We start from the raw sequence: 57,131 nt of genomic DNA, 5'->3' as shown, positions 1-57,131 counted from the left end.
GCAGCGCCGCCAGGCCGAGGCGGAGGCGATGCGGTCGGTCGCCGAGGAACTCCAGAGCCGCGCCGAGGGCCTCCAGGAGCGGCTGACCGTCACCCAGGAACGGCTGGCGTTGATCAAGGCCAGGCGCGGAAAGTGATCGACGGCGGTCGGTCCGGCGGGCACTAGCTGCGCGGTCCCGGGCGGTTCCGCGCACGATCGCGCCGCCGCAGGTGGTTGACGGGACACTTCGGGTTGGTCGAGACTTCACCGACCGGGCCCGCACCGGCAGGCCCGGCAGGGTGGCAAGGCCCTTCGACCCACGTACGATGGGCTGCGACCACCCCTGACCGACATTTGAACGACTGGAGCTTCCCATGGGTGCCCTCAAGCCGTGGCACATCGCCGTACTCGTGGTCGTGCTGATCCTGCTGTTCGGCGCGAAGCGGCTCCCCGACGCGGCCCGTTCGCTGGGCCGCTCGCTGCGGATCATCAAGGCGGAGACCAAGAGCCTGCACGAGGATGACCGTGACCTGGCCGAGAAGGCCGACGCGCAGGCCGGCTACCAGCCGCTCCCGCCGAACCCGGCCCAGCAGCAGCAGTACGCGCCGCAGCAGCCTCCGCAGCAGCAGTACGCCCCGCAGCCGCAGCAGCCGGTCGACCCGGTTCAGCGCGTCCGCGACAACTGACCGGAGGGCCCGACTGTGGCCTTCGGGTTGAAGAAGCGCGGCCCGAGCAACTTCGAGCGGGCCTCCGACGGCTCGATGACGCTCATCGAGCACATCCGTGAGCTGCGGAACCGACTGTTCCGGGCGTCCCTGGCGATCGTCGCCGGCCTGGCCGCCGGCTTCTGGCTCGCCGACCCGGTGTTTCTGGTGCTCAAGCGGCCGTACTGCCGGCTGCCCGGCACTACGGACGCGTTGGGGCACTGCCAGGACCTGCTGGCGCTGGCGCCGACGACCGGTTTCCTCCTAAAGCTGAAGCTGGCGCTCTGGCTCGGCTTGATCATCGGCGGGCCGGTCTGGCTCTATCAGCTCTGGGCGTTCATCGCCCCGGGCCTGCACCGGAACGAACGCAAGTGGGCGTACGTCTTCGTGGCGATCGCCGCGCCGCTGTTCGCCGCCGGTGCCGTGCTGGCCTACTTCGTGGTCGACAAGGGCCTCGGGTTCCTGATGGACTCCGGGGTGGGCGGGCTGTCCAACCAGTTCGAGGTCACCGCGTACATCGCGTTCGTCACCAACATGATCCTGCTGTTCGGGGTGGCGTTCGAGTTCCCGCTGATCCTGCTCATGCTCAACTTCACCGGGGTGGCCAGCGCCCGGCGGCTGCTGAGCTGGTGGCGCGTGGTGATCTTCGTGTCGTTCGCGTTCGCGGCGATCGCCACCCCGGACCCGGGTCCGTTCGGCATGACGCTGCTGGCCGCCGCGCTCTCCCTGCTCTACTTCGTCGCAGTCGGCGTGGCCTTCCTCAACGACAAGCGGCGTGGCCGGGGCCGGGAGACGTACGGGGGCGTCGCCGACGACGAGGTGTCGCCGCTGGATCTGTCCACCGAACCGATCGAGGCCGGAGCACGGGTCGAGACGTCCGCCCCGATCGGGGCGCCCGAACCGATCGACGCGCCGACGCCGATCGAGCGCCGCTACGACGACATGACCTGATCGGATCGCTCGCCGCAGCAACACCGGAACGCCGTCCCCGGCCTGGGGACGGCGTTCCGCGTGTCGGGGCCGGCGGTCAGAGCCGCGCGAGCAGGAGCTCCAGCGGCGGCCGGGTCCGGGCGGGGGCGAGGGCGCCGGCGAGCAGGGTCGCGTAGTGGCTCTTGCGGCCGGACCGGGTGCCGATGAAGCGGCGGAGCTGGCGGGCGAGCGGGCGACCCTGCTGGGCGGGCTGCCGCTGGAAGAGCCGGAACGAACGCAGGTCCCCGGCGGCCTCGACGAGTTGTTCGACCGTCCCGGTGCCCAGCGCCCGGATCAGCTCGTCCTCCAGATCGGCCCGGGGCACCACCGCCACCCCGTCCAGCAGTTGGCCGTGCCGGCGAGCCACCGCCTCGATCGCGCAGCGGTCGCTGTCGCCCTCGACCAGCACCACCGTCCCGGCGTCCAGGCCGGCGGCGTCCGTCAGGTTGCGTCGCAGGTCCACCTCACGCCTCCCCCGGGTCGGCGACGACGTCCTGGACACCCTGCCCGCCAGCGCCACGACGGCAACCGGGTATCCCGGGCGGCCCGGGTGGGCGGATACTGGCCGCCGTGATCGACGACCGCCCGCCGCGCCGCCCCGACGTCGCCGCGGCGCTGCGTTTCCTCACCGAACTGGTCGCCTGGGTCGCCACCCCGTGGGCGCTCGCCCGCCACTCGGTGGCGCTGGCGGTCGCCGCGGTGCTGGTGCTGATCGGCCTGCCCACCGTCCTGGCCACCCCAACGGACAAGAAGCACGTGATCGTGCCGGTGCCCGGGGTGGTCACCATCGCCCTGGTGGGTTTGCAACTGGTGGCCGCCGCGGTCTCGTCGTGGTTCGCCTGGCCGCGGCCGGTCGCCGTGGCGGTGGCCGCGCTGGCCCTGGCCACCGTGGCCACCGAACTGCCCCGCTGGCGCCGGCTCGCCCCGCTCGGCCGCGACGGCCGGCCGCCGCGCCGATCCGCGTAGCGGGCGGCGCCGGTCTCCACCCGGCTTCAGCCTGCCGAGCGGCGACCCCGTCGCCGGCGACGACGCCCCCTGCACCCGGACGCGGCGCCGGTGCCGTCGCCTGGCCAGGGCGGGCACGTCAGGCCACCCGCCGGACGGCCCCTTCCGGTGGCGCCGGCACGGCGTCCGGGTGCAGGATCGCGGCGATCGCCTCGGCGCCGTCGACCAGGCGCGGGCCGGCCCGCACGATCAGCCCGTCCGCGTCGAGCGCCCAGACCTCCGCGCCGGGAAAGTGCGGAACCACCGTCGCGGCCTGCGCGACCGCCCCGTCCAGGTGGAAGCCGCACGGCGCGACCAGCACCACCTCCGGGCGGGCCGCGTGGAGCGCCGGCCAGGTGGTCGGCGTCGACCGGGCGCCCGGGTGGGCGGCCACCGGTTCCCCGCCGGCCACCCGGACCAGGTCCGGGATCCAGTGCCCGGCGCCGAACGGCGGATCCACCCACTCCACCACCGTCACCCGCCGCCGGGGCCGGCCGGCCACCGCCGCGTCGACCGCCGCGAGCCGCGCGCGCAGGCCGTCCACCAGGGCCTCCGCCCGGTCGGGCACCCGGGCCGCCGCGCCGACGGCCAGGATCGTGCCGAGCACGTCCGGCAGCGTGTACGGGTCGAGCGACAGCACCTCCGCCCGGCAGCCCAGGTGGTCCACGGCGTCCGCCACCCGGCCGGAGGGCAGCGCGCAGACCCGGCACAGGTCCTGGGTGAGGATCAGGTCGGGGTTCAGCCCGGCCAGGGCGCCCGCGTGCAGGGTGTAGAGGTCCGCTCCGGCGGCGAGCTGCGCCCGCACGTACGTGTCGATCTCGCCGGGGCTCATGCCGCGGGTGTCCCGGCCGCCCACCACCACCGTTGTGCCGGCCCGGTACGCGGCCGGCACCGCGCACTCGAAGGTGACCCCGACCAGCTCGTCCCCCAGGCCGAGCGCGTAGCCGATCTCGGTGGCGGAGGGCAGCAGGGACACGACGCGCATCCCGCCATCCTGCCCGCCCGCTCCACGCCGGCGGGACCGCCCCGCAGTTCCGGCGATCCGGGCGTCCGGGCCGGATCTCGGCGATAGTCTGAGGCGGCGCCGGAGCAGGCCTCGGTCGCGTCCGTCGCCGCCGCCGACGGCGCGCCACCCGCCGGGCCGCCCGGCGCGACGGCCCTCTCCTGGGAGGCGTGTGGTGTCCGATCCGATCGAGGCGTACTTCGCGCAGCTCGCCCGTCGGCCTCCGGAACGGCTGCACCGCCGCACCGCCGGCACGGTCCGGTTCGAGCTGGACGGGCCCGACGGCGTCGACATCTGGCATCTGACCATCGCCGACGGCCGGGTCACGGTGTGCCGCGAGCGGCGCGACGCCGACACGGTCTTCCGCACCGACCGGGACTTCTTCGCCCGGATGGCCCGCGGCGAGGCGAAGCCCCTCCCGGCGTGGCTGCGCAACGACATCACCGCCGAGGGGCGGTTCCGTTTCGTGATCCTGCTGGAGCGCCTCTTCCCCGCGCCGGCCGGGGGACGCCACCCGCGGGCCGTGGCGGGCGGACGTGGGGAGCGCCGATGACGTCGAACCTGGTCCGCGTGATGGACGGCAACATCTTCGTGCTCAGCGAGGACAACGGCGACATCGAGGCGACGCCCAGCAACCCCAGCGGCTTCTTCGACTTCGACACCCGGTTCCTGTCGCTGTGGCGACTCACCCTGGACGGCGACCGCCTGCACCCGCTCTCCCTCGCCGAACGGGACCATGTCACGCTGCGCTTCTTCCTCGTGCCGGGCGCCCCGACCCACTACGTGGACGCCAAGTCCTCGGTGATCCGGGAACGCTCCATCACCGGTGGCGTGTTCGAGGAGCGGCTGACCGTGCTCAACCACGACCGGGTGCCGGTGGACTTCACCGTACGGCTGGACGTGGCGAACGACTTCGCGCCGATTCGCGCCATCGATCAGGAGCGGACCCCGCCGGGGCGGTTCTACCAGCGGATCGAGGAACGCCGCCTGCGCCTCGGCTACCGGCGGGAGCGGTTTCAACGCGAGACGGTGGTCTCGAGCAGCGAGCCGGCGCGGATCGACGAGCGCGGGCTGACGTACGCGGTGCGGGTGGCTCCCAAGCAGGGCTGGACGACCACCCTGCGGGTGCGGTCGCTGGTGCCGCGCCCCGACGGCCGGGACGTCCGGGAGGTGTTCGAGGGGCTACCCCGGCGCAGCGCCGCCGAGCGGCAGCGGGACCTGGCGGCGTGGGTGGACCGGGCGCCCCAGCTCTGCTGCGACTGGGACGCGCTGACCGGCGCCTATCGGCGCAGCCTGGTGGACCTGGCGTCGCTGCGGTATTCGCCGCTGACCCTGCCGGACGAGGCGATGCCCGCCGCCGGCCTGCCGTGGGTCGCCACCATCACCGGGCGGGACGCCATCCTGTCCAGCTTCGAGGCCCTGCCGGTGGCTCCGGAGCTGGCCACCGCGACGCTGCGGATGCTCGGCATCGACCAGGGCTCGGTGCTGGACGACTTCCGCGACGAGGAGCCGGGCAAGATCCTGCGCGAGTTTCGCTACAGCGAGCTGGCGGCCTTCGAGGAGCGGCCGGACTCCCCGTACTTCGGCAGCGCCGATACCACGCCGCTCTACGTGATCCTGCTCGACGAGTGCGAGAAGTGGACCGGCGACGCGGACCTGGTGCGGGAGTACGAGCACGAGGCCCGCGCGGCGCTGCACTGGATCGACGAGTACGGCGACCTCCTCGGCGACGGCTACATCCGGTACCTGCGGCGCAACGAGCAGGCCGGGTTGGAGAACCAGGGCTGGAAGGACTCCCCGGAGGCGATCTGCCACGCCGACGGGCGGCTGGCCGCGCCGCCCGTGGCCCTCTGTGAGCTGCAGGGGTACGCGTACGACGCGAAGCTGCGCGGGGCCCGGATGGCTCGGGAGTTCTGGGGCGACCCGGTGTACGCCGAGCAGCTGGAGCGGGAGGCGGCCGCCCTGCGGGAGCGCTTCGACCGGGACTTCTGGATCGCCGACCGGGGTTACTACGCGCTCGCCCTGGACGGTGACGGCCGGCAGGTGGACGCGCTGGCGTCCAACATGGGCCACCTGCTGTGGAGCGGGATCGTGCCGCCGGAGCGGGCCGGGCAGGTCGCCGAGCACCTGCTCGGCCCGCGGCTCTTCTCCGGCTGGGGTGTGCGGACTCTGGCCGAGGGGCAGGTGCGGTACAACCCGCTCGGCTATCACGTCGGCGCCGTGTGGCCGTTCGACAACGCGCTGATCGCCTGGGGGCTGCGTCGGTACGGGCTCGTCGGGGAGGCCGGCCGGATCGCCGAGGCCATGATCGACGCGTCCCGGTACTTCCAGGGCCGGTTGCCGGAGGCGTTCGCCGGTTATCGCCGCGAGCTGACCCGATACCCGGTGTGCTACCCGACGGCGAACAGTCCGCAGGCGATGGCGACCGGTGCCGTCTTCCTGCTGTTGCGCGCCCTGCTCGGGCTGGAGCCGTCCGGGGAGCACCTGCTGATGTCGCCGTCGGTGCCACCCCGGTTTGGCCGGGTGGAGCTGCTCGACGTGCCCGGACGGTGGGGCCGGATCGATGTGATCGGCATCGGGTTGGCCCGCCCTCGGGCCTGACCGCCCTGCCGCCCCGGAGTCCGCCGGCCCGCTTTCCCCACCTGGCTCCCCGGGGCGTGGCTGGGCGGTGAGCACGGGTGTCTCCCCTGGTGAGCGGTGTGGGTCGTGCCGTACGGTGCTCGCCGTGACCGCGCACGATCTTGTTCCGCCCGGCCCCGTCGCCGTACTCGCCAACCCGACCGCCGGCCGGGGGCGGCACCGTGGCCTGCTGCCCCGGCTGGTGGATCGGCTGGCGGGCGCCGGCCGGCCGGTCCGGCTGCTGGAGGCGGCCACTCCGGAGGAGGCCGAGGTGGCCTGCCGTGCCGCGGTCGCCGACGGCGCCGCCGCGCTGGTGGCGGTCGGCGGGGACGGCACGGTCCACCGGGCGTTGCAGGCCGTCGCCGGTACGGCGGTGCCGTTCGGCCCGGTCCCCGCCGGCACGGGCAACGACTTCGCCGCCGACACCGGGTTCCCCGCCGACCCGGTCGCGGCCGTCGAGGTGATCGTCGACGCGTTGCGGGGCGGCCGGACCCACCCCGTCGACCTGGCCCGGCTGACCAGCGCCGACGGCGGCGTCCGCTGGTACGGGGCGGTGCTGGCGGCCGGCTTCGACGCCATCGTCAACGAGCGGGCCAACCGGATGCGCTGGCCGCGCGGGCCCCGCCGGTACGACCTGGCGATCCTGGTCGAGCTGGCCCGGCTGCGGCCGCGCCGCTACCGGCTGCGCCTCGACGGCGAGGAGCACGAGCTGGACGGGGTGCTCGTCGCGGTCGGCAACTGCGCCAGCTACGGCGGCGGCATGCGGATCTGCCCGGATGCCGATCCGACCGACGGGCTGCTGGACGTGGTGGTGGGCGGACGGTTCGACCGGCGCACCCTGATCCGGGTCAAGCCCCGCATCTACCAGGGCACGCACGTCGCGCACCCACTCGTGCGCAGCTACCGGGCGCGTACGGTGGAGCTGGACGCGGCCGGCATCACCACGTACGCGGACGGGGAGCGGGCGTTCGACCTGCCGGTGCGGATCAGCGCGGTGCCGGGGGCGGTGCGGCTGCTTCGCTGACCGGGCCGCCGGGGACCTCGGCGGTCGCTGTTCACCCCGAGTCGGCGTTGCCCGGGCATCGCCGACCTTCCCGTGTCCCCGAGCTGGGGTGGATCATGCGTCGGGACGCAGGGCCAGGTCGAGTACCGCGCCGAGCCCGTTGGGGCTGCCGGCGTCGGCGCAGGGCAGCACCAGCACGGTGCAGCCGGCCTGCACGGCCCCCGCGTCGGCGGGGGTGTCGCCCACCATCAGCGCCCGCTCGGGGTCGACGCCGAGCATCCCGCACGCCCGCCAGAAGATCCCCGGGTCCGGCTTGCAACGTCCCACCTCGTACGACAGGGCGTACGCGTCGATCAGGCCGTCGAGCTTCCAGGCGGCGAAGAGCGGCCGGAGGTCGAACCCGATGTTGCTGACCACCGCCACCTTCACCCCGGCGGCCCGCAGCGTGGTCAGCACCGCCTCGGTGTCCGGGTACGGCACCCAGCCGTCGGGGATCAGCACCCGCTCGTAGAGCGCGTCGGCGAACCCCTCGATGCCGGCGTCGACCGTCTCCGCGAGCCCGGTGTACGCGCCGCGGTGGGCGTGCGGGTAGAGGTCACGGTCGGCCCACAGCTCGGCGAGCCGGGGCGGTACCCGGGCCGGCAGCGGGCCGCCGGCCCGGCCGGCGGTCAGCAGCCGGTCGGCCAGCGCGGTGGCCCGGACCCGGTCCAGCTCCACCCCGCACGCCGCCGCGGCGGCCTGCACCCACTCGCGCGGCTCCTCCACCTGCGCGAGCGTGCCGTGGAAGTCGAAGAGCACCGCCTCCACGGGGCGGCGGGACGTGCTCGGGCGGACGGCGTCGTCGGCGCCGCTCGAGGCTTGGGGGGATTCGGCATGGTCCGGCACGTCGTGCACCCTACCGACCCGCACCGACCGCCCTGCCGGACGGCCTTGGCCGGTGGTCGTCGGCCGTACCGATTAATCTTGAAGGCATGTCAAGCCCCGCCGAGCGGTACGCCGCGGCGCGCCGCCGGGCCGCGCAGGCCTCCGCCTTCCCGGCCCTGCACGAATTCGCCCAAGAGCTGGGGTTCGGCCTCGACGACTTCCAGCGCGAGGCGTGCGAGGCGCTGGAGCGGGGCAGCGGGGTGCTGGTCTGCGCGCCGACCGGCGCCGGCAAGACGGTGGTCGGCGAGTTCGCCGTACACCTGGCGCTGCGGGGCGGCCCGACGGCGGCCGACGGCGGTGGGCCGCCCATGCGGCGCAAGTGCTTCTACACCACCCCGATCAAGGCGCTGTCCAACCAGAAGTACCACGACCTGGTGGACCGCTACGGCGCCGAGCAGGTCGGCCTGCTCACCGGCGACAACGCGATCAACGGCGACGCGCCCGTGGTGGTGATGACCACCGAGGTGCTGCGCAACATGCTCTACGCCGGCTCGGCCACGCTGGAGGGCCTGGCCTACGTGGTGATGGACGAGGTGCACTATCTCGCCGACCGGTTCCGCGGCGGGGTGTGGGAAGAGGTGATCATCCACCTGCCCGCCTCGGTCACCCTGGTCTCCCTGTCGGCGACCGTCTCCAACGCGGAGGAGTTCGCCGACTGGCTGGTCACCGTGCGGGGCGAGACCGCGGTGGTGGTCAGCGAGCACCGGCCGGTGCCGCTCTGGCAGCACATGCTGGTCGGCAAGCGGATGTTCGACCTGTTCCACGACGCCGACGCCGCCCGCAAGCACGACGTGCACCCGGAGCTGCTGCGCTACACCCGGGACACGATGCGCCGCCTCGAGCTGGGGGAGGGGCGCAGCGCCGGCCCCGGCGCCGGGCGGCGCGGCCCCCGCTGGCGCGGCCCGATGCGTCCCGACATCGTCGACCGGCTCGACCGGGAGGGGCTGCTCCCGGCGATCCTGTTCATCTTCAGCCGGGCCGGCTGCGACGCCGCCGTGCAGCAGTGCCTCGCGGCCGGGCTACGGCTCACCACCCCCGAGGAGCGGGCGGAGATCCGCCGGGTGGTCGAGTCCCGGGTTACCGCCATTCCCGGCGAGGACCTCTCCGTCCTGGGCTACTGGGAGTGGCTCGACGGGCTGGAGCGCGGGCTCGCCGCCCACCACGCCGGCATGCTGCCCGCGTTCAAGGAGGTCGTCGAGGAGCTGTTCGTCCGCGGCCTGGTCAAGGCGGTCTTCGCCACCGAGACCCTGGCGCTGGGCATCAACATGCCGGCCCGGTGCGTGGTGCTGGAACGCCTGGTGAAGTTCAACGGCGAGGCGCACGTCGACCTCACCCCGGGGGAATACACGCAGCTCACCGGGCGGGCCGGCCGGCGGGGCATCGACGTCGAGGGGCACGCGGTGGTGGTCTGGTCGCCGGAGACCGACCCCCGGCACGTCGCCGGCCTCGCCTCCACCCGCACCTATCCGCTGCGGTCCAGCTTCCGGCCGTCTTACAACATGGCGGTCAACCTGGTCGGCAGCGTCGGCGCGGAGCCGGCCCGGGCGCTGCTGGAGTCCTCGTTCGCGCAGTTCCAGGCGGACCGGTCGGTGGTCGGCCTGGCCCGGCAGGTGCAGCGCAACACGGAAATGATCGGGTCGTACGGCGCGGAGGCGGCCTGCCACCACGGCGACTTCGACGAGTACTTCGCCCTGCGGGTGGCCATCGCCGACCGCGAGCGGGCGCTGGCCCGGCAGGGGCAGACCCAGCGCAAGGCGGCCGCGATCGCCTCGCTGGAGCGGCTGCGGGTGGGTGATGTGATCCGGGTGCCGTCCGGGCGACGGGCCGGCCTGGCGGTGGTGCTCGACCCGGCCACCGGCGGCTTCGGCGAGCCGCGCCCGCTGGTGCTCACCCAGGACCGCTGGGCCGGGCGGGTCACCCCCGGCGACTTCACCACCCCGGCCGAGGTGCTCGCCCGGATCCGGGTGCCCAAGCACTTCAACCACCGGTCCCCGGCGGCGCGGCGGGATCTCGCCGCGGCGGTCAGCGGCACCGGGCTGGACCGGCACGGCGGCCGGCGGGGCGGGCGCTCCAAGCAGGCGGTCGGCGAGGACCACCGGCTCAGCCAGCTCCGCGCCGAGCTGCGCCGGCACCCCTGCCACGCCTGCCCGGACCGGGAGGAGCACGCCCGCTGGGCGGAGCGGAGCCGCCGCCTGGAGCGCGACACCGAGGAGCTGCGCCAGCGGGTCGCCGGCCGGACCGGATCGCTGGCCCGTACCTTCGACCGGATCGTGGCGCTGCTGACCGCACGGGGCTACCTTTCCGCCGACGGCGAGGTCACCGACGCCGGCCGGATGCTCGGCCGGATCTGGACCGAGGCCGATCTGCTGGTCGCCGAGTGCCTGCGCCGGAAGGTGTGGGACGGCCTGTCCCCGGCCGAGCTTGCCGCCGCCGTGTCGGTGGTGGTCTTCGAGGCCCGCCGGGACGTGGACGAGCGGGCCTCGCTGCCGCGTGGGCCGATCGCCGACGCGGTCGACGAGACGCTGAAGCTGTGGAGCGACATCGAGGCGGACGAGGCCGCCCGTGGCCTCGCCGTCACCCGGGAGCCGGATCTCGGGTTCGCCTGGCCGATCTACCGGTGGGCGCGCGGCGAGGCCCTCGCCAAGGTCCTCGCCAGCGGGCACCAGATCGACGGTGAGATGCCCGCCGGCGACTTCGTCCGCTGGGCCCGCCAGGTGGTCGACCTGCTGGGTCAGCTCGCCGACTCCGGCGGCGCCTCCACCGAGGTGCGGGCCACCGCCCGGCAGGCGATCACCGCCGTCAAGCGGGGGGTGCTGGCCTACCACGGCGCCGCCTGATCAGGCGTGGCCGCTCCCGTCCCGGCGGATCCGGGGCGGGCGGGAGCGACGCCGCCGGTCAGGACCCGGGGGCGACGGCGTCCACCAGGCGGCGGCACGAGCTGGCGAGGTTCCACCGCTGCGCCAGCTCCAGCAGCCGGTCCGGGTCCGCGGGCGCCGTCGGCAGCGCGGTGGCCAGCTGCGGCAGCGGTACGTCCGTGGCGACCCGCACCACCTTCGGCGCGACGGCCAGGTAGTCCCGGGCCGCCTCCAGCTTGGTCCGCAGCCCGGGGGCGAAGCCGGAGCCCCGGTCGTCCAGGGCGGCGAGGATGCCGTCCAGCCCGTCGTACCGCTCGATCAGCCGGGCGGCCGTCTTCTCGCCCACCCCGGGCACCCCGGGCAGCCCGTCGCTCGGGTCACCGCGCAGGGCGGCGAAGTCGGCGTACCGGTCGGCGGGGACGCCGTAGCGGGCCCGGACGGCCGCGTCGTCGCAGTCCTCCAGCTTGGCCACGCCCCGCCCGACGTAGAGCAGCCGCACCTGGCGCGCGTCGTCGACGAGCTGGAACAGGTCCCGGTCGCCGGAGACCACCTCCGCCGGGCCGGGCTGGGTCACCGACAGGGTGCCGAGCACGTCGTCGGCCTCGTAGCCGGTGGCGCCGACGGCGGTGATGCCGAACGCGTCGAGCACCTCCAGGATCATCGGCACCTGCGGGGAGAGGGTGTCCGGGACCACCTCGCCGCCCTCCGGCGCGACCCGGTGCGCCTTGTACGACGGCAGCAGCTCCACCCGCCACGCCGGACGCCAGTCGTGGTCGAGGGCGCAGACCATCCGGTCGGGCCGGCGGGTGCGGATCAGCTGGGCCAGCATGTCGAGGAAACCGCGGACGGCGTTGACCGGCTGGCCGTCGTCGGTCTTCGCGGCGGACTCGGGGATGCCGAAGTAGGCGCGGAAGTAGAGGCTGGGGGAGTCGATCAGCAGGATCGGGGGTCGGTGTGCCACGGCACCAGCCTGGCACAGCGGTGTGACGAGGTGGGGGACGGCGATCGGTACCGCCCGGCCGTCAGCCGCCGTCGCGGCGGTACAGGGTCTCCCGGCGGGCCACCCGCTGCAGCGCGTAGCTCGCGACCAGCAGGACGATCGCCAGCACCACCTCGACCCAGGCCAGGGTCCCGCTGGCGACGATCAGGCCGACCAGGAGCAGCGCCAGCCCGACCACCGCGAGGACGCCGGCCCACAACAGCCGGCGACGCCGTACGGCCTCCCGACCGGTCTCCGACACCGCCCCGCCTCCCTGGCCTCTTTCCCCCAGGCTATCCACCTCGACCGGCCGGTGGACCGATAACCGCTGGGTGGCCCGGGGCGCGCCCGGCAGACTGACGGCATGGCGTTCGTACCCGGCCTGACGCTCTGCCGGCGCTTCCACAACGAGGTGCTCGCCCCGCTGCTGGCTCGCCGCCTGCCCGCCGTCCGGTACGCCGCCGGGCTGCTCGACGGTGGCTCGGAGCTGCTCGGGCTGGACACCTCGCGCTCCACCGACCACGACTGGGGGCCGCGTACGCAGCTCTTCGTCGCCGATGCCGCCGACGTCGCGCCGGTGCGTGCGCTCCTGGACGCGGAGCTGCCGGCGGAGTTCCTCGGCTGGCCGACCCGGTTCGCCGGCGGCCCGGACGTCCGGCTGGGCGTGGTGCGGGCCGACGGCGACCGGCACGGGGTGAGCGTCGACGAGCTGGGCGGGTGGCTGCGCGGGCGGCTCGGCTGCGACCCGCGCGCCGGGATGGGGGTGGCGGACTGGCTGGCCGTGCCCACCCAGCGGCTGGCCGAGCTGACCGGTGGGGCGGTCTTCCACGACGGGCTCGGCGGGGCGCTGACCGCTGCCCGCGCCCGGCTGGCCTGGTATCCGGACGACGTGTGGCGGTACGTGCTGGCGGCCGGCTGGCACCGGATCGGCCAGGCCGAGCATCTGGTCGGCCGGTGTGCCGAGGTCGGCGACGAGCTGGGCAGTCGGGTGGTGACCGGCGGGCTGGCCCGGGACCTGATGCGCCTCGGCCTGCTGCTGCACCGCCGCTGGCCCCCGTACGCGAAGTGGCTGGGCACCGTCTTCGCCGCGCTGCCGCCGGCGGCCCCCGTGCTGGACGCGCTGGCCGCCGCCCTCGGGACGGGCGGCTGGCCGGAGCGGCAGGCCGGGCTGGTCCGGGCGCTGGAGACCGTCGCGGCCTGGACCAACGACACCGGGCTGGCCGCCCCGGTCGACCCGAGTGTCCGGCAGTTCCACCACCGGCCGTTCCTGGTCCTGGACGCGGACCGGTTCGTCGCCGCGCTGTACGCCGCCGTCACCGACCCGGACCTGCGGGCCCGCCCGCCGGTCGGCGCTGTCGACCAGTACCTCGACAACATCGCCGTGCTCACCCATCCGGAGCGGGCCCGCCGGGTCGCCGCGGCCGTCCTGCCGGACTGACCGCCGGGCCGGTCGGGGCAGCGGCGGTCCAGCCGGTGAGGGCGATGTCGGTTGCCCGGCGCAGGGCGGCCTGTACGGTCGCCGGGTCGGCGGCCTGGTCCGCATCGTCGAGGAGCACCTGGAGCGCGCCGGCCACCGCGCCGACGAACGCCCCGACCAGCGCCGCCGCCGCCACCGGGTCGAGCTGTTCCGGGTACGCGGCGGCGAGGTGCCGGGCGATCTCCCGCTGTGCGTCGAGTTGGAGCTGCAGGGCACGCCCGCGTACGACCGGCACCTCGCGGATCAGCCGTAGCCGAAGCGCGGCGAGCCGGCTGCCCAGCTCCTCGCTGTCGGTGGTCACGGTGCGCAGCGCCCGCAGCAGCACCTCGGCCGGCCCCTCGTCCGGCCCGCGCCCGGCGATCGCCTCGACGGCGGCCCGGATCCGGTCGTCGCTCTCGGGGAAGAGCAGTGCCTCCTTGCTCGGGAAGTATCGGAAGAAGGTCCGGGTGCCGACATCGGCGGCCGCGGCGATGTCGGCGACGCCGGTGCGGTCGTAGCCGTGCCGTTCGAAGAGGTCGACGGCGGCGTCGATGAGCGCCTGCCGGGTCCGGGCCCGCTTTCGGTCACGTAGCGACGACATGCCGGCGATAGTACGGCACTGAAGGTCGAATGGCAGCCGTTGCCAACTGGCATCGGATGCCAGTACGGTCGTTTCCATGCGGTCAGTACTCATCTCCGGCGCCGGCATCGCGGGCAACACGCTCGCCTGGTGGCTCGCCCGGCACGGATTCCGGCCGACAGTCGTGGAGCGCGCCGCCGGCCACCGGTCCAGCGGTGCCCCGGTCGACGTGCGTGGTCCCGCCCTCCCGGTGGTCCAGGCGATGGGCCTGGTCGACCGCCTGCGCGCGGCCGCCACTTCGGTGACCGGCGTGCGGCTGGTCGACGGCGCCGGGGCCACGATCGCCCGGGTGTCGATGGCTGCCACCCGCGCCCCCGGCAGCGCCGAGCTGGAGATCCCCCGCGCCGATCTCGCCGCGATCCTGCATCGGGCCGCCGCAGACGACGTCGAGTTCCGGTACGACGACCACATCACCGCGCTGGCCGAGGACTCCGACGGGGTGGACGTCACCTTCGCCCGTGGTGCGCCCGGCCGCTTCGACCTGGTCGTCGGGGCGGACGGCCTGCACTCGGCGGTGCGTCGCCTCGCCTTCGGGCCGGAGCCGGCGCACGTGCGGCATCTCGGCGTGTGGGTGGCCGGCCTGCCGCTCGGCGGCCCTGCCGACGACCCGTACGACGTGCTGCTGTACAACACCCCGGGCCGGCTGGCCTCCGTGCACCCGGCCCGCGGCAGCGCCCTCGCCGCCTTCATCTTCCGCGGCCCGATGGTCGACGACTTCGACCACCGGGACCTCGCACAGCACAAGCGGCTCGTGCTCGGGGCGTACCAGGGTGACCGGGGCTGGCGGCTGCCGGAGCTGCTCGACCGGGTCCGGTCCGCCGACGACCTGTACTTCGACAGCGTGAGCCGGGTCCACCTGCCCCGCTGGTCGCGGGGGCGGATCGTGCTCGTCGGCGACGCCGCCTCCTGCGTGTCGCTGTTCGGCGACGGTTCCAGCCTCGCCGTCGCCGGCGCGCACAGCCTCGCCGAGGCGCTCGCCGCCGCCGACCACCCGGTCGCGTTCGGCCGGTACGAGGCGGACCACCAGCGGCGTACCGAGCCGAAACGCCGAGCGGCCCGCTACGCCGCCGCACTGCTGGTGCCACGCACCCGGCTCGGCCTGGCGACCCGCAACGGCCTCGCCCGATTCGTGGCCGCCGTACGGCGGTGACGAGGGCCTGCCGAAGTGCCGCCCACGGATGGATGGCGGTGGGCGGCGGCCCGGACCTGCGGGTCCGCCCGCCGGTCGGCGCTGTCGACCAGTACCTCGACAACGTCGCCGTGCTCACCCACCCGGAGCGGGTCCGCCGGGTCGCCGCGGCCGTCCTGCCGGACTGACCGTCCGCCACGCCACGCGGGCGGGACGAGCCGGCCCGGGCGTCGGTCAGCGCGGGGAGTTCGTCCGCCACAGCGCCGTGGCGAGCCAGAGCAGCCCGACGCCGAGCAGCGCGCCGTGCCCGATCCGGATGGCCGCCGGGGCGAAGAACTGTGGCAGGAAGAGCAGGAAGCCGAGGGCGAACGGCACCCCGCTGAGTTTGGACATCAGGCCGCTGCGCCAGACCGCTGCCGCGGCGAGGGCGGCGCTGATGCCGAGCGCGAGCAGGCCCGCCAGGAAGCTGGTGCCCGCCACCGGGTCGAACCGTACCTGGTCGGCCATGGCGAGTATGTCGATCTGCGGGTTGGCCGCGGCCTGGGTCGCGATCGCGTGCAGGCCGAACGCCTCGGCGCCGTAGTAGGGCAGCACCAGGCCGGCGCCGACCGCACCGGTGACGAAGGCGGTGACGGCGGTGCGGCCGGCCCAGGTGCCGGCGACGGCCTGGGCGAGGGCCAGCAGGCCGAGCGGCACCAGGATGAAACCGATCATGCCGAAGGCGTGCGCGGGCACCCAGGTGCCGGCGGACATCGCGGCGAGCGCGCCGGCTGCGGTGGACTCGTCGTGCCAGGGGCGGAGGGCGGGATAGAGGACGAACATGACGGCTGCGGCGGCGAAGGCGGCGGCGCCGACTCGGATCCGGCTGATCGGGGGCTCCTTGACTCGTTGAGGGGTGTGGGGCAGGGATGGCGAGGAACGCCAGGAGTCCCAGCGGAACTAGCTATTCCCTGTAGCCAGAAAGCTAATGTCATTAGCTTTCGGTGTCAAGGGAGCACCCCGGTCTTGGCCGCCGCAGGGCAGCGGGCGTGGAAGCAGCGCCCACGGCGACGCCGCGCCGGGTCAGCCGACCGCCGCGACGGTCCGCTCAGCCGGGTCGTCGACCCGCAGGTCGGTGAGGTCGCGCAGCCCGCGGACGGGGGAGAGGAGCAGGGCCAGCGGGGCCAGCGCCGTGGCCGCGGCGAACACGAGGAGCGTGGCGCGCGCCCCGGCGAGACCGGCCAGCGCGCCGGCGGCAAGCCCGCCGACGGGGATCGCGCCCCAGGAGACGAAGCGGACCGTGGCCATCACCCGGGAGAGCAGGTCCGGCGGGCTGGCGGTCTGCCGGTAGGTGCGGGTGGTCACGCTGAGCACCACCACGCCGCCGGCGAAGACCACGTTGCCGGCGGCGAACGCCAGGTACGCCGGCCAGCCGGCGCCGACCGGCACCAGGAACGCGCCGCCGACCGCGAGCAGGCAGGCGACCACCAGGGACCGGGCGGTGCCCCACCGTCTCGTGATCCACGGGGTCAACGTCGCGCCGACCAGCGACCCGACCCCTTCGACCGCGAGCAGCACGCCGACCAGGGCGGCCGGGGCGTGCAGCTCCCGGACCAGGTAGAGCGGGTAGACCGCCAGCTGCGCCCCGCACACGAAGTTCACCGCGGTGGCCGTCCACATGGTCGGCCCCATGACCGGGTGGCGGGTGACGTACCGCCAGCCCTCGCCGATCATGGCGCGCACCGGTGGCCGGCGGTCCGGGGCGTCGCCGCGGCGGGCGGGCAGGGACCACAACAGCGCGGCGGACACCAGGTAGCTGGCGGCGTCGACCAGCACGGCCGGCACCGCGCCGAGCGCCTGCACCGCCAGGCCGCCGAGGGACGGCCCGCTGAGCTGGGTGCTGGCGTGGGTGGCCGAGGTGAGGCTGTTGCGGGCGTGCAACTGCTCCCGGGAGACGATGGCCGGCAGGAAGGTGGCGTTGGCGACGTCGAAGAGCACGTTGGCGAAGCTGACCACCAGGGCCACGACGACCAGTTGGGCGACGGTCAGCAGGTCCCACCACCAGGCGAGCGGGATGGAGGCGACCGCGAGCGCCCGGGCCAGATCGGCGCCGACCTGCGCACCGCGCAGCGGCAGTCGCTGCACGATCACGCCGGCGGGCAGCCCGATCACCAGCCAGGCGACGTAGTTCGCGGCGGCGATCAACCCCATCTCGAACGCGGACGCGTCCAGCACGGTGAGCGCGGTCAGCGGCAGCGCGACCGCGCCGACCGCCGACCCCACCGAACTGGACGTGCCGGCCGCCCACCAGCGCCAGAACACCCCGGCCCCCTGCCCGACGGACATGCCGCCAACCCCCGATCCGAGCCAGTGAGTTCCAATCTGGAACGGACTATAGTCGAGGCCGCCGGTCGAGCGGGAGGTGGAGTGTGAGGCGCGCGGATCTCGGCGACGCCGACTGCGGCATCGCGCAGGCGCTCGGCGTGCTCGGCGACTGGTGGACCTTCCTGATCGTCCGCGAGATAGCCGGCGGCACCACGCGGTTCGACGCGTTGCAGCGGGACCTGGGGGTCAGCCGGCGGGCGCTCACCGAACGGCTCGGCGGCCTGGTCGAGCAGGGGGTGCTCCGCCGCCGGCCGTACTCGACCCACCCGCCGCGCCACGACTACCTGCTGACCGGCAAGGGCGAGGCGCTGCTGCCTGTGCTGGTCGCTCTGCAGGACTGGGGGACGCGGCACGTGATGGGTGACGGCGAGCTCACCGCCACGGCGGACGCGGACTCCGCCGAGGCGCGCCGGGTGCAACGACTGGTGGGTCGCCGCATACCGGACATGATGTTGCGCCGGCACGACGGCGGGGCGGAATCACCCGCCGTGCCCGCCCGATGGACCGTGCTCTACCTGTTCCCGGGCGCGTTCGCGCCGGGGACCCAGGGCCCTCCGCCGGCCTGGGGGGAGATCCCCGGGGCCGTCGGGTGCACTCTCGAGTCGCGGACCTACGCCGACCGGCACGAGCGCTTCCGGGCCGCCGGCGCCGAGGTACGCGGGGCGAGCACCCAGCGGCCGGACCAGCTGCGGGCCTTCGCCGAGCACGCCCGCCTGCCGTACCCGCTGCTGTCCGACGAGGACGGTCGGCTCGGCGCCGGCCTGCTGCTGCCCACGTTCCGGGCGGGTGGTGTGCCACGGTTCAAGCGGCTGACGCTGCTGATCGACCCGGAGTCGGTGGTGCGGGCGGTGCAGTTCCCGGTGACCGACCCGGCCGGCTCGGTCGACGAGATGCTCGACGAGGTCCGCCGACGGGCCGTCGGCCAGGCATGGCAGCGACCACACCGGTAACACCGGCAAGCCCGGCTCCTTCACCCTCAACGGCATCCCCTGCACGGTCGCCTGACAGCGGGACGGTCGCCGGGTGCCCACCCGGCGTCCGGCGGCCGGCTCCCGACCATCCCTGCCCGCATGGCCATGCCGGCGGCGGGTACGCGATCAGGACGGCCGAGAACCAGCAGGAACGGGGTGAACCGGAATGAAGGTCCGTAGCTCTCTCCGTGGGCTGAAGCGGAAGGTCAACTCGATCGTGGTGCGCCGGCGCGGCAAGGTCTTCGTGCTCAACAAGGCGGACCCGCGGCAGAAGGCCCGCCAGGGCTGACCGAACGACCTGGACCGCGTGAACCCGCACCGATGGGCGACCCTGCGCCGGGCCGCGCAGCGCGTCGCCGACCAGCCGGCGGAGCTGGGCCTGGTGCCGGGGCCGGGCCGGCTGCTGCCGGCCTATCGACGGTTGACGGCCCAGCCGGCGGCGGCCCGCTCGGGGCCGCCGCCGGTCGCGCCGGTCAGGACGTCGGGAAGTTGTCCGGGGTACGGATGCGGTTGCGCATGAAGTTCCCCGAGTCGGTGAGCACCGCGGTGCCGGCGTACGTGCCGCCGTTGCAGGTGCCCGGCTTGAACGCCGCGCTGCCCTCGCTCGCGTCGGAGTACGTCCAGTTCGCGTAGCTGATCTTCAGCCGGTCCAGCAGGTCGAGCCAGGCGGTGCTGCTGGCCGTGTCGACGGCCCCGTCACCGGTGTAGGTGACCGTGCCGAACTCGGTCACGAACAGCGGGATGCGGGCGGCGGCCCGCTGCACCTCGGCCCGGTAGTTGTCCCGGTGGGACGCGGCGTAGAAGTGGAAGGCGTACATGATGTTGCTGGCCCGGACCGGGTTGTTGGCGACCTCGTCGGAGTTGCCGCCCTCGGAGACGCCCAGCGAGGACCAGCCCCGGGTGCCGACGATGACGACAGCGTCCGGATCGTTGGCGCGGATGATCGGGATCACCTGTTCGGCGTAGGCCCGGATGGTGGACCAGCTGACCCCGTTCGGTTCGTTGGTGATCTCGTAGATCACGTTGTTCTTGCTGGCGTTTCGCGCCGAGACCGCGGCGAAGAAGGTCTTGGCGCGCTCCAGGTTGTACATCGGATCGCCGGGCGTGAGGGTGTGGAAGTCGATCAGCGCGTACATACCGCGCGCGGTCGCCTTGTCCACCAGCGTGTTCACCTGGTTGGTGAAGCCGGTCGGATTCGTCTCGTAGCCCTGCTCCTGCACGTACATCGAGATGCGCAGCAGGTCGGCCTGCCAGTCGTCGGCGAGGGCGTCGAGGGAGGCGCCCTGGTAGCACCTGGCGAACCACTGCAAGCCGTGGGTGCTCATGCCGCGCAGTTGGATCGGCCTGCCGTACTGGTTGCAGAGGTTGACGCCGCAGACCCGCAGTTGCCCGTTGATCGCCACGGGGGTGGTGCCGGTGGGCGGCGGAGGCGTGGTCGGCGGCGGTGTGGTGGGCGGGGGAGTCGTGGTCGGTGGCGCGCTGGTCGGGCTGGTCCCGCCGGTGCAGGTCGTGCCGTTGAGGGTGAACGCCGTCGGCGCTGGGTTCACGGTGGTCCAGCTGCCGTTGAACCCGATGGTGGTGCTCGCCCCGGTGGCCAGCGCGCCGTTGTAGCTGAGGCTCTGCGCGGTGACCGCGCTCCCGCTCTGCTGGAAGGTCGCCGACCAGCCCTGGGTGACGCGCTGCCCGGAGTTGGGGAACGTGAAGCCGAGTGTCCACCCGTTCACCGGGTCGCCCAGGTTCTGGATGGTGACGGTGGCGGTGAACCCGCCCTGCCAGGAGTTGGTGGTGTACGTGACGGCGCAGCCGGTCGCTGCCATGGCGTCGGTCGACGGCAGGACGGCCGTCGCGGCCAGGGCGAGTGCGCCGACGGCACCGCCCACGAGGAGGTGGCGCCGGGACGGGCGCGGGATGGAGGTCATGCGGGATCGTCCGATCTGGTGGGTGGGACAGTTGACGGTGCCCATCGCGAACTCGCCCGGAAAGTTCGACGGAGTGACCTTCGGGAGCGCTCCCACGGAAAGGGTAGAGCGGCGGTGCGATTCCGTGCAACATGTCCCGGGGTTCTCGTCGACGGCGGGTTTTCGTGGCGCGCACCACCCCCGTCGTCCGGTGATTTAGTGCCGAATTGGCGACTTATGGGTGCTATATCCATCGTCCGTTCGGTTGATTGGATGACGACCGTTGGTCTAGGGTGACTGACACGACCGGTGCTGGGAGCCCCGTCTCCCCAGGACAGGAAGGGCAGTATGACTACGACGACCATCGCGTCGACGACGACCACGGACGTGCACCGCACGGCGACCAGCGGCGAGGAGACCCGGGCCAGCGAGCTGATTGCCGCCCTTGCCGCGCTGCCCGCGGAGCACCCGGACCGGCCGGCCCTGCGCAACCAGGTCGTCGAGGCGTGGCTGCCGCTGGCCAACCACCTCGCCGCTCGCTACAGCGGCCGGGGTGAGCCCACCGGCGATCTGGCCCAGACGGCGGCCCTCGGCCTCATCAAGGCGGTGGACCGGTTCGACGCCTCCCGCGGGGTCGACTTCGCCGGGTTCGCCATCCCGACCATCCTCGGCGAGATCAAGCGGCACTTCCGCGACCGCACCTGGAACATCCGCGTGCCGCGTCGCCTCCAGGAGCTGCGGCTGCGCATCTCCGAGGCGAACAGCACGCTGACCCATACCCTCAACCGGGCCCCCACGGTGGCTGACATCGCCGCCCACCTCGACCTCACCGAGGAAGAGGTCCTCGAGGGCCTGGAAGGGGCCCGCGCCTACAACGCCGTCTCGCTGTCGACCCCGATCGGCGACGGCGACAGCGCCACCGAGCTGGGCGACACCCTCGGTACCGAGGACGGCGAGTATGAGCTGGCCGAGCTGCGCGCCTCCCTCGGGCCGGCGCTGGCCACGCTGGACGAGCGGGAGCAGCGGATCCTCACCCTCCGCTTCTACGGCAACCTGACCCAGAGCGAGATCGCCGCCCGCGTCGGGGTGTCGCAGATGCACGTGTCCCGGCTGCTCGCCCGCGCGTTGGCCAAGCTGCGCGGCCAGCTCGCCGAGGCCTGATCCGCCGGGGCGGACTCCGCGCCGCCCCGTGGTTCCACGAGCGTGCCGCCTCCCTGCCCCGTCACCGGCTCCCCCCGGTGGCGGGGCGCTTCAGCTCACCCCCCTCCGTCGTCGGTCCAGAGTCGGGGCATCGGCTGAACGGCGAGGTGAGTGGGCCGGGTGGCACTTGATTTCTGTGAAATAATGTGATATTATGTCCGCTTGTGACTGGTGGCGTGGCGGTCCCCTCGGGGGTGTGTCCCGTCGCACCGCCCGGGGTTCCACCGACGGCCCGCCATCCCGGCGCGGTCGCCCTCCGGAAAGGACCAGTCACGTTGCCTGACGCTTCCACGGTCCCGCTCGACAGCCGCGTCCGTAGCTTCCTGGCCGCACTCGGGCCGGCCGCTGGCCCCGCGGACAGCCCCGCTGTCGACGGCTGCTTCGCCGACCCGTTCCTCCCGGCCGACGACACCGGCGCCCGGCCCGTCCCCCGGGCCGCGTTCCTCGCCGCGCTGCCCCGTCGGGCGCAACTCTTCGCCGACCTCGGGCTCGGCCCCGCGGCGCTGACCGGCGTCACCTGTCAGCGCCTCGACGACCGGTACGTCCTCGCCCGTACCGACTGGGAGGCATCCCGGGTGGACGGCGGCCGACCGGTGCCGCTCGCCTCCTCGTTTCTGCTGCACGACGACGGTGAGCAGTTCCGCGTCGTGCTCTACCTCAACCACCAGGGCCTGCCGCAGGCCTGACCCACCGGGCCGGCCAGGGACTGGCACCGGCCCGGCGCGGGCCGCCGTGGGTGGTTGCCCGCGGGCCGGCGGCCCCGGGTCGGGCAGGCCCTAGAGGCCGGCGCACGCCGCGCCGTCGATGGTGCAGCCCTCGGGCGCCGTGGCTGACGCGTCCGGGTCGCGGACGTCGAACCGGAACGTCCGCGAACCCCCGGCCGGCACGGCCGGTCCGGTGAAGGTGACCACCTGCCCGTTCTGCTTGCCGTCGGCCCCGTTGACGTTGCCGATCTCGGCTCGCGCCCCGAGCGTCACGAGTACCGTCCAGCCCTCCTTCGCCGCGCTGCCGGGATTGGTGATCGTCACCGCGCCCCGGTAGCCGAACAGCCGGTCGGAGACGGTCTCGTAGTTGGCGGTCAGGGCGGGGGCGCCCGGCGTCGTCGCGCGGGGGGTGCGGCTGGGCGTGGCCGTCGGGGTCGGGGTCGGAGTCGGGGTGGCGCTGTGCCGGCTCGCGGCGGCCGCCGTGCGGGTCGGGGTGGGCTGGGGAGCGCGGCTGGTGGCGCTGGGCAGGACCAGCGGAGCCGACTGCGGCGTGGCGTCCGGTGGCTGAGCGGTTGGCCGCCGGGCCGCCCACACCCCCGCCCCGACCAGCAGCGCGAGGCAGGTCAGCGCGCCGATGACCACCGCCCACAGGCGCCTGGTCCGGGCCCGGCCGTCGCCGAGCAACCGGACCACCGGCAGTTCGGCGGTCAGTCCGCCCTCGGCGCGGCGCAGGTCGACCTGCTGGAACGCCAGCCAGTCGAGGATCGCCGGCAGCCGTACGGCCAGCGCCTGCTCGTGTTGCTCGGCACGGCGGTCGCCCTGTGCGTCGTTCCACTCGCCCTGCTCCAGCATCTCGTACAGGGACAGCCGGCAGCCGTGGCTGGTGGGGGCGATCGTGCAGGTCAGCACGGTCTGCCGGTCGCCCTCCTGGCAGTGCAGCACGAGCCGCTCCGGCGCCTGCCGCTCGACCACGGTCGCCTCGACGTCGGCGTCGAAGCCGGGCAGCCCTGCCGTCCGCAGCAGCAGCCGGTCCGGGGCGTCCGCCGCCGGCGCGGTCTCGACGAACCACTTGCTGAGGTACGCCGTGTCGGTCAACGCTCGCCAGACCCGGGCAGGCGGGTGGAACAGGTCGACCTCGGTGCCGATCTCGATCACGCGCAGATGCTACGGCCCGGGTGTCCCACCATTTCGGACGGGCGGCCGTCAATGACGGGTCACTTCGGCGGCTGCTTCGGGCCGTCCTCGCGCCAACGGGCCCGCCAGGCGGCCTCGCTGGCCTCGTGGACGGTTTTTCCTCGTAGACGGCGTGGCGCAGGGCGCGCCGAGAGTCCGCGAACACCACCAGTTCGACGACGACGAGGGCGAGGCAGATGGCCGTCAGCAGGGCGAGTGCCCCGAGCGCCGGCAGTTGCTCGGCGACGGGAAGCCCGGCGGCGAGCGCGACGAGGACGCCGATCCGGGTCCATGTCACGGTCCGCAACGTGCGGAGCTGGAACGCCAGGTCGGCGGCCAGGTAGAGCATCACCCCGGAGAACAGCAGAGGCACCGCCGGCCCGTGTGCGTGCTCGGTCGCCCCACCCGCCGGCTCGGTGATGGTGCGTACCAGGGCCTCCGCGCCGATCGCGAACAGGATCACGCCGGCGATCATCGGCAGGTAGAGGTAGGCGTAGGCGTCGCGGGCCATCGTCACCCGGGGGTAGCCCTGGGCGGCGTGCAGCGCCATCCGGGCGGCCGGGCCGATCATGTCGAAGTGCGCCCACCAGAGCGCCGCCGTGAACAGGATCCCCAGGATGGCCGCCGGGACGTCCGGCCAGGTCACTGGCTTGCCGATCAGATTGCCACCGACGCCGACCGAGATCACGGACTCACCCAGCGCGATGATGAGGATCAGGTCGTAGCGCTCCGTCCAGTGCTCGGCGGAGGTGATCTGCCAGTTCTTGGTGGCGGCCAGCAGCCCGCTGGTGTACTGGAGAACGACGACCACGATCCACAGCCCGTCGCGGAGCCACAGCCCGAGGTTCGGATCTTCGATCTTCGGTGGGAGCAGCGCCGCGACGAGCAGCAGGACGGTCGTGATCACCGCCTCGGGGGCGAACTGGTACAGCCCGCGGCGGGTCATCGGCCGGCCCCGGGTGGCGTGCTCGTACAGCGCCACGTGGACGGCGCGGATCACCACATAGCTGATCGTGACCAGGATCGGCCCGGCCGCGCTCCGGTGCAGGGTGCCGAAGGTCTGGGGCAGGGCCAACGCGAAGATGAACAACGCGACCATGCCGACCACGGTCAGCACCGGGACGAAGCCCTCGCCGAGTCGGAGCTGGCTGGCGACCACGCTGTGCACCACCCAGCACCACCACAGCACGGCGAGCACCAGCATGGCGTGCAGCAGTTCCCGCCAGGTCACGTTCGCCGCGGTGGCCCGGGTGATGATGAAGAACGACACGACGAAGACGAGGTCGAAGAAGACCTCGAACTTGTCCACGCGCGCGGCCGGGGCGATCGGGACGGCAGGCCCCAGGCGTCCCCGCCACCCCTTCCCGCCCACCGGACGAGTCTGTCAGCGCCGCCCGGCTCGCGCGGCCGAATCCGCCGGCATGGGCCGGGCCGTCGGTCGTCCCGCTGGTCGCCCGGCGCGCGACCGGCCCGGCCCCACGTCGCCGACGGCTGATCGACGGGCTGCGGCGGCCGGGCTCAGTCGCCCAGCCGCTGCCGCGCGAGGAACTTCGGCACCACCATCCGCCACGACTCGGTGACCAGCTCGGTCATCTGGTCGTGGTCGAGTCGCTCGAGGTGGCAGCACACCCAGTTGAACCGCAGGTCGGACGGGCGGGGGAGGAAGAACAGGTCCGGCTCGGCGGCGATGAGGCCGTCCCGCTGCTCCTTCGGGTAGCCGAAGCCCATCGTCCGCTCGTCGCGGGAGAACGCGAGGTAGACGATGGCGCCGACGCGGAACTTGATCCGGTCGCGGATCAGGTGCTCGCTGGTGCGGGGCAACGTCCGGGCCAGCGCCCGGACGTCATCGACGGTGACCACGGGACGACGGTAACCCCGCCGTACGACATCGTCCGCGTCCGGCGTCAGCGGCGCGTGCTGGTGCGGCCCTCGGTCGCGGCGGCGGGGGCGGCCAGGGCGAGCGTGGCCCGGAGCGTGTCGACCAGTGGGCCGTCCGGCTGTTCGAACCAGTACTGGACGGCGACCCGCAGGGTGGCCAGGAAGGCGGCGGCCAGGATCCGGGAGCGCAGGGCCGGGTCGGGACCGTCGAGCCGGTGGGCCAGCTCACTCGCCAGTTCCCGCTCGATCGCCCCGTACGCGGCGACCTGGTGCGCGAGGAGGCCGGGGTGTCCGTGCAGTTTGCGGCGTCGGGTGAGCCAGGACACGGTGGGGTCCTCGAACATCTCGCCGGCCTGGTGCAGGGCGGCCCGGCTCAGCGCGGTCCACGGCGGCTCGTCGGTGGGCCGCTCGCGCAGCAGCTCCAGCATCCGGCGCAGCCGCACGGTGTCGCCGTGGAAGAGCGCCTCCTCCTTGCTGGAGAAGTAGTTGGAGAAGGTCCGCCGGGAGACGTTGGCGGCGTCCGCGATCGCCTCGACGGTGACCCGCTCCGGTCCCTGCTCCACCGCGAGGCGCAGCGCCGCCTCGTGCAGGGCGAGCCGGGTCGCCGCCTTCTTGCGTTCCCGCAGCCCGGTGCTCTCCGACATGACCACCAGCCTACGTGATCCATTTCTCAACGAGCAAACTTGCCTACTGTGCAAGATTCACCAATTATTGCTTGAGGCAACCAACTCCGTCTGGAGGACAACCGTGGACCCCGCCACCCGCGAACTCGGCACGCGCCTGCAGGAGCTGCTGACCGGCGTGCGGCTGCTCAAGCAACAGCGCGCCGACGACCGGCCGGTCGTGCCGCCCGGCCTGGTGGGTCTCCTCATGCACATCGACCGCTGCGCCACCGGGTGCCACGCCCGGGAACTGGCCGAGCGGACCCGGCTCGACCCGTCGACCGTCAGCCGGGCGGTCGCCGCCCTGGTCGCGCACGGCCTGGTGGACCGGCGTGCCGACCCCAGCGACCGGCGGGCCAGCCACCTGACCGTCACCGCGGCCGGCCGCGCGGCCCTGGCCGACACCTACGACTGGTACGGCGGGGTGCTCGCCCGAGCGCTCGCCGACTGGACCCCCGGCGAGGTGGCGGCGCTGTCCGCCGCGCTCGGCCGGTTCACCCGCGACATCGAGGTCGCCCTCGCACACCACGACAACCTGGAGGACGCGCAATGAGCGAGCCCAGCGAGCGAATCATCAGACGCAGTGCGGCGGAGCCTCGTGCGGCCGCCGAGCGCGGCGAGGTGGCCGCATGAGCGCACCCACCGCAGCCGAGCCCATGGGCAAGCGACAGACGCTGGAAGCACTCAGCGGTCTGCTGCTGGTGCTCTTCGTCGCCATGCTCAGCGGCACGGTCGTCTCGACCGCCCTACCGAAGATCATCGGAGCGCTCAACGGCTCGCAGACCCAGTACACCTGGGTGGTCACCGCCACCCTGCTCACCGCGACGGCGACCACCCCCATCTGGGGCAAGCTGGCCGACCTGTTCAACAAGAAGATCCTCATCCAGGCCGCCATCGTGGTCTTCCTGGCCGGCTCGGTGGCCGCCGGCTTCGCGCAGAACGCCGGCCAGCTCATCGGCGCCCGCGCGTTCCAGGGCATCGGCGTCGGCGGCCTGCAGGCCCTCGTCCAGGTCGCCATCGCGGCGATGATCCCGCCGCGCGAGCGCGGCCGGTACAACGGCTACCTCGGTGGCGTGATGGCCCTCGCGACCGTCGGTGGCCCGCTGCTCGGCGGTCTCATCGTGGACACCTCCTGGCTCGGCTGGCGCTGGTGCTTCTTCGTCGGCGTACCCGTCGCGGTCGTCGCGCTGGTCCTGCTCCAGGCCACGCTGCGTCTGCCCACCGTGCGCCGGGACAACGTCAAGATCGACTACCTCGGCGCGTCGCTCATCGCCGCCGGGGTCAGCCTGCTGCTGATCTGGATCTCGTTCGTCGACAGCTCGTTCGCCTGGATCTCCTGGCAGAGCGGCACCATGGTCGGCGGCTCGCTGCTCCTGCTCGCCCTGGCCGCCTGGGTCGAATCGCGGGCCGCCGAGCCGGTCGTCCCGCTCGACATCGTCCGGGAGCGCACCACCGCCCTGGCCATCCTCGGCAGCCTCGCGGTCGGCATGGCCATGTTCGGCGGCGCCGTCTTCCTCGGCCAGTACTTCCAGATCGGCCGCGGCTACAGCCCGACCGAGGCCGGCCTGCTCACCATCCCGATGATGGCCGGCGTCCTGCTCTCGTCGATCGTCGTCGGCCGGCTCATCACCAAGACCGGCCGGATCAAGCCGTACATCGTCGCCGGGTCGATCATCCTGGTCGCCGGCTTCGCCCTGCTCGGCACCATCGACCACGAGACCTCGCTCGTGCTGCTCGGCGTGGCCATGTTCGTCGTCGGCACCGGCGTCGGCATGACCATGCAGAACCTGGTGCTCGCCGTGCAGAACACGGTGTCGCTCAAGGACATCGGCGCGGCCAGCTCCAGCGTGGCGTTCTTCCGCTCCCTCGGTGGCACCATCGGCGTCTCCGTCCTCGGCGCCGTCCTGGCCCGCCGGGTCACCGACCGGATCACCCACGACCTGGCCGCCGCGGGCATCCCGACCAACGGCGGTGGGGGAAGCAGCAGCTTGAACCTCAGCGCCCTGCCCGCGCCGGTGGAGCACATCGTCCGCGCCGCCTACGGCGACGCCACCGGGCACATCTTCCTCATCTCGGCCGCGATCGCCGTCGTCGGCATCCTCGCCGCGCTGCTGCTCAAGCCGGTCACCTTGCGGTCCAGCCTCGACCTGCCCGACAGCGCACGGTCGGCGGCCGTCGCGGCCGACGCGGTCGACGGCGCGCCCGCCTTCGACCAGGTGCCCGTCGACGCCGGGGCGAACCGCGATCCGTCCCGCCGCTGACCTGACCCAAGGGTTCAGGGCCGTCGCCGTCCCCGGCGGCGGCCCTGAACCGTCCCAGGCCGGCATCCGCCGGTCGTGACCGAATCGAGAACGTGTGGACACCACGGAGGCGGCCCCGACGGCGGGACCCGACGGGCGGCGCAACGGCGCCCTGCGCCGAGCGGCACGCGAACTGGCGCTCGTCGCCGCGCTGTTCCTCGCGTACAAGATCGGTCGGGTCGCCGCCGCGGGCCGGGCGCCGACCGCGGTGCTCAACGGGGAACGGGTCTGGCGGTGGGAACGCCTGCTCCACCTGCCCGGCGAGGCCACCCTCCAGCAGCCGCTGCTCGCCCACGAGCTGCTGGCGCGGCTGGCCAACGAGTACTACGCCTACGTGCACTTCCCGGCCACGGTCCTCTGCCTGGTGTGGTTGTACGTGCGCCACCCCGCGCACTACCGGTGGGCCCGTCGGCTGCTCGCCACGCTCACCGCGGCCGCGCTGGTGCTGCACTTCCTCGTCCCGCTGGCTCCGCCGCGGCTGAGCGGCCGGACCGGCATGGTCGACACCGCGAGCCGGTTCGGGCCCACGGTCTACGGCGCGCCCGAGGCCGACACGGTGAGCAACCAGTACGCCGCCATGCCGTCCCTGCACGTCGGCTGGGCGCTGGTCGTCGCCCTCGTGCTGGTCAGGGTCACGGCCAGCCGGCTGCGCTGGCTCTGGCTGGCGCACCCGCTCGCCACGCTGCTGGTGGTCGTCGCCACCGGCAACCACTACTGGCTGGACTGCCTGGTCGCCGCGGCACTGCTCGGCGTCCTCCTGGCGGTGCTGCCCAGGCCGGGCAGCGGCCGCCGACCGGTCGCCGCGGCGGTGCCGGACGGCATGACACGGGCCGGCCGCCACGTGCCGCCACTGCGGGGGCGCCGCGGCCGTCCCGGCGCGTCCCTCCCAGACCGCACCCGGCCCGCCGGCCGGTGGCAGCGCGCCGCCCGCAGATAGCCACCGCCCGCCCGGGGTTCCCCCGGCCCCGGCGTCGCGGTGCGAGGTCGACCTGCTCGCCCGCGTCCGGTGGCCGCGGCCCGGGCCGGTCGGCTAGGGCTTCAGGATCACCTTGACGCAGTCCTCCTGCTTGTTCTTGAAGATGTCGTAGCCCTGGGGCGTGTCCTGCAGGCGCAACGTGTGGGTGATGATGAAGCTGGGGTCGATCTCGCCCCGGCGGATCCGCTCCAGCAGCGGCCGCATGTAGCGCTGCACATGGGCCTGACCGGAGCGCATGGTCAGCGAGCGGTTCATGAACGAGCCCATCGGGAACTTGTCGATGAACCCGCCGTACGCGCCGACAGCCATGATCGTGCCGCCGTTGCGGCAGCTCAGGATCGCCTCGCGCAGCGCGTGCGGCCGGTCCGTCTCCACCTTGGCCGCCTGCTTCGCCCGGTCATACGCGTGCAGCGCCGCCGACGCGTGGTGCCCCTCCATCCCGACCGCGTCGATGCACGCGTCCGGGCCCCGGCCGGCGGTCATCTCCCGCAGCGTGTCCAGGACGTCGGTCTCCTCGTAGTTGATCGTCTCCGCGCCGGCCTTGTCCCGGGCCATTCGCAGCCGGTACGGGTACCGGTCGATGACGATCACGCGGCCGGCGCCCAGCAAATAGGCGCTGACGGTGGCCAACTGGCCGACCGGACCGGCACCCCAGATGGCGACGGTGTCGCCGGGCTTGATGTCGCACTGCTCGGCGGCCATGTAACCGCTGGGCAGCACGTCGGACAGGAACAGCACCTTCTCGTCCGGCAGGTCATCCTCGATCTTGAGGGCGCCGACGTCGGCGTAGGGCACCCGCACGTACTGCGCCTGGCCGCCCGCGTACCCGCCCATCAGGTGGGAGTAGCCGAAGATGCCGGCGGGGGAGTGGCCCATCGCCAGCTCCGCGATCGCGGCGTTCGGGTTGGAGTTCTCGCAGACCGAGTAGAGCCCGTTCTGGCAGGAGATGCAGTCACCGCAGGCGATGGGGAAGCCGACGACCACCCGGTCACCGACGCGCAGCCCGTCCCGCGCGCTCTGGCCGAGCTCCACGATCTCGCCCATGAACTCGTGCCCGAGGATGTCACCGCGCTTCATCGCGGGGATGAACCCGTCGAGCAGGTGCAGGTCCGAGCCGCAGATGGCGGACGAGGTCACCCGGACCACGGCGTCGCGCGGGTTGAGGATCTGCGGGTCCGGTACGTCTTCGACCGCCACCCGGTTCGGAGCGATCCAGCAGTTGGCCTTCATCGTGCCCCCCTCACGCGATCCGGGCCAGCGGCCGGGCCGGGCGCTGCCGGGCCTGTGCCTTGTGGCTCGTCCCGTCCGGCATGCCGTCGGACCGGGCGATCTCACCGGTTTCGATGACCTGCTTGAACCGCCGTAGGTCGTCGCAGATCTGTTGTTGCGGGTTCTCGCCGAACGCGCGCGCCGCCAGCCGGCCCATGGCGCGGCCGGGCACCGAGTACTCCAGCTCGACCCGCACCTCCGTGCCCCGGTTGCCCGCGGCCGGCATGAACCGCACGCTGCCGCCGTTCGGCACCCGCGCGCCGTCGAGGGAACGCCACCGGATCAGCTGGTTGGGCCGGTCCTCGATGATCTCGGCCTCCCACTGCACGCTCCGGCCGGCGGGGGCCTTCGCGGTCCACCGGGACCGGCGCGGGTCCGTCCGGCGTACCGACTCGAGGTGGTACATGAAGCGGGGCAGGTTCTCGAAGTCGTGCCAGAAGTTGTAGGTCTCCTCGGGGGTGCGGTTGACCGTCACCGAGCCGTACGCCCGGCCGCCGTCGTAGACCCGGCGGCGCTGGGTCGCACGGATCGAGGCGTACAGGTCGACCGCAGTGATCCCGGCGAGGGCGGCCATGGTGTACGTCAGCCGGCGCCGCCGCTCCCCGCGGCGGTTACGCATCGCCTGGCCGGTCGCGGCCAGGTCCAACACGTCACCGGCGACCCGGGTCCACCCGGCCAGGCCGGCCCGGCGCGGAATCAGCAGCGCGGCGGCGTGGCCCAGCTCCCGGGCGCCGGCGGCACGCAGGACCAGCCGGGCGGTGCGTGAATCGTCGACGCCGCATGCCTGGGCGACCCTGGAGCCGCCGGCGAGGGCGGTCACGCCGAGACCGAGGCTGAACCAGCCGAGCAGACGCGCCAGCCCTTCCGATCCGCGGTCCTGCGCCGCTCGCTCGATCCCGAGGGTGTCCGTCACCGAGCGGACCCCCATGGTCGTCTTTCCTGTCATGCCTGCTCACCCGTCTTCGAGTAGTTGGTGCCGGCGAACGGCGTGGCGTCCGGTACTGGCCGGCGTGCCTTTCCCGCAGAATCCGTCCCCACACCCGCGACCCCGGGTCGAATCCACCGGCCGGCCCGTGCCCGTGGGGGCCGCCGCTCGCCACGACCGGCAGTCGCGGGGCCGGATTGTCCCGCGGGCCGCGCCGCTGCGGGTCCGTTTGTCCAGGCCGGCCTCGGGAACGCGGCTGGGGACGAGCGCGCCGCCGGCGGGGCGGCGCCGCGAAGGGAGTCTGCATCATGGCCAGCGCCCAGCAGCCGCTGCGCGGTAAGCGAGTCGCCTTCCTCGCCGCCGACGGGGTTGAGGAGATCGAGTACACGCAGTCCCGGGCCGCCGCGGAGCAGGCGGGTGCCGAGGCACAGCTCATTTCCATCAAGTCCGGCGAGATCCAGTCCATGAACCGGGACATCAACCCGGCCAACCGCTATCGGGTGGACCGTACGGTGGACCAGGCGGATCCCGCCGACTACGACGCCCTGGTGCTGCCCGGCGGGGCGGTCAACCCGGATCGCCTCCGGATGAACCAGGCGGCGATGAACTTCGTCAAGGCGTTCTTCCAGCAGAACAAGCCGGTGGCGGCGATCTGCCACGGCCCGTGGTCGCTGGTCGAGACCGGGATGGTCAAGGGGCGGACGGTCACCTCGTACCCCAGCCTGCAGACCGACATCGTCAACGCGGGCGGGAACTGGGTCGACCAGCAGGTCCAGGTGGACAACGGCCTGGTCACCAGCCGCGCCCCGGGCGACCTGCCGGCGTTCTGCGACAAGATGGTCGAGGAGTTCGCCGAGGCTACGCACCGGCAGACGGCAGCGGCCTGACGCGTGCCGCGCGCTGGTCCGGGGGCCGCGCCCGGTCCAGCGCCCGCCTCTGCGCCCGCTGAATGGTGTGGAACCGGCCCGAGCGGGAAGGCACTCCGGGTCACCCACCGCGCACCGCTCGCGCGTCGCGACGGACTGGAGAGGCATGGGCGCCAGAACCTTCATCGTGGCCGGAGGGACCAGTGGACTCGGTCTGGCCGTCGCCCGCCTGCTCGTCGAGGAGCATCAGGTGATCGTCCTGGGTGACGTGCCCGACGAGGTCGCCGCGGTGGCCGACGACCTGAAGTGCGCCGGGATCGTCTGCGACATCTCCTCCTACGAGCAGGTCCGGGACGCGTTCGCCGCTGCGGTCGACCGGTACGAGGTGATCGACGGCGTCGCCGCGTGCGCGTCGGTGTGGGCGGGCGGTGACCTCGAGGAACTGTCCCCGCAGCGGATCCGCCGCGCGGTCGAGGTCAACGTGCTCGGCACCACCTTCCTGTGCCGGGAGGCCCTGCACCACCTGCACCGGCAGGACTTCGGCAACCTGGTGTACGTCGGCGCGATGGCGGTGACCCGGGCCCGTCCCGGCATTCCCGTCTATCGGGCGACCAAGAGTTACGGCACCAGCCTGATCGAGTCGCTGGCCGAGGCGCAGCACAGCAACCGGATCAAGGTCATGCAGTTGCACCCGGGGCCGATGCCCACCCGGCTGCAGGAGCGGGTCGGCGACGAGTTCCTCGACCAGGTCTACGCCATGCCTGAGCAGGTCGCGCCCGAGGTGGTCCGGCTGCTCCAGTTCAGCCCCGAGGACCTGTACGTCTCCGGGGAGCGGGTACTGCGGGCGGACGGCCGGTGGTAGCCGCCAACGACGCCACCGCGGCCGAGCCACAGATCTCGGCGTGGGCGCCGTTGCGGACGGCGGTCTACCGCAGCCTGTGGCTGGCCCTGCTCGCGGCCAACATCGGCACCTGGATGCAGACGGTCGGCGCCCAGTGGCTGCTGGTCCACACGTCCGACGCCTCCACCCTGGTGGCCCTGGTGCAGACCGCCAGTCTGCTGCCGATGCTGCTGCTGGCGCTGCCCGCGGGCGCCCTCGCGGACACCTTCGACCGGCGGCACCTGCTGATCGCCGTGCAACTCTTCATGGTCGCGGTGGCGCTGGGGTTGACGCTGCTCACGGCGGCCGGGCGGATGCCGCCGGCGCTGCTGCTCACGCTCACGTTCGCCTTCGGCGTGGGGCAGGCGCTGACCCTGCCGGCCTGGGCGGCGGTGATCCCGGAGCTGGTGTCCCGCGAGCAGTTGCGGTCGGCCTCCGCGCTCGGCTCGATCAGCGTCAACGTGGCCCGGGCCGTGGGGCCAGCGGTGGCCGGTGTGCTGATCGCCCGGGCGGGGGTGGCCCCGGTCTTCGGCTTCAACGCCGTGGCGTTCCTGGTGTTCGCGCTGGCGCTGGCCCGGTGGCGGCCCGGCGACGCCCGCGCCGTCGAGGTACCCGAGCGGTTCACCGCCGCGCTGCGGGCCGGCGGCCGGTACGTGCGCCACTCGCCGACCGTGCGCCGGCTGCTGCGCCGCGCGCTGGTGTTCGTCATCCCGGCGAGCGCGCTGTGGGCGCTGCTGCCGCTGGTGGCCAGCCGGCGGCTCGGCCTGGGCTCCAGCGGATACGGCCTGTTGCTGGCCGCGCTCGGGGTGGGCGCCATCGTGGGCGCCCTGCTGCTGCCGTGGATCCGCACCCGGATGACCGCCAACCAGTTCCTGCTGGTCGCCGGGGTCCTGTACGGGGCGACGCTGGCCGTGGTGGCGTCGGTGCGGATCATCCCGGTGGTGTTGGTCGCGTTGCTGCCTGCCGGGGTGGCCTGGGTGGCCGTCCTGGCCAACGTCAACGCCGAGATCCAGCTGTTCCTGCCGGCCTGGGTACGCGCCCGCGGCCTGGCCGTCTACCAGGTGGTCCAGGGCGGCGGGCAGGCGGTCGGCGCGTTCGTGTGGGGCGTGGTGGCCGACTTCGGTGGGCTGGTCACCGCGTTCTACGTCGCCGCCGTGCTGATGCTGATCGGCGCATTGACCTCCCAGATCTGGCCGCTGCCGGACCTGCGCGGGGTGATCAAGGATCCGGCCGTCTACCGGCCGCCGCTGTCGCTGGTGCTCGAACCGGACCCCCGGATCGGTCCGGTGCTGGTGCTGGTCACGTACACCGTCCGGCCGGAGCGGGAGGCCGAGTTCCTGGCGGCGATGGACCACATCCGCGGCTTCCGGCAGCGCACCGGGGCGATGCGATGGGGCCTGTTTCGCGCCGGGGAGACCCCGGATCAGCTCACCGAGGTCTATCTGGTGCCGTCCTGGGACGAGCACCTGCGCCAGCACGGTGGCCGGTTGACGGAGGCCGACCAGCAGGCCGAGGACCGGGCCCGGGAACTCGCCGAGGGCGCGCCGGAGGTGCGCCACCTGCTGCCGGCCGCGGCCGACCTGGCGATGACCGACCATCAGGCGGCGGCGTGACCGGTGCTCCCGGCAGCACCGCCGCCACGTCGCCCATGTTCCTGCTCGACGGTATCAGCCCGACACGCTGGGCCGGCCGAACAGTGTGGCGTAACCGGACGGCAGCTGGGTCAACACGTCGTTGAGCTCCCCGCCGGACACCGCGTCGGCGATGGTCGTCAGGACCGCGCTGGCGTCCCACTCGGCGGTTCGCTCGGTCGCGCCGGTCCCGTCGCTGATCCGCTGGAGGAATTCCGCCACTCCGACGCGCTGGCCGCCGCCGGTCGTGGTCTCCAGGAAGTCGCCCAGCTGTTCCGGCAGTTGCGAGCCGAGCTGTCTCGCCTCGTCCGCGGTCAGCCGTTCCGCGAGGGCGGTCACCACCACGCTGATCACCTGCTGCGTCTCCGCGGCGTCGTCGTACTCGCCCCGTTCGCGCACCCGCGCCACGAATTCCTGATACTTCATCCCGCCCCCACCACAGCCGCAGCTCATCGGGGCCCCGGCGCCGGATGGGCCGCGACCGCCTGCCGGCAGACGGCGGCCTCAGACAGATGCCGCCCGCGAGGATGATCCTGGCACGTGTCGTCGGCCGGTGCGCCTGCTTCGGCGGCATCCGCTGGGGCCGGACGGCCGGGCAGGGCGGCGCGGAAGCCTAGGTGTGTTCTCGAAGCCAGGTGCGTAGCCGGTCGAGGGGACCGTCGGCGGGTGCTGGCGGCAGGGCGCGGAGCAGCTCCGCGTCGGTGGCGGGGCGGGCGGCCAGCGCGACCTGGCGCAGCAGCGCGCGGTCCACGGAGACGCCGCCGGTGACCCGGACGTTGACCTCCCCGCGCCGCAGCACATAGCCCTGCGTCGCGTCACCCCGGACGTAGGTCAGTCCGTCGCCTTCCGGTTGGCAGATGACCTGGAAGCAGATCGTGTCACTGGCCGCCCGGACGGCATGGAGCGAGATGAGCACGCTCTGCGGCCCGCTGGAATGGTCGGCCGGCTCATAGCTCATGCCGGGCGGAATGCCCATGGGCTGCCCGCGATAGCCCGGTACGTCCGCCACGAACATCCTCTCGGGCGCCGCTGCCGTTGCCCGCTCGGCTGCTGTAGCCGGACGGACCGTCAGGGCGGCCTGGCGCAGGAGTTGCCGGTCGACGGCCAGCGACCCGGCCACCACGACGCTCGCCGCACCACGGCGGACCCGGTATCCGTGCTCCACCACACCGTGGACGTAGGCCAGTCCGCCGGACTCCAGAGTGCAGTCGGCGGTGGACAGGTGCGAGTCCACGGGGACCTGGCACTGGCCATCCCGCCACGCCGACGGTCCATAGGCGACGATGGTGACGTATCGCGGCGGCGGGACGGCGTTCGGGTCGGCGGGCAGGAAGTCCCCGGTGCCGAGCCGGCCGCCGTAGGCGTCGTCGACCGGGCGATAGCCGGGGATCTCCACCGCGTAGGCGGTGCTGCGGTCGAGGCCGGCCGATTGCAGGCGCATCGGCAGCTCGTCCGGGCCGAGATGTTTCAACGCGAGCAGTCCCAGCGCGGCGACCCCGACGAGCGCCGCCGCTGCGCCGAGCCGGAGCGGTCGCGGGCGCAGGAGCATCCCTGCCATCAGGACGAACGGCACACCTCCGAGGACGACGGTCAGGACCTGATGGTTGCTGACCCCAAGTTGCGCCTCGTCCGTCACGGCCCAGCCCAACCGCCACAGTGCGGCACCGCCCCCGAAGACCAGCAGCGCCCAGCACGCCCGGCGCGGCGCGGTCCCGCCGAGGACCGAGACCGAGCCGGTGGGGGTGATGACCAGCCACAGACACGTGACGACGGCGGCCACGCCGCCCAGCGCGCCGGCCAGCACCGCGCCCCAACCGATGAAGAGCAGCGGCGCCAACCCCTGCACCACAGCCGGCAGCAGCAGGCCGCCCAGCGCCCATACGGCCCCGAGCTGCAGCGCGACGAGTCCTCGGGCGCCGTCGGCATTCGTCATGCCCGTGATCGTGGTGCGCCGCCGGCCCGGGCGCCTGAGCCCGCGTACTCACGGGCGGCCGACCTGCGGCTGGGAAATATATAGACAAGAGTCTTTACTGTTGACAAGGTTTAATTTATGTTCATCACATCTCCCACGTGTCCCCGGAAGGAGAAGCCGTCATGCGTCGAAGAATCAGCCTCCCGCTCCTCACGACGGGCGTCGTCGCGTCCACCCTGGCCGTCGCCGCGCCCGCCCAGGCCCACGGGTACGTCTCCTCGCCCCCCAGCCGCCAGGCGTTGTGCGCCCAGAACCGGGTCCCGGACTGCGGTCAGATCAAGTACGAGCCGCAGAGCGTCGAAGGCCCGAAGGGGCTGCGGAGCTGCCACGCCGGGATCGCCCAGTTCGCCGTGCTGAACGACGACAGCCGCAACTGGCCGGCCACCTCGGTCGGCAGCACGGTCACGTTCACCTGGGTCAACACCGCCCGCCACGCCACCAGCAACTGGGAGTACTGGATCGGCAACACCCGGGTCGGCGTCTTCGACGGCGGTGGCCGCCAGCCGGACGCCACCGTGTCGCACACCGTCAACCTCGGCGGGTTCTCCGGCCGCCAGAAGCTCCTCGCGATCTGGAACATCGCCGACACCGCCAACGCCTTCTACTCCTGCGTCGACCTGCAGATCGGCGGCGGTGGTGGCCCGACGCCCAGCCCGACCCCGACCACGCCGTCGCCCACGCCCACGCCCAGCCCGACGGTGAGCCCGACCAGCTCGCCCGCCCCGGGCGGCACGTGGACCGCCGGCCGGGCCTACCAGGTCGGTGACCAGGTCACCTACAACGGCCTGACGTACCGCTGCCGCCAGGCGCACACGGCGCTCCCGGGATGGGAGCCGCCGAACACCCCGGCGCTGTGGCTCCAGATCTGACCGGGCGGGTGCGGCCACGCCGGGCGTGTGCCGCACCCGGCCCCCGGCCGACGGAACGGAGGAACGGCATGCGTCGCCTGCTGCCCGCCGCCCTGCTGGTGATCCTGCTGTCCGCCGGGTGCGCACCCGATCCGCCGCGGCCCACCCCCGCGCCGAGCGCGGCCGCCGACACCCCGACCAGCGGCATCGACGTGCTGTTCCTGACCATGATGGTGGCGCACACCGAGCAGACCCTGGAGATCGTCCGGCTCGGGCTCGACCGCACGACGGACACCCGGATCCGTACGCTCATCGCCGCCATCGACGTCACCGAGACCGACGAACTGGCCAGCATGCGCGGCTGGTTGCGCGACGCCGGCCCTTCGGCGATGGCCGTCGCCGCCCGGCACGACCACTCCGGGCACAGCGACGCCGTCGCCGGCCTCGCCCGGCTGCGCGCCGCCGCGCCCGGCGACGTGGACCGGGTGCTCCTGGACGTGCTCAGCGCGCACCAGCGGACGGCGGCCGGCCTTGCCCGGGCGCAGGTGCGTGCCGGCAGCAGCGAGCGGGTCCGGGAGCTGGCCCGGCGCATCGAACGGTCGCGCACCGCCGAGGTCGAGCTGATGGCGAAGCTTCCGACCGCGCCGCCCGGGCGATGACGGACCGGCGGACCGTCCCTCCGGGAGAGCTGGCGGCTGGCCGCCCCTACTCGCCTCCTCGCCTTCCCGCCGCTGTTCCGCGCCGGCGTCTGCCGGTGGCGGGGTGGTGCCTTGGCGCGACTCCGCCAGTGACAGCTATTCACCCGACTGCGACGCCGGCGGTAGAACGTTTCGCATGTCATCACCATTACCGCCCTCTATGCCTGGCCGGGTCCGGCAGCGGCTGATCGCCGCCGTGACGGCGGCCGGCCTGATCACTGGCGGAATCGCCGCGGTCCAGGCGCCGGCGACCGCGGCGAACCCCACCACCGCCCCCAAGGCCCCGATCAAGTCCACGCACACCGTTACCCTGATCACCGGCGATGTGGTCACGGTGACCAGCTCCGTCGGCGGCGCGGAGACGGTCGATGTCGACCGGCCCGACAACGCCACCGGCGGCGTCCACCTGCAGGAGAGCGGCGAAGACCTGTTCGTCCTGCCCGACGAGGTACTGCCCCTGCTGGCCGCCGACAAACTGGACCGGCGGCTGTTCAACGTCACCGATCTCATCGAGATGGGCTACGACGACGCGACGACCGCGAGCGTGCCACTGATCAGCACGTACGCGCCGGCCAGGGCGCGCACCGCCAAGCCGGTCCCGCCGCAGGGCGCGAAGCTGGTCCGCGACCTGCGGCGGGTCGGTGCCGCAGCGCTGGCGGTGGACAAGCGGCACACCCGCTCCTTCTGGACCACCCTCGCCCCGGCCGCCCCGGGGTCCAGCCCGGTGCTCGGCAGCGGCATTGAGAAGCTCTGGTTGGACGGCCGGGTCACCGCCAGCCTCAAGGAGAGCGTGCCGCAGATCGGCGCTCCGCAGGCGTGGGCTGCCGGGTACGACGGCCGCGGGGTGAAGGTCGCCGTCCTGGACACCGGCGTGGACGCCAGCCATCCCGACCTCGTCAACCAGATCGACGACAAGGTCAGCTTCGTACCGGACGAGGACACGGCCGACGTCAACGGGCACGGCACCCACGTCGCCTCGACGATCGTGGGCACCGGTGCGGCGTCCGGCGGCTCGTACAAGGGTGTCGCGCCCGGCGCGGACCTCATCGTGGGCAAGGTGCTCAACAACGCCGGCTCCGGCCTGGACTCCTGGGTGCTCGCCGGCATGCAGTGGGCGGCCGAATCCGGGGCGGACGTGGTCAGCATGAGCCTGAGCGACCCGACGCTCTCCGACGGGACCGACCCGATGGCGGTGGCGGTCGACACGCTGTCCGCGCAGTATGGCACGCTGTTCGTCATCGCTTCCGGCAACGCCGGGCCGCAGAGCATCGGCACGCCCAGCTCGGCCGCCAGCGCCCTGACGGTCGGTGCCGTCGACAAGCAGGACCGGTTGGCGTACTTCTCCAGCACCGGTCCGCTGGTGCGCAGCGGTGCCCTCAAGCCGGACATCACCGCCCCCGGCGTCGACATCACCGCCGCCCGCTCGCAGCAGATGACCACGGGCTCCGGCCTGTATCGGAGCATCAGCGGCACCTCGATGGCCACCCCGCACGTCTCGGGCGCCGCGGCGATCCTGGCCCAGCGGCACCCGGACTGGTCCGGCGCGCAGCTCAAGGACGCGCTGATGAGCAGCGCGAAGGGGCTGGCCGCCGGGTACTCGGCGTACGAGGTGGGCACCGGCCGGCTCGACGTCGCCGCCGCCGTGCGGGCGACTGTCCGGGCCAGCGGCTCGGCCCTCTTCGGCAACTTCGACTGGCCGCACGAGCCCACCGACGCCCCGGTGACCAAGCAGGTGACGTTCACCAACTCGGGCAGCAGCGCCGTGACGCTGAACCTGGCGATCGCCGGTTCGGGCCCGTTCGCACTGGGCGCCTCCTCGGTGACGGTGCCCGCGGGTGGGAGCGCGAGCGTGCCGGTCACCGGTGACCCGACCAAGCCCGGCACCGGCCAGTTCACCGGCTACCTCGTCGGCACCGACGCCGCCACGGGCACGGCGGTCACCCGTACCTCGCTCGGTCTGCTCAAGGAGGACGAGCGCTACGACCTGAAGGTCAAGCTGATCGGCCGGGACGGCAAGCCCGCCGCCTCGAACGTCGTGATCAAGAAAGCCGGCGAGTTCTACCCGTGGGTGCTCACCGTCGACGGTGAGATGACGCTGCGGATGCCGCCGGGCACCTACACGGTCGAGTCGACGCTGGACGTTGCGGGTGAGCGAGCCGACTCGCTCGGCCTCGCACTGCTGGTGGACCCGGAGACCGCGCTCGACGGCTCCGGGGCCGAGGTGGTGCTGGACGCGAGCAAGGCGCGCCTGCTGGACACCGTCGCGCCGCAGCGGAGCCAGGACCGGCAGCGCAAGCTCGATTACACCGTCACGTACGCCAACGGCGACAGCTTCCGTGACGGGTTCGTGGTGCCGATCAAGTACGACGATCTCTACGTCACGCCGACCGACAAGGTCAGCCAGGGGTCGTTCACGATGGCCACCCGGTGGCGCAAGGGCGAGCCGCAGCTCAGCGTGGATGTTCCCGGCCTGCCGGCCGTGGACGTGACGGTCCAGCCGGGCAGCACCCTCACCGCCGGCCGGGAGACCCTGCCCGCGGTCTACGCGGGCACCGGTGCGGCCGCCGACTACGCCACGCTCGACGCGAAGGGCAAAGCTGTGGTGGTGACCCGCAGCGACGCGGTCAGCGCCAGGGACCGTACCGCCGCCGCCGTGGCCGCCGGGGCGAAGCTGCTGCTGGTCGTCAACGACGGCGTCGGCGTGCTCAACGAGTCGGTCGGCACGTCGCCGATCCCGGTCGCCACCGTGCACCGCGACGCCGGGGCGCAACTGGTCAGTCTGGCCAAGGCCGGCACGTTGCCGCTGATCACCAACCAGGTGCCGAACGCGAGCTACGTCTACGACCTCACCCGCAACTACTCCGGGCAGGTGCCGGACCGGGCGCTCACCTACCACCCGAACAGGAATGACCTGGCCCGGATCGACGCGCGCTACTACAGCGTCACCGGGGGAACGGACGGCGGCGGCTACCGGTACGACATGACCTTCAAACCGTCCCTCGGCTTCCAGGAGCGGGAGTGGCACCCCGCCACCCGCACCGAGTGGGTCACCCCGGAGCAGGCCTGGCACGAGTCGCACGTGCAGGGCAGTTGGACGGACACGGCCAACCGCAACACGTACGCCAAGGGCAGCACCACCCGCCACGACTGGTTCGCCCCGGCCATCCGGCCGGCGTTCAACCGGGCGTTCGCGGTCCAGAACAGCCGATACCGCGACTACATGACCATCAACGTCCAGGCCTGGAGCCCGTCCGGTGAGGGGCTGGAGCACGGCGGCAACCTGGAGTGGGGCTCGGTGCCGACCAACCTGAAGCTCTACCAGGGCGACCGGATGCTGTACGAGAACAAGTACTCGTCGAGCATGCAGTGGCAGTCGGTGCCGGCCGGCACCCTGCCCTACCGCCTCGTGCTGGACGCCTCCCGCCCGGCCGAGCAGTGGCGGCTGTCGACCCGCACGCACACCGAGTGGGACTTCGTCTCCAGCTCCAACGAGGCGGACAACTTCGAACCGTTCGCGTTGCTGCAGATGGAGTACCGGCTCGACACCGACCTGCACGGCGACGTGAAGGCGGGCACCACCGAGGGGATCCGCCTCAAGCCGATCCCGCAGGCGGGCGGCGGGCCCAGCACCGGCAACGTCACCTCGGTGACCCTGGAGGTGTCGTACGACGACGGCGCCAATTGGCAGCGGGTGACCTTGAGCAAGGACACCGGCGACTGGTGGAACGGCGCGCTCAAGCTGGCGAATCAGCCGGGCGGCTTCCTGTCGGTGCGAGCCACCGCGACCACCGACGCCGGCTTCGGCATCAAGCAGGAGATCATCCGGGCGTACGGCCTCCGGTGAGACCGTTCGAGGGGCCCTGGGGCGGCGACGTCCCGGGGCCCGTCCCGTCTTTCCCATCCCCACCTGGGTCTGGGCAAGATCCAACACTGTGGCGCATACTCTCCCCGCAGCGACAGGTGGAGGGGAGGCGGCCGCCGATGCTGGGCGCGTTGGGTCTGAGCCCCGAACACGAAGCGGTGTACGGCGTGCTCGCCGGCCGTGCCCAGGCCAACTCGGCGGAGCTGAGCGAAGCCCTGCACCTGCCCGCGTCCGCGGTCGAGGCGGCGCTGGCGCAGCTGGCGGCGTGTGGTCTGGTGAAGTCCACGTCCGACGGCGAGTACGCCGCGGCACCGCCCGCGCTCGCGCTCGGTGCGATGATCAGCGAACGACGGGCAGCCCTGCGCATCGCCGAACTGGCGCTCGTCAACCTCGCCGAGGAGCACCGCAAGGCGATGGCGGGCCGCACCATCAGCGAGTTGATCGAGGTGGTCACGGGCGTCGAGGCGGTCCGGCATCGGTTCGCGCAGGTGCAGCACGCCGCCCGTACCCAGGTTCGCAGCTTCGTCACCACACCGTTCGTCGCTGTACCGCCGGGTGAGAATTCGGCCGAGTCGCAGGTGGTGGCTCAGGGTGTGCGCTACCGGGTCGTGGTTGACCGGGCGGTGCTCGCCGAGCCGGGCGTCGTCGCCGAGACCATCGACTCGCTGCGCAGGGGCGTCGAGGTGCGAGTGGCCGAGTCGTTACCGATCAAGCTCATGCTGGCCGACGCCGAACTGGGCCTGGTGCCCTTGACCATCACGCCGGGCGACGAGCCCGGGGCGGTGCTGCTGCACCGTGCCGGCCTGCTCACGGCGATGGATGCGCTGTTCGAGATCGTGTGGCGCGGCGCCCATCCGCTCGACGTTTCCGCATTCGGCGAGCTCACCACCGAGGACACCCAGGGCGCGGACGCGGCGGCGCCAACCGGGTTGGACCGCAGAATCCTGGCTCTGCTGCTGGCCGGACTCACGGATCAGGCGGTCGCCAGCCAGCTCGACCTGTCCCTGCGAACCCTGCAACGCCGCCTCCGCTACCTGATGGATCTCGCTGGCGTCCAGAGCCGGATGCAACTCGGCTGGTACGCCGCCCGCCACAACTGGGCGTGACCGGTCCGAGCGTCCGACCGGCGTCCACCGCGGAGCACCGCTCCGTAAGCCTCGTTTCGGCAACGGATCTCGCGATCTCCGCCGCATGCGAACCTCCACTTTGGCGTCAGCGGGTGAACCGCGACAGGAGTAGGAGGTGCTGACCGAATGTTTCGCCACTCGTCGGATGATCGGCTGGTTAAAGGCACCGTAGCGTCGATTCGATTCACCTCGCACGGGTCTGGTTACTGAACGTGAACGCCGGGCGAGCGCTGCGGATGGGCGTGGCGGGCCGCCCGGTGGCGGTGGTGGATCGGCGCTCCGTGCTGTCTTTTCCAACCCCCGAAAGGAGCAGCGGTGCCTCTGCATTGGCGTCCGTCCCGTGGTCGTCGCAACGCCGCGTTGTTGCTGTCCACGACCCTGGTCGCGGCTACGACGTCGTTGACCGCGGGACCGGCTTGGGCTGAGCCCGATGGGCCTGGTCCGAAGAATCCGATCTTCCTGACCGGCCCGAACGAAGGCGCGGCGAAGGACATTGCCATGTCCTATCTGCGGGCTCATCCCGGCGACTTCAAGGTCGCCGCCGGAGACCTGTCCGACCTCGCGGTGGCGTCGAGCTACACCAGCCGCCACAACGGGGTGACCCACGTCAACCTGGCCCAGCGGTACAAGGACCTTGACGTGTTCGGGGCCACCGCCACGGTCAACATCGCCCGGGACGGCAGTGTCATCTTCGTCGGTGACAGCCTCGTGCCGGATCTGTTCGGCAAGGCCTCCGGCGCCGCGTCGTTGGACGCGGTCGAGGCCGTGCAGGCCGCCGCCGACGCGTTGGATCTGGCGGATCCCGCCAACCCGAAGGTGATGAGCCGCAGCGGCGGCGCGGCGCAACGGACGGTGGTGTCCGGCAGCGGCATCTCCGACCAGCCCATCCCGGCCAAGCTCGGTTGGCAGCCGACCGACGAGGGGTTGCGCCTGGCCTGGCAACTCGTCATCGACGACTCCTCCGACACCCACCTCTGGAACGCCAGCGTCGACGCGCACACCGGCGAGCTGCTCAACGCCGACGACTGGACCGACCACGACAGCCCGAAGGACCTGGCCGCGACGCTCGGCCGACGCGAGGCCCCCGCCACCACGGTCGCCACCACCAGCACCCCCGCCGCCAAGATCCGCCCCCCGAGCCCGGTCGATGACGGGTCCAGCTACCGCGTCTTCGAGTTCCCGAAGGGTGACCCGAACGACGGCCCGCAGACCCTGGTGACCAACCCGGCGGACGGGGACGCCTCGCCGTACGGCTGGCACGACACCAACGGCGCCCCGGGCGCCGAGTACACCATCACCCGGGGCAACAACGCGCACGCCTACACCGACCGGGACGCCAACAACCAGATCGACCCCGGCAGCTCCGCCGAGGGCGGCGCCGGCCTCACCTTCAACTTCCCGGCCGACCTGAACGAGCACCCGCAGACCTACACCCAGGCCGCCGTGGTGAACCAGTTCTACTGGTGCAACATGGTCCACGACCTGACCTACCGGTACGGCTTCGACGAGGCGTCCGGCAACTTCCAGGTCAACAACTACGGCCGGGGCGGCACCGGCGGCGACGACGTGCAGTGCGAGGCGCACGACGGCTCCGGCCAGAACAACGCCAACTTCTCCACGCCGGCGCTGGACGGCGGTCGCCCCCGGATGCAGATGTTCCTCTGGCCGGGCAACCAGTTCGGCCTGCCCAACGCCGTGACGATCGACGCGGGGTCCGGCGCCGGCACCTACGAGGCGGAGTACGCGCGGTTCACGCCCGCGCCCACCAGCGCCGGCTTCGCCGGCGAGGTGGTGCTGGTCAACGACGGCGTCGGGGCGATCGGCGACGGCTGCACCGCCTACACCCTGCCCCAGGGTGCGATCGCCGTGGTCGACCGGACCAGCGGCTGCAACTTCTACACCCAGGTGGCCAACGCCGAGAAGGCCGGTGCCGCCGCCGTGGTGGTGGTCAACAACGTGGCGGGCGCCCCGGCGGCGATGAGCGGATCCATGAGCCCGGCGGTCGGCATTCCCGCGGTCATGGTGAGCCAGGCCGACGGAAACCGCATCAAGGGCGGCCTGCCGGCCGCGGGCCGGGTGCACCGCAACCTGGCCCGGCCGGCGATGCGGGACGCCTCGTTCCGCTCGGAGACGATCTTCCACGAGTACGGCCACGGCGTTTCCAACCGGCTTACCGGTGGCCCGACCGTCAACTGCCTCACCGGCGACGAGCAGATGGGCGAGGGCTGGAGCGACTTCCTCGCGATCACCGCGCTGCTCAACCCCGCGATCGACGACCCGGAGAACGCCCGCGGTTACGGGCAGTACGCGCTGTTCCAGGACAGCCGGGTGGGTGGCGGCATCCGGCCGCGGCCGTACTCGCGGAACATGGACATCCAGCCGTTCACCTACGACAGCATCAAGACCGGTGGCTGGCTGGACGGCACCTCCCTGGCCGCGCCGCACGGCATCGGCCACGGCTGGGCTTCGATCCTGTGGGACATGACCTGGAACCTGGTCGACCGGCACGGGTTCAACCCGAACGTCTACGAGGCGTGGAACACCGGCGGTAACAACCTGGCGCTGCAGCTGGTCATCGACGGGCTGAAGATGCAGGGTTGCGGCCCGGGCTTCGTGACCGGCCGTAACGCGATCATCGCCGCCGACGCCGCCCTCACCGGCGGGGAGAACGCCTGCATCCTCTGGGGCTCCTTCGCCCGCCGTGGCCTGGGCTACAGCGCGGTGCAGGGCACCACCGGTCGCAACGACAACAGCGAGGCGTTCGACACCCACCCGTCCTGCCGGGGCGACTTCGTCGGCCGCTCGGCGCAGCCAGCGCTGAACACCGTCGTCGCCGGTGACGCCGTACCGATGAAGTTCCAGCTGGCGGCCAATCGCGGCCTGGACATCCTCGCCAGTGGCTCGCCGTACTCGCGGCTGGTCGACTGCGACACCCTCAAGACCGTCGGCCCCGACGGCGCCACCACCCCGCGGCCGACCCCGGTCGCGGCCCGCAACCCGGGCGGATCGAGCATGTCGGTCAACGCCAACGGCCAGTACAACTACCCGTGGAAGACGGACCCGTCCTGGGCCGGCACCTGCCGCGAGTTCGTGCTGACCCTCGACAACGGATTCCAGCACCGGGCCTACTTCAAGTTCACCAGCTGAGCCCTCGCTGCCGGTGGGAGCGTCCCGACGAAGAACGCTCCCGCCGGCGGCGTGGCAAGCGATGAGGGCCAGCTCCGCATGGAGCTGGCCCTCATCGTCGCCGGGTCCAGCCCGGGTCGTCCGGAGGTCAGCCGACGGACTTGTTGTAGCTGTCGATGGCGCCCTGCACGCTGGCGGCGGCGTCCTTCATGGCCTGCTCCGCAGGCTTGCTACCGACGATCGCCGCCTCCAGGCCGTCCTCGGACGCCTTGCGCGCCTGCGGCATCACACCGAGCAGGCATCCGGCCGACGCGACCGACGGGGGCAACGCGTGCAGTTGGTCGACGGCGGTGCGGAACTGGGGGAACTTCGCCATCCAGTCCTTGTCGATCTGCTCCTCCAGGGCCTTGGCGTTGATCGGCACGTAGCCGGTGCCGGTGTGCCACTTGGCCTGCGCGGCCGGGCTGGACGCGAACTTCACGAACTCCCAGGCGGCCCGCTTCTCCTGCGCACTGTGGCCGACACCGCCGATCCACAGCGAGGCTCCGCCGATGATCGGGCCACCCGCCGACGAGCTGTCCACCTTCGGGTAGGGGGCGGTGAGCACGGTGAACTTTCCCTTCGCCGCGTCGACGTAACCGCGCAGCACGCTGGTCGACTCCAGATGCATGGCGACCGTACCCGCCTTGAACGCGGCCTGCGCGTCGTCGGTCTTGCGCCCGGTGTTGGTCGCGTAGCCGCCCTTCACCAGGTCCGTCCACCACTGCGCGACGCCTACCCCGGTCTCCTGGTCGAACTGGACTTTCGAGGCCAGGCCCGTACGCCCGTTGCCGTGGTCGCAGTACTCCTTGCCGTCGGTGGCGAGCAACTGCTCCAGCAGCCAGCCGTAGATCGCGGCGCCGAAGCCGTACTGGACGGTCTTGCCGCTGGCGTCCTTGACGGTCAGCTTCTTCGCCAGTTCCCCGATCTCGGTGAGGTTGCGCGGCGGCTTCGTCGGGTCGAGGCGGGCCCGCTCGAACGCCTCCTTGTTCAGGTACAGCAGCGGCGTGGAGGAGTTGAACGGCATCGACCACAGCTTGCCGTCGATGGAGTAGTAGCTGGCGATGTTCGGCTCGATGTCGGCGGCGTTGAACGCGTCCTTCTCGACGAACTTGTGGACCGGCACGACCTGCTTCGAGTCGACCATGAAGCGGGTGCCGATGTCGTAGATCTGCACCAGGGCCGGGGTGCTCTTCTGCTGGACCGACGCCTTGTACTTGGCGATCGTCTCGTCGTAGCTGCCCTGGAAGACCGCCTTGACCTCGACCTTGCCCCCGCTCTGGGCGTTGAAGTCGGCGACCAGTTGGTCGACCGCCTGGGCGTTCGGTCCCTTCATCGAGTGCCAGAACTCGATGGTGGTCTTGCCCGTGGCCTTCTCGAGCACCTCCGCGCCGGGCGCGTCGAGCGCGTCGCCGCCGGCATCGGATCCCGAGCCGCCGCATCCGCCCGTCGCCGCGACGGCCACCAGGGCGACGAATGCCGTCATCGTTCGGCGGAGTCGAAGTCTTGTCATGCGTTCTCCTTCTGTCGGTTCAACGCAGGGCGCCGGCGGTGAGCCCGCGGACGATGTAGCGCTGACCCAGGATCACGACGGCCAGCGTGGGGAGCAGCGAGAGCGCCACGCCGGCGAGGACCAGACCCGGTTGGGCGGCCTCCGCGTCGTTGAGCTGCGAGATGCCGATCTGGAGCGTCTGGAATTCGGTGTCCCGGATCAGGATCAGCGGCCAGAAGTACTGGTTCCAGGCCGAGAGGAAGACGTACACGCCGACCGCCGCGATGGACGGCTTGGACAGCGGCACGAGGACCCGCCACAACAGCCGCCAGTGGCCGCAGCCGTCGATCACCGCGGCGTCCCGCAACTCGGACGGGAACTGCAGGAAGGCCTGGCGTAGCAGGAAGGTGCCGAACGCCGAGGCGAGGAAGGGCAGCACCAGGCCGAGGTAGGTCAGGCTGCCGCGGGCCAGCCCCCAACCGGAGACGGTCAGGTAGTTGGGGATGATGATCGACTCCCACGGCACCATCAGGGTGGCGAGGAACAGACCGAAGGTGGCGGCCCTGGCCGGCAGGCGGAGGAACGCGAACGCGTACGCGGCGACGATGCTGGTGACGACCTGGGCCAGGGTGATGGCCCCGGCCTGGATCGCGGAGTTGAGATAGAACCGGCCCAGCGGCACCGACCGGAACACGTCGGTGACGTTCTGCCAGTGCAGTTCGGTCGGCACCAGCGCGGGCGGGTAGGTCGCCAGGTCGCCCGGGCCCATCACGGCGCCGACGAAGCCGTAGTAGACGGGGAACAGGACCGGGATCGCGGCCACGCCGAGCACGACATAGACGGCGACCTGGCCGAGGGAGGGTTTCCTCATCGGTAGTGGACCCGCCGTTCGAGGATGCCGAACTGCACGGCCGTGCAGGCGAGCATGATGATCAGGAGTACGACGGCCTGCGCGCTGGCCGCGCCGAAGTCCGCCGAGCCGAAGGCGAACGCCTTCTCGTAGATCGAGTAGACCAGCGTGGTGGTGGCCTGGTCAGGTCCGCCCTTGGTCAGGATGTGGATCTGCCCGAAACTCTGCAGAGCGTGGATCGTGGAGACCACGACGAGGAAGAACAGTTGCGGGGAGAGCAGCGGCACGGTGATCCGCGACGCCAGCCGCCAGCCGGTCGCGCCGTCCAGCCGGGCGGCCTCGACGACCTCGGGCGGGATGGCTGCCACACCGGCGGACAGGACGAGGATGTTGTAGCCGAAGTTCATCCACACCGTCGCCGCGCAGACGGCGGGCAGCGCGATCGAGGGATCGGTCAGCCAGTTGACCCGGTCGATCCCGAACGTGCCGAGCAGGCCGTTGGCCACCCCGATCGCCGGGTTGTAGATGACCGCGAAGACGACCGAGGCGGTCGCCACCGAGAACGCGAACGGCAACGCGAACGCGGTCCGCAGCACCCGTACGCCTCGGATGCGTGCCTCCAGCAGCAGCACCACGACCAGCGCGCCGGCCACAGCCGGCAGCACCGAGAAGAGCGTGAACAACGCGGTCGTGGCCAGAACCCGACCGAACTCCGCGGACAGCATCTCCCGGTAGTGGTCCGCACCGACGTACGCCGACGGGGCGCCGAAGATGTCATTGCCGTGTACCGACAGGTACAGGGTTCGCCCGAGCGGCCAGAACACGAACAAGGCGAAGACCACCACCGACGGCAGCAGCAGCAACCACCCGAGACCGGCTTCGCGGAGGCGAAGGCGCTGTCCCCGCGGGCCGCCGGAGCGAGTGGTCTCCCCGGTCGGGGCACGGTCGGCAGGTGGTGCGTTGACGGTGCGAGGGGGAGGCACGGCAGCACAGTATCAACGACATCGATTAGAAGAAATCCTTACACCCCGGATTCGGGGCCGGAAATTATCTGCAGCGCCAGGCGTCCGACCGTACTGCCGACTGTGGCCACCAGGGCGGCGGAGTCCTACGGCTTGCGAGCCACTCCGGCCCAGTAGTAGGCGGCGTGCGGGTCGCTCGGCGCGCCGTTGTCGGGCTGCCAGGCCATCACCGGCGCGATTCCCGGTTCGATCAGTTCCCACCCGTCGAAGAAGCGCGCGACCTCGTCCCGGCTCCGGGGCACCAGAGTCATCCCGCCGTGATTGGCGGAGGCCACGGCGGTCGCCATCGCCTCCGGGTCGAAGTCCCCGGTGGGGTGGGTGATGGCCACATAGCTGCCCGACGGCAGGGCGTCCATCAGCACCCGGACCTTGCCAAACGGGTCGTCGGCGTCCTTGAGCAGCATCAGGATCGCGATCAAGGTCAGGGCGACCGGCTGGTCGAGGTCGAGCGTGCCGGTCAGCGCCGGATCCTGCAGGATCTTCTCCGGCTCCCGCAGGTCGGCGTGGATGTACTCGCTACGCCCCTCGTCGGTGCTGACCATCAGGGCCCGCGCGTGCACCAGCACGATCGGGTCGTTGTCGACGTAGACCACCCGGGTCTCCGGGGCGATCTGCTGGGCGACCTCGTGCAGGTTCGGCCGGGTCGGGATGCCGGTGCCGATGTCGAGGAACTGCCGTACCCCCGCCTGCCCGACGAGGTAGCGCGCCACCCGGTGCACGAAGCTCCGGTTCTCGGCGGCCATCGCCCGGATCGTGGGGATCGCGGCGACCAGTGCCTCCGCCACCGCCCGGTCGGCAGCGAAGTTGTCCTTGCCGCCGAGCCAGTAGTCGTAGATCCTCGCCGAGTGCGGCACGGTGGCGTCGATGCCGGCGGACGCCGGCTGCTGCTGGTCTGTCACTGCCTCGTCACCCTGCCGCACGAGCAACCTCCCACTGAGGACGATTCGCGAATTCGGCACAGCCTAGCGCGGCACCGCCCCGGCGGCGTGCTCCAGCAGCGTCTATTCGTACGGTTCCGCGGGTGGCGTGATCTGCTGCCAGGCGTCCAGTTGGAAGTACGGGATGTCGGAGTCGTTGACCGGGTCCTTGACGGTGTGGGGGATCCACCGGCCAGTGGCCCGCACCCAGGTGTCGGCCGGCAGGTGGGGCACGTCGCCGCGCAGCCCGATCTTGATAGGGATGCCGTCGGCGGCGCAGCAGGACAGCACGATGCGGGCGAGCATGGGTTGGCCGTCGGGGCCGGGGGCCAGGAAACCGGTGAGCTGGATCTGCCGGCCGCGCAGCGTCCGGCCCTGGTCGTAGACCGCCCGGTAGCCGTAGTCGAGGAGGCTGAGCCGGGCCGGGTCGCCGGGCGGCAGGGGCGGGTAGGCGACGTCCTGGTTGTCGGTGAGGGCGGAGCCGGCGCGGGCGGCGGTGTCGGCGCCGAGGGCGGGTGGCACGACGAACAGCAGCGCGAGCGCCGGCAGCAGCAGCAACCAGCCGACCGCCGGCCCGGAGTGCCCGTGCCCGTCGTCGTCCGTTCCGGCGGGCCGGTACCTGTCGCGGATCTCGTGCACCAGCGCCATCACGGCGGCGACGACCAGCAGGACGCCGGCGGCGATGAGGAAGGGCCGCAGGCCCTGCTTGACGTAGCGGAGATACAGGTCCGTGAGGCTGGCGCGCAGGATCGCGCCACCGAGGAAGACCATCACCACGGCCTGAGCGCCCCGGTTCACCAGATCACCGTCCCGGCTGCGGCCGCGACGAGCACGGCGAGGGCGAAGGTGGCCGGGGCGAACCGGGCGGCGAACCGCCGTCCGAACATGCCGGCCTGCATGGACACGAGTTTCAGGTCGACCATCGGACCGACCACGAGGAAGGCCAGCCGGGCGGTCAGGGAGAACTGCGACAGCGACGCGGCAACGAACGCGTCCGCCTCCGAGCAGATCGACAGCAGCACCGCCAGGGCCGCCAGCGCCAGCACCGACAGCACCGGCCGGGCGGCCAGGTCGTGCAGGAACTGCTGGGGTACGGCCACGTTGATCGTGGCCGCGGCCATCGCGCCGACCACGAGGAACCCGCCGGCGTGGATGATGTCGTGCCGGCAGGCCGCCCAGAACGCCGCCATCCGCGGCAGGCCGTCAAGGTGCGCCCGGTGCGGCAGGCGGATCCACTCCGTGCGGCCCAACCGCAGCCACAGCCAACCCATCAGCAGCGCCACGACCAGACTCGCCCCGCCCCTCGCGGCGACCATCTCCGGGTTACGCGGAAACGCCACCGCGGTCGCGGTCAACACGATCGGGTTGATCGCCGGCGCGGCGAGCAGGAACGCCAACGCCGCGGCTGGGGTGACCCCGCGGCGGATCAACGACCCCGCGATCGGCACCGACCCGCACTCACAACCGGGCAGCACCACCCCGGCGACCCCGGCGACCGGCACCGCGAGCGCCGGATGCCGGGGCAGCGCCCGGGCCCAGAACGACCGCGGCACGAAAACCGCGATCACGGCCGACAGCACCACCCCGAACACGAGGAACGGCACCGCCTGCACCAGCACCGACACGAACACCGTCAACCAGGTCTGCAACCGCGGGTCCGCCACCAGCGCGCCAATCTGCCGGTACAGGACGCCGACGAGGATGAGCAGCACACACAGCACCTCGACCGAACCGATCGCCCGGTCTCGCCGGGGTGGAACGGGTGTGGTGGCTGGCGCCGGTGACGGCGGCGCGGGCGATGCGGACGGCGGCGCGACGAGGTCGGCGGGGTCGATTGCGCTCAGTACGGCCACCTTCTTCGCGTGGACGGCAGAAGCGTAGAGTCCCCACAGTGTGACGCAGCGTCCGGGACGGCGGAGACCGATCCCGCCATGATGGCCTTTCGCCGACGGCGCGCGGGCGAACGGTCACCGGGGCGGCCGGGCCCGTGGTCGGGCTGATCAGGGTCGCTGGTCGCGGTGCCGACATATGCGCAACGCATAATGGATTCGGCGGTAGCCTGGCCGGCGCCCAACAAGAGCCCGGCGGGTTGTGCGGCCGACGAGGACGAGCGGAGACGGCGGTACGGTGACTCAGGCGATCCCGAACGTGACCCGGAACACGCGCCAGCGCGCCGAGGTGCTGCAGCTGCTGCGTGAGGTCGAGGGCTTCCACACCGCGCAGCAGCTGCACCAGATGCTCCTCGCCCGCAAGGCCCGGGTGGGACTGACCACGGTCTACCGGACGCTGCAGCTGCTGGTCGACGCCGGTGAGATCGACTCGACCCGGCTGCCGGGCGGGGAGCAGCTGTTCCGCCGGTGCAGTCAGAGCCGGCACCACCATCACCTGGTCTGCCGGGAGTGCGGTCGCACGGTCGAGGTGGCCGGTCCGGCGGTGGAGCGCTGGGCCGACCAGGTCGCGAGCCAGCACGGCTTCACCGATGTCGGCCACACGCTGGAGATCTTCGGCACCTGCGCGCAGTGCGCCAAGTGAGCACCGTGGTCAGCCGGTTCAGATGGTCGCCGCGGCCGGCACGCTGACGGCCTGCGCGCCCATCCGGAAGTCCGCAACGATCTGGGCGGTGAGGTCCGCCCCGGTCCGGTCGTTGGCCCAGGCCTCAGCGTTGCGTCGATGGAACTCGTCCGCCCACCGCGTGAAGTACGTCCCGTCAAGGTCGGAACGAGATCAGGTCATCGATGCCGACGGTGTGGCCCGCTGGACCACCAGCAGTGACAGACCGCGGGACCCGCCGCTGTGGTGGGAACTGCGGTGTACCAACGCGGCAGGCCACCACGCCGCGTGCTGACCGCACGCAGCGCGAGGCGCTGTCCGGCGGCGGGCGGCGCGTCGTGATCAGCATCGGCGGCCGGGTCGACGTGACGGGCCGGCGCCCGCCGACCGGCGTTGCCCGAGGCTGCCACCAGCGCTGGTCGCCCGGTAGGTCGCCGGCCGCCGGGCGAACGACCGACTGCCCGGCCGGCCGTGAGCACCGGTTGAACCCGCTCGACCGGGTCGGCTGCCGACGAAGCTGATCCACGTCGCTGCCGCAGGCGGAGGAACGCCGCAGCCGCGACAAGCACGGGCACCGTTCCTGCCAGCGCGCCGACGAGCGCGGGCAGGCCGGGTTGGACACCGCCGGGCAGGACCAGCAGGACGAGGGCCACCGAACCGGCCGTGACCACCCGACGGATCGCGGTGCCGCCCGCGGCTGCCGCGAGTGGCACGATCGCCCAGAGCAGGTACCACGGATGCACCACCGGGCCAGCAATGACGACCACCGCGAGCGACAGGCCGAGGGCGGTGACCGGTCCGATCCGCGCGCTGCGCCGCCACAGGGCCACGCACAACCCCGCGGCAACGACGAGACCCACCAGCCAGACAACGTGCCTCGTCTGCTCCACCCCGACGCCGATCAGGTGGTGCAGCACCGTGCCCACCGCCCAGCCCAGGTCGGTGGTGATCGACATCCAGGTACGCGCGTGGGTGGGCGTACCCAGGGCCTGCACCCAGCCGAAGCTCATCCCGGCCAGCGCCGTGACCAACACCGCGGTGACGCCGGCGACCGCGCCGCCCCACAGCGCAACCCGCAGTCGTGGCCAGCGGCCACCGATCTGCCGCGCCCAGATGGGCACCACGAAGGCGATCGCCAGCGCCGCAGGCGCCTTGACGAGCGTGGCGAGCGTGAGCAGCACGACCCCGACCACCGGTCGGCGCCGTAGCGTCATGACCAGGCCGACACACATCAGGCCCAGCATCACCGCCTCGTTGTGGGCATCGCCGATCAGATGGAGCAGCACGAGCGGGTTGAGCACGCCCAGCCACATCGCCGCCGCCGGGCGCACCCCGCAGAAGCGGGCCAGTCGGGGCACCGACCACACCAGCAGGCCCACCCCCAACAGGGCCAGCAGACGCATCCCGAGGATGCCCGCCCAGACGCCACCCCCGGTCACCTCGGTCACCCCGCCGGCGAGGTTGAGAAAGATCGGACCGTACGGCGCCGGCGTGTGCTGCCAGATGTCGGGCACGTTCACCGTGAGGGGACCACCCAGGGCGGCTGGTCCGACCTGATACGCGTCCAACCCGGCCCTGGTCATCGCACCCTGGGCGAGATAGCTGTGGACGTCGCCGCTGAAGATCGGGATGGTGAGGGCGAAGGGTGCTCCCCACCATGCCGCGGTCGTCGCCAGGCTGCGGCAGGAGGTGCCACCGGAACGAACCTGCCGGCCCACGCGCCACCAGGCGAGCAACAGCATCGTGAGGCCGACGTAGACCACGGCGACCGACAGTGCCGTCGACGCGCGCGCCTGATGGACGATCGGCAGATTGATCGCCACCTCGCCGACGGGCCGTACGCCCGCCAGCAACCCGCCCACCACGGTCACCAGCGAACCCACCGTCCCGAGCAAGCGGTGCGCGGCCAAGCGGTACCTCGGGGGCCGTACGGACACCTGGTCATCGCACTCTGTCGTGGCGCTAAGCAACATCATCAGCAATCAGCAACCATTCGCCCGGGCAGTGATCGCCGTCGAAGGCGATCCGCGACTGCCGTCCGCCGCACCTGGCAGCCCTCGCCGCGGTCACTCGCCGCCGAGCGGAAATGGCTGCACCTCCGACTGAATCTAGCGTTTCCCGTCGCCTTGCCGTCCGGATAACGAAGGGTGTGGCTGCTGATGAGGAAGTAGGCGGCGATGACTGACGGGGCGACGCGGGCGGGAAACGCGGCAATGGCGAAGCGGAAGTGCGCCTTTGTCCTGCTCCGGCCCGTCAGGCCGGGACTGGCCGGTAGATCAGCCTGTGCCGTTCCATGGGTGGGATGATGACCGTCCCGGGCGGATTGGGCGCAAGTAACCAGGCACTTTTAAGTCGTCCGCAATTTCGCGACGTCAATGATTTCCGCGACGCGGAGCCCGTTCTGTTGCGGCCGTCAGCCGACATTCTTTGCGACTTCCGTCGACCCGGTGATCGGCCGATGAGCCTTGCCGGCAGAAGCGAATCCACGAGCAGGACGCCGGGGTACGCGCGGACTGCGCGTACCCCGGAACGTGCTCACAGAGCGGACGGACCGCGACCACGGTGTACGGCGTGGTGGGGGTCGGCGGCGTGGTGAAGCGCGCGTTGGGCAGATAGAGGCGGCCGAGGGTGCTTGCCACCGTGGTGGGGACGTCGAAGTTCGGGTCGGTGATGGTCCCGGTCACCGTGCCGGCGGTCCCGGAGGGGTTCAGCTCGACCGCGGCGATCTGGTTGAGCCGGTTCTGGACGATGTAGAGCATGCGGCCGACGAGCAGCAGCCCGTCGCCGTTGGCGAAGGTGTGACCGGGCACGTCGACCGTGGTGGTGACGCCGGTCGCCGGGTCGACGCGGAAGAGGATGCCGGTGTTGGACTGAACGACGATCAGGGCCTTCCCGTCGGGCGTCCGCGCGATGCCGTTGAGGTTGATCCCGGTGCCGACCTGCTGGTAGGCGCCGGTGAGGGGGATCGCCGTGAAACCGTCGGCCGGCGGCGGGGCGCCGTCGCGGCCGAGTGGCAGGCGGTAGAGGACCGGCTTGTTGGAGTCGGTGAAGTAGGCCGCCTCTCTGGTGAGGACGACGTCGTTGACGAACGTCGGGGCGGTGGCGAACTGGTAACGCGCCAGGACGGCCCCGGTGCGGGTGTCCATCACCCGGGCATCGCCGGCCGTGCCGCCGGAGACGAAGAGCCGGCCGCGCCGGTCGACCTTGAGCCCGACCGAGGGGGTGCCGGTGGCGGGGCTGATCTGCTCGCCCTCGCCTGAGATCAGGTCGGTGCGGTAGATGGCGCCGGTGGCGCGGGATCCGAAGTAGGCGTACGTGCCGGCCGTGGCGATGCCTTCGGGCTGGAATCCGTCCGGCAACGAGATGGCGTTGGGCTTGGCCTGCCCGCCGTGCGCCTGCGACGGGGCCTGCGGAACGGTGGCGAGGAGGGCGGCGGCCAGGGCGACACCGAGGGCGCTCCTGATGCGTTTGTGCACCGTGCTCCTTCCGGTTGGCAGGCCGGCAGCTGATGAGTGGGAATCCCCGGAATCGTGTGCCTGCCAAGATCAGCGGGGCCAGGACTTCCCCCACTGTACTTTCCGCACCGCACGTTTCTAGCCTCGATCATTCACGGCTGAGGTCGCCGGTTGTGGCCCCGCGCCCATGATCGCTGTTGTTCGATGCGTTTGAGTTGAGGGCATGGTGGTG

Annotated in this window: 51 protein-coding genes and 1 pseudogene (1 of these 52 running past the window's edge); 27 read left to right on the top strand and 25 right to left on the bottom strand. The window is 72.4% G+C overall.

Annotated elements, in window-relative coordinates; genetic code table 11:
• The 3 genes from ACFYML_RS30440 to tatC form a co-directional block, all read left to right on the top strand.
• Nucleotides 1–136, top strand: the 3' portion of a protein-coding gene (locus tag ACFYML_RS30440; protein ID WP_073836767.1) for a hypothetical protein. Its footprint begins 113 nt before the window's first position; only the last 136 of its 249 coding nucleotides appear in the window; its start codon lies beyond the left edge, outside the window; the stop codon is at nt 134–136.
• Between the two features lie 217 nt (nt 137–353).
• A complete protein-coding gene (gene tatA / locus ACFYML_RS30435; protein ID WP_387423893.1) occupies nt 354–665 on the top strand; it encodes a Sec-independent protein translocase subunit TatA in 312 nt (103 codons plus the stop codon).
• Nucleotides 666–680: 15 nt separating this feature from the next.
• Nucleotides 681–1,634 carry a twin-arginine translocase subunit TatC gene (tatC, locus tag ACFYML_RS30430; RefSeq protein ID WP_387423891.1) on the top strand — a complete coding sequence of 318 codons (954 nt, stop codon included), beginning with the start codon at nt 681–683 and terminating at the stop codon, nt 1,632–1,634.
• Nucleotides 1,635–1,710: 76 nt separating this feature from the next.
• Here tatC and ACFYML_RS30425 read toward each other — a convergent pair whose 3' ends face one another.
• Nucleotides 1,711–2,115 (bottom strand): hypothetical protein, encoded by a 405-nt coding sequence (locus ACFYML_RS30425; RefSeq protein WP_387281071.1) that lies wholly within the window; start codon nt 2,113–2,115, stop codon nt 1,711–1,713.
• A 107-nt stretch (nt 2,116–2,222) separates the two neighbouring features.
• On the opposite strand from ACFYML_RS30425, the gene ACFYML_RS30420 reads away from it, so the two are divergent.
• Entirely contained in the window at nt 2,223–2,618 is a 396-nt protein-coding gene (locus ACFYML_RS30420) for a hypothetical protein (protein ID WP_387423890.1), read from the top strand.
• Nucleotides 2,619–2,736: 118 nt separating this feature from the next.
• On the opposite strand, the gene ACFYML_RS30415 is transcribed toward ACFYML_RS30420, so the two are convergent.
• Nucleotides 2,737–3,621, bottom strand: a complete 885-nt coding sequence (locus ACFYML_RS30415; RefSeq protein WP_387423889.1) for an ABC transporter substrate-binding protein — start codon at nt 3,619–3,621, stop codon at nt 2,737–2,739.
• A gap of 193 nt (nt 3,622–3,814) precedes the next feature.
• On the opposite strand from ACFYML_RS30415, the gene ACFYML_RS30410 reads away from it, so the two are divergent.
• The 3 genes from ACFYML_RS30410 (at nt 3,815) to ACFYML_RS30400 (ending at nt 7,282) form a co-directional block, all read left to right on the top strand.
• Nucleotides 3,815–4,192 carry an SCP2 sterol-binding domain-containing protein gene (locus ACFYML_RS30410; RefSeq protein WP_387281068.1) on the top strand — a complete coding sequence of 126 codons (378 nt, stop codon included), beginning with the start codon at nt 3,815–3,817 and terminating at the stop codon, nt 4,190–4,192.
• The gene (locus tag ACFYML_RS30405; protein ID WP_387281067.1) at nt 4,189–6,240 is read left to right on the top strand and encodes a glycogen debranching N-terminal domain-containing protein; all 2,052 of its coding nucleotides are present in this window, start codon (nt 4,189–4,191) and stop codon (nt 6,238–6,240) included. Before ACFYML_RS30410 ends, ACFYML_RS30405 begins: the two co-directional genes overlap by 4 nt.
• Before the next feature lie 115 nt (nt 6,241–6,355).
• Nucleotides 6,356–7,282: a diacylglycerol kinase gene (locus ACFYML_RS30400; RefSeq protein ID WP_387281066.1), complete on the top strand. Its 927-nt coding sequence runs from the start codon at nt 6,356–6,358 to the stop codon at nt 7,280–7,282.
• A 93-nt stretch (nt 7,283–7,375) separates the two neighbouring features.
• On the opposite strand, the gene ACFYML_RS30395 is transcribed toward ACFYML_RS30400, so the two are convergent.
• A complete protein-coding gene (locus ACFYML_RS30395) occupies nt 7,376–8,155 on the bottom strand; it encodes an HAD family hydrolase (protein WP_387423929.1) in 780 nt (259 codons plus the stop codon).
• A 77-nt stretch (nt 8,156–8,232) separates the two neighbouring features.
• On the opposite strand from ACFYML_RS30395, the gene ACFYML_RS30390 reads away from it, so the two are divergent.
• Complete coding sequence (locus tag ACFYML_RS30390) at nt 8,233–11,022, top strand: DEAD/DEAH box helicase (RefSeq protein WP_387423888.1); 2,790 nt, start codon at nt 8,233–8,235, stop codon at nt 11,020–11,022.
• Between the two features lie 58 nt (nt 11,023–11,080).
• Here the strand turns inward: ACFYML_RS30390 and ACFYML_RS30385 are convergent, their stop codons facing one another.
• Together ACFYML_RS30385 and ACFYML_RS30380 are read right to left on the bottom strand one after the other, a co-directional pair.
• On the bottom strand, nt 11,081–12,001 hold the full coding sequence (locus ACFYML_RS30385) for a 5'-3' exonuclease H3TH domain-containing protein (protein ID WP_387423887.1): 921 nt from the start codon (nt 11,999–12,001) through the stop codon (nt 11,081–11,083).
• A 61-nt stretch (nt 12,002–12,062) separates the two neighbouring features.
• Nucleotides 12,063–12,281 (bottom strand): hypothetical protein, encoded by a 219-nt coding sequence (locus ACFYML_RS30380; RefSeq protein ID WP_387423886.1) that lies wholly within the window; start codon nt 12,279–12,281, stop codon nt 12,063–12,065.
• 102 nt (nt 12,282–12,383) lie between these two features.
• Between ACFYML_RS30380 and ACFYML_RS30375 the strand changes: the two genes are divergently transcribed.
• Complete coding sequence (locus ACFYML_RS30375; protein WP_387423885.1) at nt 12,384–13,457, top strand: DUF4037 domain-containing protein; 1,074 nt, start codon at nt 12,384–12,386, stop codon at nt 13,455–13,457.
• On the opposite strand, the gene ACFYML_RS30370 is transcribed toward ACFYML_RS30375, so the two are convergent.
• The gene (locus ACFYML_RS30370; RefSeq protein ID WP_387423884.1) at nt 13,405–14,076 is read right to left on the bottom strand and encodes a TetR/AcrR family transcriptional regulator; all 672 of its coding nucleotides are present in this window, start codon (nt 14,074–14,076) and stop codon (nt 13,405–13,407) included. The genes ACFYML_RS30375 and ACFYML_RS30370 overlap by 53 nt on opposite strands.
• A gap of 76 nt (nt 14,077–14,152) precedes the next feature.
• Here ACFYML_RS30370 and ACFYML_RS30365 point away from each other — a divergent pair, with 76 nt between their 5' ends.
• Together ACFYML_RS30365 and ACFYML_RS30360 are read left to right on the top strand one after the other, a co-directional pair.
• On the top strand, nt 14,153–15,265 hold the full coding sequence (locus tag ACFYML_RS30365) for an FAD-dependent monooxygenase (protein ID WP_387423883.1): 1,113 nt from the start codon (nt 14,153–14,155) through the stop codon (nt 15,263–15,265).
• A gap of 38 nt (nt 15,266–15,303) precedes the next feature.
• Nucleotides 15,304–15,432: a hypothetical protein gene (locus ACFYML_RS30360; protein ID WP_387423882.1), complete on the top strand. Its 129-nt coding sequence runs from the start codon at nt 15,304–15,306 to the stop codon at nt 15,430–15,432.
• A gap of 46 nt (nt 15,433–15,478) precedes the next feature.
• Here ACFYML_RS30360 and ACFYML_RS30355 read toward each other — a convergent pair whose 3' ends face one another.
• Nucleotides 15,479–16,066 carry a hypothetical protein gene (locus tag ACFYML_RS30355; protein WP_387423881.1) on the bottom strand — a complete coding sequence of 196 codons (588 nt, stop codon included), beginning with the start codon at nt 16,064–16,066 and terminating at the stop codon, nt 15,479–15,481.
• 240 nt (nt 16,067–16,306) lie between these two features.
• On the bottom strand, nt 16,307–17,569 hold the full coding sequence (locus ACFYML_RS30350) for an MFS transporter (protein WP_387423880.1): 1,263 nt from the start codon (nt 17,567–17,569) through the stop codon (nt 16,307–16,309).
• A gap of 83 nt (nt 17,570–17,652) precedes the next feature.
• Between ACFYML_RS30350 and ACFYML_RS30345 the strand changes: the two genes are divergently transcribed.
• Nucleotides 17,653–18,558, top strand: coding sequence for a winged helix-turn-helix transcriptional regulator (locus ACFYML_RS30345; protein WP_387423878.1), 906 nt, complete (start codon nt 17,653–17,655; stop codon nt 18,556–18,558).
• 187 nt (nt 18,559–18,745) lie between these two features.
• Complete coding sequence (locus tag ACFYML_RS30340; RefSeq protein ID WP_073836781.1) at nt 18,746–18,868, top strand: 50S ribosomal protein L36; 123 nt, start codon at nt 18,746–18,748, stop codon at nt 18,866–18,868.
• Nucleotides 18,869–19,052: 184 nt separating this feature from the next.
• Here ACFYML_RS30340 and ACFYML_RS30335 read toward each other — a convergent pair whose 3' ends face one another.
• Nucleotides 19,053–20,498, bottom strand: a complete 1,446-nt coding sequence (locus ACFYML_RS30335; protein ID WP_387423877.1) for a cellulase family glycosylhydrolase — start codon at nt 20,496–20,498, stop codon at nt 19,053–19,055.
• A gap of 327 nt (nt 20,499–20,825) precedes the next feature.
• Here ACFYML_RS30335 and ACFYML_RS30330 point away from each other — a divergent pair, with 327 nt between their 5' ends.
• The gene (locus ACFYML_RS30330) at nt 20,826–21,638 is read left to right on the top strand and encodes a SigB/SigF/SigG family RNA polymerase sigma factor (protein ID WP_387423876.1); all 813 of its coding nucleotides are present in this window, start codon (nt 20,826–20,828) and stop codon (nt 21,636–21,638) included.
• Nucleotides 21,639–21,952: 314 nt separating this feature from the next.
• Nucleotides 21,953–22,363: a hypothetical protein gene (locus ACFYML_RS30325; protein WP_387423875.1), complete on the top strand. Its 411-nt coding sequence runs from the start codon at nt 21,953–21,955 to the stop codon at nt 22,361–22,363.
• A gap of 90 nt (nt 22,364–22,453) precedes the next feature.
• On the opposite strand, the gene ACFYML_RS30320 is transcribed toward ACFYML_RS30325, so the two are convergent.
• The 4 genes and pseudogenes from ACFYML_RS30320 to ACFYML_RS30305 all read right to left on the bottom strand — a co-directional run bounded on the left by ACFYML_RS30320 (nt 22,454) and on the right by ACFYML_RS30305 (nt 26,076).
• Nucleotides 22,454–23,536 (bottom strand): cellulose binding domain-containing protein, encoded by a 1,083-nt coding sequence (locus tag ACFYML_RS30320; RefSeq protein WP_387423874.1) that lies wholly within the window; start codon nt 23,534–23,536, stop codon nt 22,454–22,456.
• Between the two features lie 256 nt (nt 23,537–23,792).
• Nucleotides 23,793–24,824: pseudogene (locus tag ACFYML_RS30315) on the bottom strand (low temperature requirement protein A); the annotation flags it as partial.
• Between the two features lie 248 nt (nt 24,825–25,072).
• Nucleotides 25,073–25,414, bottom strand: a complete 342-nt coding sequence (locus ACFYML_RS30310) for an MmcQ/YjbR family DNA-binding protein (RefSeq protein ID WP_387423873.1) — start codon at nt 25,412–25,414, stop codon at nt 25,073–25,075.
• A 44-nt stretch (nt 25,415–25,458) separates the two neighbouring features.
• The gene (locus ACFYML_RS30305) at nt 25,459–26,076 is read right to left on the bottom strand and encodes a TetR/AcrR family transcriptional regulator (protein ID WP_387423871.1); all 618 of its coding nucleotides are present in this window, start codon (nt 26,074–26,076) and stop codon (nt 25,459–25,461) included.
• 103 nt (nt 26,077–26,179) lie between these two features.
• On the opposite strand from ACFYML_RS30305, the gene ACFYML_RS30300 reads away from it, so the two are divergent.
• From ACFYML_RS30300 to ACFYML_RS30290, 3 genes are all read left to right on the top strand, one after another.
• On the top strand, nt 26,180–26,647 hold the full coding sequence (locus ACFYML_RS30300; RefSeq protein WP_387423870.1) for a MarR family winged helix-turn-helix transcriptional regulator: 468 nt from the start codon (nt 26,180–26,182) through the stop codon (nt 26,645–26,647).
• 76 nt (nt 26,648–26,723) lie between these two features.
• Nucleotides 26,724–28,355, top strand: coding sequence for an MDR family MFS transporter (locus ACFYML_RS30295; protein WP_387423869.1), 1,632 nt, complete (start codon nt 26,724–26,726; stop codon nt 28,353–28,355).
• Nucleotides 28,356–28,449: 94 nt separating this feature from the next.
• Nucleotides 28,450–29,331, top strand: a complete 882-nt coding sequence (locus tag ACFYML_RS30290) for a phosphatase PAP2 family protein (RefSeq protein WP_387423868.1) — start codon at nt 28,450–28,452, stop codon at nt 29,329–29,331.
• A gap of 93 nt (nt 29,332–29,424) precedes the next feature.
• On the opposite strand, the gene ACFYML_RS30285 is transcribed toward ACFYML_RS30290, so the two are convergent.
• Together ACFYML_RS30285 and ACFYML_RS30280 are read right to left on the bottom strand one after the other, a co-directional pair.
• Nucleotides 29,425–30,600 (bottom strand): zinc-dependent alcohol dehydrogenase, encoded by a 1,176-nt coding sequence (locus tag ACFYML_RS30285; RefSeq protein ID WP_387423867.1) that lies wholly within the window; start codon nt 30,598–30,600, stop codon nt 29,425–29,427.
• Between the two features lie 10 nt (nt 30,601–30,610).
• Entirely contained in the window at nt 30,611–31,585 is a 975-nt protein-coding gene (locus tag ACFYML_RS30280; protein ID WP_387423865.1) for an SRPBCC family protein, read from the bottom strand.
• A gap of 287 nt (nt 31,586–31,872) precedes the next feature.
• Here ACFYML_RS30280 and ACFYML_RS30275 point away from each other — a divergent pair, with 287 nt between their 5' ends.
• The 3 genes from ACFYML_RS30275 (at nt 31,873) to ACFYML_RS30265 (ending at nt 34,923) form a co-directional block, all read left to right on the top strand.
• A complete protein-coding gene (locus tag ACFYML_RS30275) occupies nt 31,873–32,451 on the top strand; it encodes a type 1 glutamine amidotransferase domain-containing protein (RefSeq protein WP_387423864.1) in 579 nt (192 codons plus the stop codon).
• Nucleotides 32,452–32,596: 145 nt separating this feature from the next.
• Nucleotides 32,597–33,292 carry an SDR family NAD(P)-dependent oxidoreductase gene (locus ACFYML_RS30270; protein WP_387423863.1) on the top strand — a complete coding sequence of 232 codons (696 nt, stop codon included), beginning with the start codon at nt 32,597–32,599 and terminating at the stop codon, nt 33,290–33,292.
• Entirely contained in the window at nt 33,286–34,923 is a 1,638-nt protein-coding gene (locus tag ACFYML_RS30265) for an MFS transporter (RefSeq protein ID WP_387423862.1), read from the top strand. The genes ACFYML_RS30270 and ACFYML_RS30265 overlap by 7 nt, the downstream gene beginning before the upstream one ends.
• Nucleotides 34,924–34,977: 54 nt before the next feature.
• Here the strand turns inward: ACFYML_RS30265 and ACFYML_RS30260 are convergent, their stop codons facing one another.
• Complete coding sequence (locus tag ACFYML_RS30260) at nt 34,978–35,367, bottom strand: DUF2267 domain-containing protein (RefSeq protein WP_357442548.1); 390 nt, start codon at nt 35,365–35,367, stop codon at nt 34,978–34,980.
• 187 nt (nt 35,368–35,554) lie between these two features.
• Nucleotides 35,555–36,874 carry a hypothetical protein gene (locus tag ACFYML_RS30255; protein WP_387423861.1) on the bottom strand — a complete coding sequence of 440 codons (1,320 nt, stop codon included), beginning with the start codon at nt 36,872–36,874 and terminating at the stop codon, nt 35,555–35,557.
• Between the two features lie 161 nt (nt 36,875–37,035).
• Here ACFYML_RS30255 and ACFYML_RS30250 point away from each other — a divergent pair, with 161 nt between their 5' ends.
• The 5 genes from ACFYML_RS30250 to ACFYML_RS30230 all read left to right on the top strand — a co-directional run bounded on the left by ACFYML_RS30250 (nt 37,036) and on the right by ACFYML_RS30230 (nt 46,595).
• On the top strand, nt 37,036–37,782 hold the full coding sequence (locus ACFYML_RS30250; protein WP_387423859.1) for a lytic polysaccharide monooxygenase: 747 nt from the start codon (nt 37,036–37,038) through the stop codon (nt 37,780–37,782).
• A 68-nt stretch (nt 37,783–37,850) separates the two neighbouring features.
• Entirely contained in the window at nt 37,851–38,420 is a 570-nt protein-coding gene (locus ACFYML_RS30245) for a DUF305 domain-containing protein (RefSeq protein WP_387423858.1), read from the top strand.
• 175 nt (nt 38,421–38,595) lie between these two features.
• The gene (locus tag ACFYML_RS30240) at nt 38,596–42,303 is read left to right on the top strand and encodes a S8 family serine peptidase (protein ID WP_387423857.1); all 3,708 of its coding nucleotides are present in this window, start codon (nt 38,596–38,598) and stop codon (nt 42,301–42,303) included.
• A 137-nt stretch (nt 42,304–42,440) separates the two neighbouring features.
• Nucleotides 42,441–43,427 (top strand): TrmB family transcriptional regulator, encoded by a 987-nt coding sequence (locus tag ACFYML_RS30235; RefSeq protein ID WP_387423856.1) that lies wholly within the window; start codon nt 42,441–42,443, stop codon nt 43,425–43,427.
• 519 nt (nt 43,428–43,946) lie between these two features.
• Nucleotides 43,947–46,595, top strand: a complete 2,649-nt coding sequence (locus ACFYML_RS30230; RefSeq protein WP_387423855.1) for a M36 family metallopeptidase — start codon at nt 43,947–43,949, stop codon at nt 46,593–46,595.
• A gap of 127 nt (nt 46,596–46,722) precedes the next feature.
• Here the strand turns inward: ACFYML_RS30230 and ACFYML_RS30225 are convergent, their stop codons facing one another.
• The 6 genes from ACFYML_RS30225 to ACFYML_RS30200 form a co-directional block, all read right to left on the bottom strand.
• A complete protein-coding gene (locus ACFYML_RS30225; protein WP_387423853.1) occupies nt 46,723–48,126 on the bottom strand; it encodes an ABC transporter substrate-binding protein in 1,404 nt (467 codons plus the stop codon).
• Nucleotides 48,127–48,145: 19 nt separating this feature from the next.
• A complete protein-coding gene (locus ACFYML_RS30220; protein WP_387423852.1) occupies nt 48,146–48,976 on the bottom strand; it encodes a carbohydrate ABC transporter permease in 831 nt (276 codons plus the stop codon).
• A complete protein-coding gene (locus tag ACFYML_RS30215) occupies nt 48,973–49,938 on the bottom strand; it encodes a carbohydrate ABC transporter permease (RefSeq protein WP_387423851.1) in 966 nt (321 codons plus the stop codon). Before ACFYML_RS30215 ends, ACFYML_RS30220 begins: the two co-directional genes overlap by 4 nt.
• A gap of 125 nt (nt 49,939–50,063) precedes the next feature.
• Complete coding sequence (locus ACFYML_RS30210; protein WP_387423850.1) at nt 50,064–50,876, bottom strand: SAM-dependent methyltransferase; 813 nt, start codon at nt 50,874–50,876, stop codon at nt 50,064–50,066.
• 102 nt (nt 50,877–50,978) lie between these two features.
• Complete coding sequence (locus tag ACFYML_RS30205) at nt 50,979–51,692, bottom strand: TIGR03943 family putative permease subunit (RefSeq protein WP_387423849.1); 714 nt, start codon at nt 51,690–51,692, stop codon at nt 50,979–50,981.
• Nucleotides 51,689–52,738 carry a permease gene (locus tag ACFYML_RS30200; protein ID WP_387423928.1) on the bottom strand — a complete coding sequence of 350 codons (1,050 nt, stop codon included), beginning with the start codon at nt 52,736–52,738 and terminating at the stop codon, nt 51,689–51,691. The genes ACFYML_RS30205 and ACFYML_RS30200 overlap by 4 nt, the downstream gene beginning before the upstream one ends.
• Nucleotides 52,739–52,985: 247 nt before the next feature.
• Here ACFYML_RS30200 and ACFYML_RS30195 point away from each other — a divergent pair, with 247 nt between their 5' ends.
• Nucleotides 52,986–53,426: a Fur family transcriptional regulator gene (locus tag ACFYML_RS30195; RefSeq protein ID WP_387423848.1), complete on the top strand. Its 441-nt coding sequence runs from the start codon at nt 52,986–52,988 to the stop codon at nt 53,424–53,426.
• Nucleotides 53,427–53,623: 197 nt separating this feature from the next.
• On the opposite strand, the gene mptB is transcribed toward ACFYML_RS30195, so the two are convergent.
• Together mptB and ACFYML_RS30185 are read right to left on the bottom strand one after the other, a co-directional pair.
• Entirely contained in the window at nt 53,624–55,417 is a 1,794-nt protein-coding gene (gene mptB / locus ACFYML_RS30190) for a polyprenol phosphomannose-dependent alpha 1,6 mannosyltransferase MptB (protein ID WP_387423927.1), read from the bottom strand.
• A gap of 399 nt (nt 55,418–55,816) precedes the next feature.
• Nucleotides 55,817–56,920 (bottom strand): SMP-30/gluconolactonase/LRE family protein, encoded by a 1,104-nt coding sequence (locus ACFYML_RS30185; protein WP_387423847.1) that lies wholly within the window; start codon nt 56,918–56,920, stop codon nt 55,817–55,819.
• Nucleotides 56,921–57,131 lie beyond the last annotated feature (211 nt).

The organism is Micromonospora sp. NPDC007230, assembly GCF_042869115.1.
Lineage (GTDB): Bacteria > Actinomycetota > Actinomycetes > Mycobacteriales > Micromonosporaceae > Micromonospora.
Note: the sequence above shows the minus strand (reverse complement) of the source record. Positions and strands in the feature narration are given on the sequence as shown.

Bases quoted from the DNA above. Each gene is read 5' to 3' on its own strand.
- ACFYML_RS30295 (WP_387423869.1), top strand. From the start codon at position 26,724: ATGAGCGCACCCACCGCAGCCGAGCCCATGGGCAAGCGACAGACGCTG.
- mptB (WP_387423927.1), bottom strand. From the start codon at position 55,417: ATGTTGCTTAGCGCCACGACAGAGTGCGATGACCAGGTGTCCGTACGG.
- ACFYML_RS30350 (WP_387423880.1), bottom strand. From the start codon at position 17,569: ATGTCCGTCGGGCAGGGGGCCGGGGTGTTCTGGCGCTGGTGGGCGGCC.
- ACFYML_RS30240 (WP_387423857.1), top strand. From the start codon at position 38,596: ATGTCATCACCATTACCGCCCTCTATGCCTGGCCGGGTCCGGCAGCGG.
- ACFYML_RS30370 (WP_387423884.1), bottom strand. From the start codon at position 14,076: ATGTCGTCGCTACGTGACCGAAAGCGGGCCCGGACCCGGCAGGCGCTC.
- ACFYML_RS30305 (WP_387423871.1), bottom strand. From the start codon at position 26,076: ATGTCGGAGAGCACCGGGCTGCGGGAACGCAAGAAGGCGGCGACCCGG.
- ACFYML_RS30250 (WP_387423859.1), top strand. From the start codon at position 37,036: ATGCGTCGAAGAATCAGCCTCCCGCTCCTCACGACGGGCGTCGTCGCG.
- ACFYML_RS30285 (WP_387423867.1), bottom strand. From the start codon at position 30,600: ATGAAGGCCAACTGCTGGATCGCTCCGAACCGGGTGGCGGTCGAAGAC.
- ACFYML_RS30235 (WP_387423856.1), top strand. From the start codon at position 42,441: ATGCTGGGCGCGTTGGGTCTGAGCCCCGAACACGAAGCGGTGTACGGC.
- ACFYML_RS30225 (WP_387423853.1), bottom strand. From the start codon at position 48,126: ATGACAAGACTTCGACTCCGCCGAACGATGACGGCATTCGTCGCCCTG.
- ACFYML_RS30230 (WP_387423855.1), top strand. From the start codon at position 43,947: ATGTCCTATCTGCGGGCTCATCCCGGCGACTTCAAGGTCGCCGCCGGA.
- ACFYML_RS30275 (WP_387423864.1), top strand. From the start codon at position 31,873: ATGGCCAGCGCCCAGCAGCCGCTGCGCGGTAAGCGAGTCGCCTTCCTC.
- ACFYML_RS30270 (WP_387423863.1), top strand. From the start codon at position 32,597: ATGGGCGCCAGAACCTTCATCGTGGCCGGAGGGACCAGTGGACTCGGT.
- ACFYML_RS30390 (WP_387423888.1), top strand. From the start codon at position 8,233: ATGTCAAGCCCCGCCGAGCGGTACGCCGCGGCGCGCCGCCGGGCCGCG.
- ACFYML_RS30340 (WP_073836781.1), top strand. From the start codon at position 18,746: ATGAAGGTCCGTAGCTCTCTCCGTGGGCTGAAGCGGAAGGTCAACTCG.
- ACFYML_RS30365 (WP_387423883.1), top strand. From the start codon at position 14,153: ATGCGGTCAGTACTCATCTCCGGCGCCGGCATCGCGGGCAACACGCTC.
- ACFYML_RS30335 (WP_387423877.1), bottom strand. From the start codon at position 20,498: ATGACCTCCATCCCGCGCCCGTCCCGGCGCCACCTCCTCGTGGGCGGT.
- ACFYML_RS30355 (WP_387423881.1), bottom strand. From the start codon at position 16,066: ATGTTCGTCCTCTATCCCGCCCTCCGCCCCTGGCACGACGAGTCCACC.
- ACFYML_RS30220 (WP_387423852.1), bottom strand. From the start codon at position 48,976: ATGAGGAAACCCTCCCTCGGCCAGGTCGCCGTCTATGTCGTGCTCGGC.
- ACFYML_RS30330 (WP_387423876.1), top strand. From the start codon at position 20,826: ATGACTACGACGACCATCGCGTCGACGACGACCACGGACGTGCACCGC.
- ACFYML_RS30415 (WP_387423889.1), bottom strand. From the start codon at position 3,621: ATGCGCGTCGTGTCCCTGCTGCCCTCCGCCACCGAGATCGGCTACGCG.
- ACFYML_RS30255 (WP_387423861.1), bottom strand. From the start codon at position 36,874: ATGACGAATGCCGACGGCGCCCGAGGACTCGTCGCGCTGCAGCTCGGG.
- ACFYML_RS30405 (WP_387281067.1), top strand. From the start codon at position 4,189: ATGACGTCGAACCTGGTCCGCGTGATGGACGGCAACATCTTCGTGCTC.
- ACFYML_RS30260 (WP_357442548.1), bottom strand. From the start codon at position 35,367: ATGAAGTATCAGGAATTCGTGGCGCGGGTGCGCGAACGGGGCGAGTAC.
- ACFYML_RS30245 (WP_387423858.1), top strand. From the start codon at position 37,851: ATGCGTCGCCTGCTGCCCGCCGCCCTGCTGGTGATCCTGCTGTCCGCC.
- ACFYML_RS30280 (WP_387423865.1), bottom strand. From the start codon at position 31,585: ATGACAGGAAAGACGACCATGGGGGTCCGCTCGGTGACGGACACCCTC.
- tatA (WP_387423893.1), top strand. From the start codon at position 354: ATGGGTGCCCTCAAGCCGTGGCACATCGCCGTACTCGTGGTCGTGCTG.
- ACFYML_RS30375 (WP_387423885.1), top strand. From the start codon at position 12,384: ATGGCGTTCGTACCCGGCCTGACGCTCTGCCGGCGCTTCCACAACGAG.